Source organism: Allobranchiibius huperziae (assembly GCF_013410455.1).
Lineage (GTDB): Bacteria > Actinomycetota > Actinomycetes > Actinomycetales > Dermatophilaceae > Allobranchiibius > Allobranchiibius huperziae.
Genome location: NZ_JACCFW010000001.1, coordinates 2,396,570 through 2,452,846 on the forward strand (window position 1 = coordinate 2,396,570; position 56,277 = coordinate 2,452,846).

52 protein-coding genes, 6 tRNA genes and 1 pseudogene (2 of these 59 only partly in view) are annotated in these 56,277 nt (G+C 69.2%); 23 read left to right on the forward strand and 36 right to left on the reverse strand.

The window, feature by feature from the left end:
- Positions 1 to 201, forward strand: the 3' portion of a protein-coding gene (locus HNR15_RS11215) for a DUF58 domain-containing protein (protein ID WP_179481795.1). Its footprint begins 1,056 nt before the window's first position; the window shows 201 of its 1,257 coding nt (coding positions 1,057–1,257); its start codon lies beyond the left edge, outside the window; its stop codon occupies positions 199 to 201.
- The gene (locus HNR15_RS11220; protein ID WP_179481797.1) at positions 198 to 746 is read left to right on the forward strand and encodes a hypothetical protein; all 549 of its coding nucleotides are present in this window, start codon (positions 198 to 200) and stop codon (positions 744 to 746) included. The genes HNR15_RS11215 and HNR15_RS11220 overlap by 4 nt, the downstream gene beginning before the upstream one ends.
- Before the next feature lie 84 nt (positions 747 to 830).
- Here the strand turns inward: HNR15_RS11220 and clpX are convergent, their stop codons facing one another.
- Positions 831 to 2,117 carry an ATP-dependent Clp protease ATP-binding subunit ClpX gene (clpX, locus tag HNR15_RS11225; protein WP_179481799.1) on the reverse strand — a complete coding sequence of 429 codons (1,287 nt, stop codon included), beginning with the start codon at positions 2,115 to 2,117 and terminating at the stop codon, positions 831 to 833.
- Between the two features lie 229 nt (positions 2,118 to 2,346).
- On the reverse strand, positions 2,347 to 2,559 hold the full coding sequence (locus tag HNR15_RS11230; protein WP_179481801.1) for a hypervirulence associated TUDOR domain-containing protein: 213 nt from the start codon (positions 2,557 to 2,559) through the stop codon (positions 2,347 to 2,349).
- A gap of 75 nt (positions 2,560 to 2,634) precedes the next feature.
- Here HNR15_RS11230 and HNR15_RS11235 point away from each other — a divergent pair, with 75 nt between their 5' ends.
- Entirely contained in the window at positions 2,635 to 3,186 is a 552-nt protein-coding gene (locus tag HNR15_RS11235) for a phosphoribosyltransferase family protein (RefSeq protein ID WP_179483729.1), read from the forward strand.
- A gap of 164 nt (positions 3,187 to 3,350) precedes the next feature.
- Here the strand turns inward: HNR15_RS11235 and HNR15_RS11240 are convergent, their stop codons facing one another.
- From HNR15_RS11240 to HNR15_RS11255, 4 genes are all read right to left on the reverse strand, one after another.
- The gene (locus HNR15_RS11240; protein ID WP_179483730.1) at positions 3,351 to 4,007 is read right to left on the reverse strand and encodes an ATP-dependent Clp protease proteolytic subunit; all 657 of its coding nucleotides are present in this window, start codon (positions 4,005 to 4,007) and stop codon (positions 3,351 to 3,353) included.
- Between the two features lie 29 nt (positions 4,008 to 4,036).
- Complete coding sequence (locus HNR15_RS11245) at positions 4,037 to 4,627, reverse strand: ATP-dependent Clp protease proteolytic subunit (protein WP_179483731.1); 591 nt, start codon at positions 4,625 to 4,627, stop codon at positions 4,037 to 4,039.
- 262 nt (positions 4,628 to 4,889) lie between these two features.
- Positions 4,890 to 6,299 (reverse strand): trigger factor, encoded by a 1,410-nt coding sequence (gene tig / locus HNR15_RS11250; protein WP_179481803.1) that lies wholly within the window; start codon positions 6,297 to 6,299, stop codon positions 4,890 to 4,892.
- Between the two features lie 390 nt (positions 6,300 to 6,689).
- A tRNA-Pro gene (locus HNR15_RS11255) sits at positions 6,690 to 6,763 on the reverse strand.
- 102 nt (positions 6,764 to 6,865) lie between these two features.
- On the opposite strand from HNR15_RS11255, the gene HNR15_RS11260 reads away from it, so the two are divergent.
- Positions 6,866 to 6,936, forward strand: a tRNA-Gly gene (locus tag HNR15_RS11260).
- A 114-nt stretch (positions 6,937 to 7,050) separates the two neighbouring features.
- Here HNR15_RS11260 and HNR15_RS11265 read toward each other — a convergent pair.
- Positions 7,051 to 7,908: a helix-turn-helix transcriptional regulator gene (locus tag HNR15_RS11265; RefSeq protein WP_179481805.1), complete on the reverse strand. Its 858-nt coding sequence runs from the start codon at positions 7,906 to 7,908 to the stop codon at positions 7,051 to 7,053.
- 137 nt (positions 7,909 to 8,045) lie between these two features.
- Between HNR15_RS11265 and HNR15_RS11270 the strand changes: the two genes are divergently transcribed.
- The 4 genes from HNR15_RS11270 (at position 8,046) to HNR15_RS11285 (ending at position 11,689) form a co-directional block, all read left to right on the forward strand.
- The gene (locus HNR15_RS11270) at positions 8,046 to 9,002 is read left to right on the forward strand and encodes an amidohydrolase family protein (RefSeq protein ID WP_179481807.1); all 957 of its coding nucleotides are present in this window, start codon (positions 8,046 to 8,048) and stop codon (positions 9,000 to 9,002) included.
- Entirely contained in the window at positions 8,999 to 10,726 is a 1,728-nt protein-coding gene (locus HNR15_RS11275) for an amidohydrolase family protein (protein ID WP_179481809.1), read from the forward strand. The genes HNR15_RS11270 and HNR15_RS11275 overlap by 4 nt, the downstream gene beginning before the upstream one ends.
- A gap of 95 nt (positions 10,727 to 10,821) precedes the next feature.
- Complete coding sequence (locus tag HNR15_RS11280) at positions 10,822 to 11,313, forward strand: GNAT family N-acetyltransferase (RefSeq protein WP_179481811.1); 492 nt, start codon at positions 10,822 to 10,824, stop codon at positions 11,311 to 11,313.
- A 154-nt stretch (positions 11,314 to 11,467) separates the two neighbouring features.
- The gene (locus tag HNR15_RS11285; protein WP_179481813.1) at positions 11,468 to 11,689 is read left to right on the forward strand and encodes an antitoxin; all 222 of its coding nucleotides are present in this window, start codon (positions 11,468 to 11,470) and stop codon (positions 11,687 to 11,689) included.
- Positions 11,690 to 11,802: 113 nt separating this feature from the next.
- Here the strand turns inward: HNR15_RS11285 and HNR15_RS11290 are convergent, their stop codons facing one another.
- From HNR15_RS11290 to HNR15_RS11300, 3 genes are all read right to left on the reverse strand, one after another.
- Entirely contained in the window at positions 11,803 to 12,750 is a 948-nt protein-coding gene (locus tag HNR15_RS11290) for a PP2C family protein-serine/threonine phosphatase (RefSeq protein WP_179481815.1), read from the reverse strand.
- A 95-nt stretch (positions 12,751 to 12,845) separates the two neighbouring features.
- Positions 12,846 to 13,310, reverse strand: a complete 465-nt coding sequence (locus HNR15_RS11295) for a ribose-5-phosphate isomerase (protein WP_179481817.1) — start codon at positions 13,308 to 13,310, stop codon at positions 12,846 to 12,848.
- Between the two features lie 11 nt (positions 13,311 to 13,321).
- Positions 13,322 to 13,957: a mycothiol-dependent nitroreductase Rv2466c family protein gene (locus HNR15_RS11300; protein WP_179481819.1), complete on the reverse strand. Its 636-nt coding sequence runs from the start codon at positions 13,955 to 13,957 to the stop codon at positions 13,322 to 13,324.
- A 75-nt stretch (positions 13,958 to 14,032) separates the two neighbouring features.
- Between HNR15_RS11300 and pepN the strand changes: the two genes are divergently transcribed.
- On the forward strand, positions 14,033 to 16,576 hold the full coding sequence (gene pepN / locus HNR15_RS11305; RefSeq protein ID WP_179481821.1) for an aminopeptidase N: 2,544 nt from the start codon (positions 14,033 to 14,035) through the stop codon (positions 16,574 to 16,576).
- 152 nt (positions 16,577 to 16,728) lie between these two features.
- On the opposite strand, the gene malQ is transcribed toward pepN, so the two are convergent.
- Entirely contained in the window at positions 16,729 to 18,843 is a 2,115-nt protein-coding gene (malQ, locus tag HNR15_RS11310) for a 4-alpha-glucanotransferase (RefSeq protein ID WP_179481823.1), read from the reverse strand.
- A 76-nt stretch (positions 18,844 to 18,919) separates the two neighbouring features.
- Here malQ and HNR15_RS11315 point away from each other — a divergent pair, with 76 nt between their 5' ends.
- From HNR15_RS11315 to HNR15_RS11325, 3 genes are read left to right on the forward strand one after another with little or no spacing between them, the layout of a single operon-like run.
- Positions 18,920 to 19,834 carry a mechanosensitive ion channel family protein gene (locus HNR15_RS11315; protein ID WP_179481825.1) on the forward strand — a complete coding sequence of 305 codons (915 nt, stop codon included), beginning with the start codon at positions 18,920 to 18,922 and terminating at the stop codon, positions 19,832 to 19,834.
- Between the two features lie 23 nt (positions 19,835 to 19,857).
- The gene (locus tag HNR15_RS11320) at positions 19,858 to 20,253 is read left to right on the forward strand and encodes a globin (protein WP_179481827.1); all 396 of its coding nucleotides are present in this window, start codon (positions 19,858 to 19,860) and stop codon (positions 20,251 to 20,253) included.
- Positions 20,240 to 21,916 carry a glycoside hydrolase family 13 protein gene (locus HNR15_RS11325; protein WP_218883672.1) on the forward strand — a complete coding sequence of 559 codons (1,677 nt, stop codon included), beginning with the start codon at positions 20,240 to 20,242 and terminating at the stop codon, positions 21,914 to 21,916. The genes HNR15_RS11320 and HNR15_RS11325 overlap by 14 nt, the downstream gene beginning before the upstream one ends.
- Here HNR15_RS11325 and HNR15_RS11330 read toward each other — a convergent pair.
- On the reverse strand, positions 21,913 to 22,545 hold the full coding sequence (locus tag HNR15_RS11330; RefSeq protein WP_179481829.1) for a DUF8185 domain-containing protein: 633 nt from the start codon (positions 22,543 to 22,545) through the stop codon (positions 21,913 to 21,915). The genes HNR15_RS11325 and HNR15_RS11330 overlap by 4 nt on opposite strands.
- 11 nt (positions 22,546 to 22,556) lie before the next feature.
- Positions 22,557 to 23,015, reverse strand: coding sequence for an acyl-CoA thioesterase (locus HNR15_RS11335; RefSeq protein ID WP_179481831.1), 459 nt, complete (start codon positions 23,013 to 23,015; stop codon positions 22,557 to 22,559).
- A 54-nt stretch (positions 23,016 to 23,069) separates the two neighbouring features.
- Here HNR15_RS11335 and HNR15_RS11340 point away from each other — a divergent pair, with 54 nt between their 5' ends.
- Entirely contained in the window at positions 23,070 to 24,038 is a 969-nt protein-coding gene (locus HNR15_RS11340) for an acyl-CoA thioesterase (protein WP_343048515.1), read from the forward strand.
- A 55-nt stretch (positions 24,039 to 24,093) separates the two neighbouring features.
- On the forward strand, positions 24,094 to 24,690 hold the full coding sequence (locus tag HNR15_RS11345; RefSeq protein ID WP_179481835.1) for a GNAT family N-acetyltransferase: 597 nt from the start codon (positions 24,094 to 24,096) through the stop codon (positions 24,688 to 24,690).
- 99 nt (positions 24,691 to 24,789) lie between these two features.
- Here the strand turns inward: HNR15_RS11345 and ettA are convergent, their stop codons facing one another.
- The 4 genes from ettA to HNR15_RS11365 form a co-directional block, all read right to left on the reverse strand.
- Positions 24,790 to 26,472 carry an energy-dependent translational throttle protein EttA gene (gene ettA / locus HNR15_RS11350; protein WP_179481837.1) on the reverse strand — a complete coding sequence of 561 codons (1,683 nt, stop codon included), beginning with the start codon at positions 26,470 to 26,472 and terminating at the stop codon, positions 24,790 to 24,792.
- Between the two features lie 48 nt (positions 26,473 to 26,520).
- Positions 26,521 to 26,988, reverse strand: coding sequence for a single-stranded DNA-binding protein (locus tag HNR15_RS11355; RefSeq protein ID WP_179481839.1), 468 nt, complete (start codon positions 26,986 to 26,988; stop codon positions 26,521 to 26,523).
- Positions 26,989 to 27,125: 137 nt separating this feature from the next.
- Entirely contained in the window at positions 27,126 to 28,769 is a 1,644-nt protein-coding gene (locus HNR15_RS11360; RefSeq protein ID WP_343048516.1) for a GTPase, read from the reverse strand.
- Positions 28,766 to 30,478: a dynamin family protein gene (locus HNR15_RS11365; RefSeq protein ID WP_179481841.1), complete on the reverse strand. Its 1,713-nt coding sequence runs from the start codon at positions 30,476 to 30,478 to the stop codon at positions 28,766 to 28,768. Before HNR15_RS11365 ends, HNR15_RS11360 begins: the two co-directional genes overlap by 4 nt.
- 79 nt (positions 30,479 to 30,557) lie before the next feature.
- Here HNR15_RS11365 and HNR15_RS11370 point away from each other — a divergent pair.
- Together HNR15_RS11370 and HNR15_RS11375 are read left to right on the forward strand one after the other, a co-directional pair.
- Positions 30,558 to 30,634: transfer RNA gene (locus HNR15_RS11370), tRNA-Arg, on the forward strand.
- A gap of 34 nt (positions 30,635 to 30,668) precedes the next feature.
- The gene (locus HNR15_RS11375; protein WP_179481843.1) at positions 30,669 to 30,866 is read left to right on the forward strand and encodes a hypothetical protein; all 198 of its coding nucleotides are present in this window, start codon (positions 30,669 to 30,671) and stop codon (positions 30,864 to 30,866) included.
- A gap of 262 nt (positions 30,867 to 31,128) precedes the next feature.
- Here HNR15_RS11375 and HNR15_RS11380 read toward each other — a convergent pair whose 3' ends face one another.
- On the reverse strand, positions 31,129 to 32,307 hold the full coding sequence (locus HNR15_RS11380; protein WP_179481845.1) for a PrsW family glutamic-type intramembrane protease: 1,179 nt from the start codon (positions 32,305 to 32,307) through the stop codon (positions 31,129 to 31,131).
- Positions 32,308 to 32,371: 64 nt separating this feature from the next.
- Between HNR15_RS11380 and orn the strand changes: the two genes are divergently transcribed.
- Together orn and HNR15_RS11390 are read left to right on the forward strand one after the other, a co-directional pair.
- Positions 32,372 to 32,986, forward strand: a complete 615-nt coding sequence (gene orn / locus HNR15_RS11385; RefSeq protein WP_179481847.1) for an oligoribonuclease — start codon at positions 32,372 to 32,374, stop codon at positions 32,984 to 32,986.
- Between the two features lie 97 nt (positions 32,987 to 33,083).
- Positions 33,084 to 33,159, forward strand: a tRNA-His gene (locus tag HNR15_RS11390).
- Positions 33,160 to 33,222: 63 nt separating this feature from the next.
- On the opposite strand, the gene HNR15_RS11395 is transcribed toward HNR15_RS11390, so the two are convergent.
- On the reverse strand, positions 33,223 to 33,378 hold the full coding sequence (locus tag HNR15_RS11395) for a hypothetical protein (RefSeq protein WP_179478014.1): 156 nt from the start codon (positions 33,376 to 33,378) through the stop codon (positions 33,223 to 33,225).
- A 117-nt stretch (positions 33,379 to 33,495) separates the two neighbouring features.
- Positions 33,496 to 35,268 carry a YihY/virulence factor BrkB family protein gene (locus tag HNR15_RS11400; protein ID WP_179481849.1) on the reverse strand — a complete coding sequence of 591 codons (1,773 nt, stop codon included), beginning with the start codon at positions 35,266 to 35,268 and terminating at the stop codon, positions 33,496 to 33,498.
- A gap of 134 nt (positions 35,269 to 35,402) precedes the next feature.
- Here HNR15_RS11400 and HNR15_RS11405 point away from each other — a divergent pair.
- Positions 35,403 to 35,478: transfer RNA gene (locus HNR15_RS11405), tRNA-Lys, on the forward strand.
- A 62-nt stretch (positions 35,479 to 35,540) separates the two neighbouring features.
- On the opposite strand, the gene HNR15_RS11410 is transcribed toward HNR15_RS11405, so the two are convergent.
- The 3 genes from HNR15_RS11410 to HNR15_RS11420 all read right to left on the reverse strand — a co-directional run bounded on the left by HNR15_RS11410 (position 35,541) and on the right by HNR15_RS11420 (position 37,668).
- On the reverse strand, positions 35,541 to 36,914 hold the full coding sequence (locus HNR15_RS11410; protein ID WP_218883673.1) for an esterase-like activity of phytase family protein: 1,374 nt from the start codon (positions 36,912 to 36,914) through the stop codon (positions 35,541 to 35,543).
- A gap of 125 nt (positions 36,915 to 37,039) precedes the next feature.
- The gene (locus tag HNR15_RS11415; protein WP_179483734.1) at positions 37,040 to 37,336 is read right to left on the reverse strand and encodes a GroES family chaperonin; all 297 of its coding nucleotides are present in this window, start codon (positions 37,334 to 37,336) and stop codon (positions 37,040 to 37,042) included.
- Positions 37,337 to 37,389: 53 nt separating this feature from the next.
- Entirely contained in the window at positions 37,390 to 37,668 is a 279-nt protein-coding gene (locus HNR15_RS11420; RefSeq protein WP_179481853.1) for a DUF3618 domain-containing protein, read from the reverse strand.
- Between the two features lie 109 nt (positions 37,669 to 37,777).
- On the opposite strand from HNR15_RS11420, the gene bcp reads away from it, so the two are divergent.
- Positions 37,778 to 38,245, forward strand: coding sequence for a thioredoxin-dependent thiol peroxidase (gene bcp, locus HNR15_RS11425; RefSeq protein ID WP_179481855.1), 468 nt, complete (start codon positions 37,778 to 37,780; stop codon positions 38,243 to 38,245).
- Positions 38,246 to 38,273: 28 nt separating this feature from the next.
- A tRNA-Leu gene (locus HNR15_RS11430) sits at positions 38,274 to 38,355 on the forward strand.
- A 158-nt stretch (positions 38,356 to 38,513) separates the two neighbouring features.
- Here HNR15_RS11430 and HNR15_RS11435 read toward each other — a convergent pair.
- Entirely contained in the window at positions 38,514 to 39,386 is an 873-nt protein-coding gene (locus HNR15_RS11435) for an alpha/beta fold hydrolase (protein ID WP_179481857.1), read from the reverse strand.
- A 4-nt stretch (positions 39,387 to 39,390) separates the two neighbouring features.
- Positions 39,391 to 39,795, reverse strand: a complete 405-nt coding sequence (locus HNR15_RS11440) for a VOC family protein (protein WP_179481859.1) — start codon at positions 39,793 to 39,795, stop codon at positions 39,391 to 39,393.
- Positions 39,796 to 39,872: 77 nt separating this feature from the next.
- On the opposite strand from HNR15_RS11440, the gene HNR15_RS18850 reads away from it, so the two are divergent.
- Complete coding sequence (locus tag HNR15_RS18850; protein WP_179481861.1) at positions 39,873 to 40,751, forward strand: GNAT family N-acetyltransferase; 879 nt, start codon at positions 39,873 to 39,875, stop codon at positions 40,749 to 40,751.
- A gap of 24 nt (positions 40,752 to 40,775) precedes the next feature.
- Here HNR15_RS18850 and HNR15_RS11450 read toward each other — a convergent pair whose 3' ends face one another.
- From HNR15_RS11450 to HNR15_RS11490, 9 genes are all read right to left on the reverse strand, one after another.
- Entirely contained in the window at positions 40,776 to 42,362 is a 1,587-nt protein-coding gene (locus HNR15_RS11450; protein ID WP_343048517.1) for a molybdopterin-dependent oxidoreductase, read from the reverse strand.
- The gene (gene rdgB, locus HNR15_RS11455; protein ID WP_179481863.1) at positions 42,359 to 42,961 is read right to left on the reverse strand and encodes an RdgB/HAM1 family non-canonical purine NTP pyrophosphatase; all 603 of its coding nucleotides are present in this window, start codon (positions 42,959 to 42,961) and stop codon (positions 42,359 to 42,361) included. The genes HNR15_RS11450 and rdgB overlap by 4 nt, the downstream gene beginning before the upstream one ends.
- A complete protein-coding gene (rph, locus tag HNR15_RS11460; protein WP_179481865.1) occupies positions 42,958 to 43,761 on the reverse strand; it encodes a ribonuclease PH in 804 nt (267 codons plus the stop codon). Before rph ends, rdgB begins: the two co-directional genes overlap by 4 nt.
- 51 nt (positions 43,762 to 43,812) lie before the next feature.
- Positions 43,813 to 44,601, reverse strand: coding sequence for an MBL fold metallo-hydrolase (locus HNR15_RS11465; protein ID WP_179481867.1), 789 nt, complete (start codon positions 44,599 to 44,601; stop codon positions 43,813 to 43,815).
- On the reverse strand, positions 44,598 to 45,512 hold the full coding sequence (murI, locus tag HNR15_RS11470) for a glutamate racemase (protein WP_179481869.1): 915 nt from the start codon (positions 45,510 to 45,512) through the stop codon (positions 44,598 to 44,600). The genes HNR15_RS11465 and murI overlap by 4 nt, the downstream gene beginning before the upstream one ends.
- Before the next feature lie 56 nt (positions 45,513 to 45,568).
- Positions 45,569 to 46,351 (reverse strand): fumarylacetoacetate hydrolase family protein, encoded by a 783-nt coding sequence (locus HNR15_RS11475; protein WP_179481871.1) that lies wholly within the window; start codon positions 46,349 to 46,351, stop codon positions 45,569 to 45,571.
- A 75-nt stretch (positions 46,352 to 46,426) separates the two neighbouring features.
- Positions 46,427 to 48,034 carry a citramalate synthase gene (gene cimA, locus HNR15_RS11480; protein WP_179481873.1) on the reverse strand — a complete coding sequence of 536 codons (1,608 nt, stop codon included), beginning with the start codon at positions 48,032 to 48,034 and terminating at the stop codon, positions 46,427 to 46,429.
- Between the two features lie 351 nt (positions 48,035 to 48,385).
- Entirely contained in the window at positions 48,386 to 49,480 is a 1,095-nt protein-coding gene (locus HNR15_RS11485) for a branched-chain amino acid aminotransferase (protein ID WP_179481875.1), read from the reverse strand.
- Between the two features lie 81 nt (positions 49,481 to 49,561).
- Positions 49,562 to 50,626: a 3-isopropylmalate dehydrogenase gene (locus tag HNR15_RS11490; protein ID WP_179481877.1), complete on the reverse strand. Its 1,065-nt coding sequence runs from the start codon at positions 50,624 to 50,626 to the stop codon at positions 49,562 to 49,564.
- Between the two features lie 471 nt (positions 50,627 to 51,097).
- On the opposite strand from HNR15_RS11490, the gene HNR15_RS18325 reads away from it, so the two are divergent.
- On the forward strand, positions 51,098 to 53,110 hold the full coding sequence (locus HNR15_RS18325) for an acyltransferase family protein (protein ID WP_246305921.1): 2,013 nt from the start codon (positions 51,098 to 51,100) through the stop codon (positions 53,108 to 53,110).
- 418 nt (positions 53,111 to 53,528) lie between these two features.
- Here the strand turns inward: HNR15_RS18325 and HNR15_RS18645 are convergent.
- A pseudogene (locus HNR15_RS18645) lies at positions 53,529 to 55,097 on the reverse strand (exonuclease domain-containing protein); the annotation flags it as partial.
- 261 nt (positions 55,098 to 55,358) lie between these two features.
- Positions 55,359 to 56,277, reverse strand: the 3' portion of a protein-coding gene (ilvC, locus tag HNR15_RS11500) for a ketol-acid reductoisomerase (protein WP_179483736.1). 101 nt of this gene lie beyond the right edge of the window; 919 of the gene's 1,020 nt are visible here — the last part of the coding sequence; its start codon lies beyond the right edge, outside the window; the stop codon is at positions 55,359 to 55,361.

The window sequence follows — 56,277 nt, forward strand, 5'->3', positions numbered from 1 at the left end:
CCGACCGTGCTGGTCGACTCGTTGCCGGCGGTCACCGCATCCGGGGACCCCGCGCAGCGGCTGAGCATGCTGCAGCGACAGGTGCGCATCCAACGGCTGCAGGCCCACGGTCTCGCCGTGGTGCCGTGGCGGGGGCCCGGCTCGCTGGATCCGGTGCTGCGCCGGATGGGCGCGGCCGGGGTGGGGGGACGCGTCCGATGACCGTCGCACGACGCGTGGACTCCGCGACCGTCCTCGACCTGCATCCGCATCGGCTGCTGCTGCTGCTCGCGGCGGTGCTGAGCGCGGTCCTGGTGCAGGTGATGATCCCGGTCGCGGCTCACGCCAACGCGTTGGAGATCGTGCTCTTCGCTGTGGCACTCGCCCTCGTCCTGCTCGACTCGACCGGGGTCGGAGCGAACCTGCTGACGGTGGTCACCGCCCTGGGGTGGGTCTGGGCGGGCTCCCGCGGCGTGGACGGCTACACGCTCATCGTCGCGACCGCGTTGCTGGTGAACCACGGCTGTCTGACGCTGGTGGCGCACGGCCATCCGGGATCGCCGGTCGGGCGCGCGGTGACCGCCCTCTGGGGTGCGCGCATCGCCGTCGTCGGCGTCCTGACAGCGCTGACGTGGTGTGCGGCTCTGGCGTGGAGCACCCGACGCCTCCCCGCCACCGGCGTCTTCACCGTGGCTGCGCTGCTGCTGCTCGCCGGTGTGCTCCTGTGGGTGCGACGGGAGCTGACCCGGCCCGACGGCGACGGGTGAGCCGGCCGCCGCACCGCTCCTGCGGGTACGACGAAGGCCCCGCGCACCGTCGGTGCTGCGGGACCTTCGCGAAAGTGGATCGGGTCAGGCGGATTCCTTGCGCGGCGCGCGCTTGCGGGCCGGCGGGGTGGCCTCGCGGCGCACGATCGTCGGGTTGACGTTGTCGAGCACGACCTCGCGGGTGATCACGACGCGCGCGATGTCGTCGTCGCTCGGCACATCGAACATCACCGGCAGCAGCACCTCTTCGAGGATCGCGCGCAGTCCGCGGGCACCGGTGCCGCGCAGCATCGCCTGCTCGGCGACGGCCTCGATGGCGTCCTCGCTGAATTCCAGCTCCACGCCGTCGATCTCGAACATCTTCTCGTACTGACGCACGAGCGCGTTGCGCGGCTCGGTGAGGATCGAGACCAGGCCCGCACGATCGAGCGGCTCGACCGTGGTGATGACCGGGAGGCGGCCGATGAACTCCGGGATCAGCCCGAACTTCATCAGGTCCTCCGGCAGCACGTCGGAGAAGCTCTCCAACGCGCCGGTGTTCAGTTTCAGCTCGGAGCCGAAGCCCAGGCCCTGCTTGCCCGCACGGGACTCGATGATCTTCTCCAGCCCGGCGAACGCTCCGCCGACGATGAAGAGCACGTTGGTGGTGTCAATCTGGATGAACTCCTGGTGCGGGTGCTTGCGGCCGCCCTGCGGCGGCACGCTGGCCGTCGTACCTTCCAGGATCTTCAGCAGCGCCTGCTGCACACCCTCGCCGGAGACGTCACGGGTGATCGAGGGGTTCTCGCTCTTGCGGGCGACCTTGTCGATCTCGTCGATGTAGATGATGCCGGTCTCGGCCTTCTTCACGTCGAAGTCGGCGGCCTGGATCAGCTTCAGCAGGATGTTCTCGACGTCCTCGCCGACGTAGCCCGCCTCGGTGAGCGCGGTCGCGTCGGCGATCGCGAAGGGCACGTTGAGCATCCGCGCGAGCGTCTGCGCCAGATAGGTCTTGCCGCAGCCGGTCGGGCCGATCAGCAGGATGTTGGACTTGGCGATCTCGACGGCCGTGGCGTCCTTCTTGGTGATCTGCTCAGCGGCCTGGATGCGCTTGTAGTGGTTGTAGACAGCGACGGCGAGCGCGCGCTTGGCAGCGTCCTGACCGACGACGTACTGCTGCAGGAACTCGAAGATCTCACGCGGTTTGGGCAGTTTGTCCAGCCCGACCTCGGAGGTCTCGGCGAGCTCCTCCTCGATGATCTCGTTGCACAGATCGATGCACTCGTCGCAGATGTAGACCCCGGGCCCGGCGATCAGCTTCTTGACCTGCTTCTGGCTCTTCCCGCAGAAGGAGCACTTGAGCAGGTCACCGCCCTCTCCGATGCGTGCCACGTGGCGATCCTTTCCGGCGGTCCTACGAGAACTTCGTGCGACGGGTGTCGAGGTCCCGACGCTACCCGTCGGCGACTTGCGCCCACGTCATTGAAACCCGGTGTCGCGGCACAAGTCACGCCTGTCCGCTGTCGGCGCAACGCCCCGCGTAGGCCGGTTGACGGCCTCGCCGCGCGCGTGGAGCCACGGCGCGCCGTACAGGGCGCGCGGCGACCCTGCGCGGTGGCCGTCAGGCCTGTTCGACCTCGCTGCGGAGCTTCAGCACTGTGGTGCCGTCGTCCTGCTCGATCTCGTACGCCGGGTCGTCGTCACTGCCGTTGCGGGTGATCTCGCTCCCCTTGATGGTGCGGGTCACCGTGTCGTGGTGAACGGCGGTGACGGTGCCGTCGGCGGTCCCTTGGCCCCACTTCCACGTGACCGTGCTGCCCTTGCGGATGCTCATCGCCCCACCGTACGCGCTGCGAAATCCGTTGGCATTCAAACCTGGTCACCCGCCACACTCACAGCCGTGAACCACATGCAGACCACGTTGCGCCACCACTTCCGGTGGCACTCCGACCCACCGCGGTGGCCCGCGCACCGCGTGAGCTACGCCGATGTGAGCGGGTGGTGGCGCAATCCCGATCTGCTCGCGCAGCTCGGTCCGATGCTGGGTGGCCTGTTCCCGAAGGGCGACCCGACGGTGGTCATGGGCGTCCAGTCCCGCGGCCTGCTGCTTGGTCCTCTGGTCGCCATCCATCTCGGCGTGGGCTTCGTCGAGGTACGCAAGGGGGCAGAACGGGCCGCGCACACCGACCAGTGGTTCGTGCGCACCACGGCGCCGGACTACTGCGATGAACAACAGGAGCTCGCGGTGCGGCGTGCAGTACTCCGCGGCACCGATCGCGTGCTCTTCGTGGATGAGTGGATCGCCACCGGCGCCCAGGCGACCGCCTGCCGGCAACTGGTCGCGGACGCCGGAGCGGACTGGATCGGCGCCGCGGTCATCGTGGACGGCCTTGATGACGCCGAACCACGTCGCCGGTTGCCCGTACGGTCACTGCTGCGGCTGCGCGACCTGGAGGACTGACCGCTGCTTCGGGGCGACCGCGGTGAGATCCCGATTTCGCACGGTATGGCGAGGTAAACACCATCCCGAAGCCGGATCTCAGCGTGTGCGACCGGACCCGGAACGCACGAACGCCGCCCACCCGCGGAGGGTGAGCGGCGTACGGGGTGCTGTGATCGGGCCTCTCAGACCTGACCGGAGGCCTTACGGCTGGTCAGCACCTGGTCGATCAGGCCGTACTCCTTGGCCTGGGCCGACGTCAGGATCTTGTCGCGCTCGATGTCCTTGCGGATCTGCTCGGCGGTCGCACCGGTGTGGAACGCCAGCGTCTCCTCGAGCCACTCGCGCATCCGGAAGATCTCGTTGGCCGTGACCTCCAGGTCGGAGGCCGTACCGCCGGTGCCCTCCATGGCGGGCTGGTGGATCAGGATCCGCGCGTTCGGCAGGGCGTAGCGCTTGCCGGCCGCGCCCGCGCCGAGCAGAACGGCAGCGGCCGAGGCGGCCTGACCGACCACGAACGTCTGCACGTCGGGGCGGATGTACTGCATCGTGTCGTAGATCGCGGTCAGCGCGGTGAAGGAGCCACCGGGAGAGTTGATGTACATCAGGATGTCCCGGTCGGGGTCCTGGCTCTCCAGCACGATCAGCTGGGCGATGATGTCGTCCGCCGACGCGTCGTCGACCTGCACGCCGAGGAAGATGATGCGGTCCTCGAAGAGCTTGTTGTAGGGGTCCGAGCGCTTCATCCCGTAGGAGGTGCGCTCCTCGAACTGCGGCAGGATGTAGCGGCTCGACGGCGCTGGTACGGAGAGGCCAGCGTGACCGACGTACGGCGAATTCATCTGTGCTCCACTCGAATCGGTCCAGTTGCTCATGCCTTCACCTGCCCGGGGGCATCCTCGGCACGCTCGAAGACGTGGTCGACGAAGCCGTACTCCTTGGCCTCCTGCGCGGAGAACCAGCGGTCCCGGTCGGAGTCGGCGGTGATCTGCTCGACCGTCTGCCCGGTGTGCTGGGCGATCAGCTCGGCCATCTTGTTCTTGATGAAGATCATCTGCTCGGCCTGGATCTTGATGTCGGAGGCCGTGCCGCCGAGACCACCGGACGGCTGGTGCATCATCACGCGTGCGTTCGGGGTCGCATAACGCTTGCCCGGGGTGCCGGCCGAGAGCAGGAACTGCCCCATGCTGGCCGCCATTCCCATCGCGACCGTGGCCACGTCGTTGGGAATCCAGTTCATTGTGTCGAAGATGGCCATGCCCGCGGAGATCGAACCGCCGGGGCTGTTGATGTAGAGCCAGATGTCGGCGTTCGGGTCCTCGGCCGTCAGCAGCAGCAGCTGCGCGGCGATCACGTTGGCGTTGTCGTCACGGACGTCGGAGCCGAGGAAGATGATGCGTTCCTTCAGCAGCCGGTTGTAGATCTGGTCGTCGAGTCCCCCGGTCGGTGCCTGGGTCGCCATCGAGACCTTCTGGATGTCACTCAAGGTCTTCTCTTCTCTCATCGCGTCGGACTGCTCCGGTCGACCCCGCATGCGCGCGGTCACGAAGCGGTCGAATCAGCTTCTACTGGACCCTAACGCCCGGCTCGCGCCGTTCCGTCCCCGATCTTCGCCGTGTTCGCCGTGAGCGCAAGGCCGCGACGTGCGCGCGGCCTGCACCGGACACGATGACGGGGCCCGCACATCGAGTCGATGTGCGAGCCCCGTTGTCAGAGCGAGCGATTCAGGCCTTGGGAGCCTCGGCCGAGGAGTCCTGGGAATCCTCGGAGTCGGCGGGCGTGCTGTCGGTGTCGCCCGCGACCTCGATGACGTCGGCGTCGTCGGTGGCCTCGGCGGTCTCCGTGTCGGTCGCGTCCTCGTCCTGCTCGGCGTCGTTGAGCGCGTTCAGGTCGACGGTCTCACCGTTGGTGTCGATCACCGTGACCCGCTCCAGCACCGTGCTGAGCGCCTTGCGACGGGCGACCTCACCCATCACCGCGGGCACCTGGCCCTGCTGGTCCAGCGCCTGCGCGAACTGGTTGGGGTCCATGCCGTACTGCTGCGCGGACATGATCAGGTACTCGATCAGCTCCTCCTGGGAGACCTGCACCTCGTTCTCCTCGACGATCTTGTCGAGCAGGAACTGGCTCTGCAGTGCCTTCGTCGTGCTCTCGGTGACCTCGGCGCGGTGCTCGTCGTCGTCGACGCGGTCCTCACCCTCGAGGTGCTGCTGCACCTCGGCCTCCACGATGCTCTGCGGCACCGCGAGGTCCAGGTCCTCCAGCAGCTGGTCCAGGACCTTGTCGCGCGCCTGGATGCCCTGCTGGAAACGCTTGCCGCGCTCGGCCTGCGCGGTCATGTCGATGCGCAGGTCGGCGACCGTGTCGTGCTCGGAAGCCAACTGGGCGAAGTCGTCGTCGACGTCGGGCAGCTGACGCTCCTTGACCGACTGGACGGTGACGGAGCACTGGGCGGCCTGGCCCTCATGCTCGCCGCCGGCCAGGGCGGCCTCGAAGGTGGCGGTGTCGCCGGCGGACAGACCGGTGACCGCGTCGTCCAGACCCTCGAGCATGTTGCCGCTGCCGACGACGTACGAGACGCCGGAGACGTCGTCGATCTTCTCGTCGCCGATCGTGGCGGACAGGTCGATGGTGAGCGAGTCACCCTCGGCGGCGGGGCGCTCAACCGGGGCCAGCGTGCCGAACCGCTCGCGGAGCGTCTCGATCTCGGCGTCGACGTCCTCGTCGGTGACCTCGACCGGGTCGACGGTCACGCTGATCGCGGAGAAGTCGGGCAGGTCGAACTGCGGACGCACGTCGACCTCGACGGTGAACTTCAGGTCCTCACCCTCGGTCGCCGGCACGTCCGTGACCTCGACCTCGGGCTGGCCGAGCGGCTGCACGTCGTTGCTCTCCAGCGCCTGGCCGTAGAACTCCGGCAGGGCCTCGTTGACGGCTTCCTGCAGCACCGCGCCACGGCCGACCCGCTGGTCGATGATCCGTGCCGGCACCTTGCCCTGGCGGAAGCCCGGCACCTGGATCTGGTTGCCGATGGTCTTGTAGGCCGCGCTGACGCTCGGCTCCAGCTCGGCGTAGGGGACCTCGATGGTCATCTTGACCCGCGTCGGGCTCAGGGTGTCGACGGCGCTCTTCACTGCACAGACTCCATAGATCGAAAGGGGCTCTCTGCCGGCGTACGTCGCAAGGCGGGCGTCGGCGACCCGGACGACCGGGCGGCGAAAGCGGGAACCGTCTGCCATGTTCCCTGACGAAGCGGGGCGCGAGCAAACCGGTGGGGTACGAGGTGCCCCGGCCGGGCGTCTCCAGATGTCGGTTCAGGAGGGTTCTCACACCCCGCGACCGTCCCGAATCGACATCTCGAGCACAAATCCTGTTGCCCCCTCCTTCGTCGGGGTAACAGGAACCACGGGCTCACTTCGTTCCGCCCGCTCCCAGCATCCTGTTGCCCCTTCTTCGTCGGGGTAACAGGAACCACGGGCTCACTTCGTTCCGCCCGCTCCCAGCATCCTGTTGCCCCTTCTTCGTCGGGGTAACAGGATTTGAACCTGCGGCCTTCCGCTCCCAAAGCGGACGCGCTACCAAGCTGCGCCATACCCCGTGCTGCGCGGCTGGTGCGAACCACACCACGCGAGCCAGTACGCTATCGCCTCGGCGCAGCACACCGGACCACACACCATCGGGTGGGACGAGGTTGCGCCACGCGGGTGTAGCTCAATGGTAGAGCCCCAGTCTTCCAAACTGGCTACGCGAGTTCGATTCTCGTCACCCGCTCACAGTGCCGCACCGCAGGCTCCGACAGCGTTGGCCCGCAACGGTTCCCGTCGTTGCCACGCAGTCGTCGCACAGGGCGGCCCCGCGCCGGTCACGACGGGACCACGATCGCCGTCAGGAGTGCGTCGCGGCGGGGTCCCGCACCCGATGAGTCGTCTCTTGGTCACCCCGCCCGGTCAGCCGGCGCAAACCCTCGGCACCGGCGCTGTGCGGCTCGGGCACGTAGAGGAACAGATGCTGTCCAGGACTTCCCGAGACCGAGAATGCACGGAAGTTCACGGTGATGTCGCCGATGTCGGGATGGTGGAACGTCTTGACCTCCCGCACCCGAGCCTTGACGTCATGCCGCGCCCACAGGGTGGTGAATGCCGGACTGCGCAAGGTCAGCGCCCCCAGGACGCGAGTGACACGGGGGTCATCCGTGAACGACGCGGTCATCGCGCGCAGATTGGCCACGACGTCGGCGGCGGCCACCTCCCACTCGGCGTAGAAGCGCACCGCGAACGGGTCGAGAAACAGGTTGTGCGCCAGATTGTCGAGGCGGTCGAACCCGCGGTAGAGGGCATGCGCCTGCGAGTTGGCGGCGAGCACATCCATCGCGGGCCCGACGATCAGACCGGGAGCCGCGACGGTCCCTTCCAGCATGGCCATGAGGTCGGCATCGACCTCGAACGGGGATGCCCCCTTCACGCCCGCGGAACCCTGGGCCAGTGCGGACAGGTGGGCTTCGGCGTCGGGTCCGAGCTGAAGCACTCGTGCCAGGGCCCCGACGACCTGGTCGGACGGGTGCCGTTCTCGACCCTGCTCGAGGCGGCTGTAGTAGTCGGTGCTGACACTCGCGAGCAGGGCCACCTCCTCACGTCGCAGCCCGGTCACCCGCCGTTGCGGATCGGCGGGCAGGTCGACCGATTCAGGTGCGACCAGCGCGCGCCGGGCCCGTAGGAAATCGCCGAGCTCATTGCCCTCGCCCATGGACAGCAACAGTAGAGCCGAGCTGACCGGGCCGGCCGGCACACGACCGGAGTGGGTGTGACGCACCCTCCCACCCCATGTCGGACCCGACCTACTTTTGAGGCCAGATCTGCGGCACGAGATGCGGGGAGACGAGAATGGGCGCTGAGCCGTTGATCGACGTGCACAGTCACTTCCTCACCGACGACTACATCTCGGCGGCGCGCCGCGCCGGAATTGCCCAACCGGACGGCACCCCACAATGGCCGACCTGGTCCGAAGCGGCGCACCTCGCGATGATGGACGAGCACTCCATCGCCCGGTCGCATCTCTCGATATCGACACCGGGGGTGAGCTTCCTGTCGGGTGAGGCGTCACGTGCGATGAGTCGACATCTCAACGAGTTCGCGGGCGCGCTGTGCGAGAAGCGTCCCGACCGGTTCGCCTTCTTCGCCACTCTGCCCCTCGATGCGGTGGGCGAGGCGTGCGCGGAAGCCGTGCGCGCGTTGGACGAGCTGGGCGCCTCCGGGGTCGCGGTCGAGACCAACCGGAACGGCGTCTACCTCGCTGACCCCTCCCTGGCGCCGCTGTGGCAGTTGCTGCACGATCGCTCTGCCGTCGTGTTCGTGCACCCCACCTCACCGACGAACTGGCCGCAGACGGCGATCGGCCTGCCGCGTCCGATGTTGGAGTTCCTCTTCGATTCCGCCCGCGCCGCGGTCGACCTCGTCCTCGAGGGCGTCCTCGACCGCTTCGGTGACATCGACTGGATCTTCACGCACTCGGCGGGTGTGCTTCCGCTGGTCGTCGACCGGGTCCAGTTCCTGCGTCGCGCGTTCTTCCCCGATGCGCCGGAGATCGATGTGGTCGCCGCCGTGTCCCGCCTGTGGTTCGAACTGGCCGGCACGCCCTTCCCGCGCAGCGCGCCCATCGCGGCTGACGCGTTCGGCTCCGACCGGCTGCTCTTCGGCAGTGACTTCTGCTTCACCCCGACGGCCGGTGTCGCCGCGCAGATCGCGTCGCTCGACGCCGCCCGCCCGGTGGCCGGGCGCAGTTGGCGCGGGCTCACCACGGTCAATGCCACCTCTCTCTTCCCCGCGAAGGAGGCGCAGTGACGAACCCGTCCAGCGATGACCTGCCGCCCGATCTGGTCGTGTTCGGCGCACGGATCACCACCAACTCGCCGGAGCAGGACACCGCGAGCGCGCTGGCCGTGGTGGGTCAACGCATCGTCGCTGTCGGCGACGACGAGGGGATCAGGCGCCTCGCCGGACCGGCCACCATGACGATCGACGCCGGTGGGCGCCGGGTCGTCCCCGGACTGAACGACTCGCACATGCACACCGTGCGTGGCGGTCTGATGTACAACCTGGAACTGCGCTGGGACGGTGTCGGCTCGCTCGAGCGCGGACTGACGATGATCCGGCACCAGGCGACACGCACACCGAGCGGACAGTGGGTGCGCGTCATGGGCGGATGGTCCCCCTGGCAGTTCAGCGAACGTCGGATGCCCACCACCTCCGAGCTGACCGAGGCCGCGCCCACCACCCCCGTCCTCGTTCTCTACGGCTACAGCAAGGTCATCATCAACCGGGCGGGCGTCAAGGCCCTGGGTATCGCGTCCGACTCCGATCTGGCCGATAGCCCGGACTACGCACTGGGCGACGACGGATGCATCGTCACCGGCAACACCGCTGTCTACGCCGTCATCGCCAAGCTGCCGAACCTCGACCGGGACGACGAACGGGAAAGCTCCACCCGCCTGTTCCTGCGCGAGCTCAATCGGTTCGGACTCACCAGCACCGTGGACGCGGGCGAGCGCAACACGTCCTACCCCGACGACTACCGCAGCATGGCGGGGCTGGCCGGCGAGCCGGGTTTCGCCATCCGGCTGTCCAACTTCCTCTTCGCCCAGCGGCCGGGATCAGAGGAGGATTTCTGGGAGCGCACCACGCACGACGAGAAGCCGGATACGGCCGATGCAGCGCTCGACGCCCGCTACCGACTCCGCGGCGCCGGCGAGGTGCTGGCCTGGGCTGCGCACGACTACGAGAACTTCCTGGCCGCGCGTCCAGAGCTGTCGCAGGACGCGCTCGACCACTTCGAGGCCGTCACCCGGATCCTCGCCGAGCACGACTGGCCCATCCGCGTCCACGCGACGTACGACCAGACCATCGGTCACTTCCTCGACGTCTTCGAGCGGGTGTTCCCCGAGGTCGGTTACACGTCGCGCTGGCTGCTCGACCACGCCGAGACGATCGGTCCCCGCAACATCGAACGGCTCAAGGCGCTGGGCGGGGGCATCGCGGTGCAGAACCGGTTGTCCTTCTCCGGGGAGTACTTCCTCGAGCGGTACGGCTCCGAAGCCGCCGCCGCCGTGCAGCCGTTACGCGCGCTGCTCGACGCAGGGATCCCCATGGGGGCCGGCACGGACGCGACGAGGCCGGCCAGTTACAACCCGTGGATCAGCCTGTACTGGATGATCACCGGCCGCACCGTCGGCGGGACGCAGGTCGCCGACCCCTCAAGCCGGCTGACCCGCGAAGAGGCCCTGCACGCCTACACCGTCGGCAGTGCATGGCTGAGTGGCGAGGAGCACCGCAAGGGTCGCATCGCAGCAGGGCAGGACGCGGATTTCGCGATACTCAGCGAGGACTACATGACCGTGCCGACGGAGGCCATCCCCACTATCGAGTCGGTCCTCACCGTGACCGGCGGGGCCGTCGTCTACACCGCCCCGCCGTTCAGTGACTCTCTGCCTGTCCCGCCGATAGCGGTGCTTCCGACCTGGTCGCCTGTCGTCGACGTGGCGGGATTCTCCCGTCGGGCCGACCGATGACGGACGCCGGCCTCGGCGGCGACTGCGTCACGCGTTCGCGCCCGTCCGGAGACGATGGGTGCCCAGACCCCGATTGCTCAGACAGGAGCACCGCGATGGCCCCCACCGAGGTCCGCTTGACGCAGATGACCGACGAGCAGTTCGACGAGTGGCGAAGCGAGCACGAACGTTCCTACGCGGAGACACTGAGCTCGCGGTACGGACTCACGGCGGAGGAAGCACAGCGGCTCGCGCAGAACGAGGTCCGGACGGCCCTCCCCGGCGGACGCGTGACGCCGGGCATGCACGTGCTCAACGTGACCCATGGGGATGATGTCGTCGGCACTCTGTGGTGGGGAGCGCATTCCAGCAGGCCGCGCACCGCCTACGTGTACGACATCGTCATCCGACCGACCCACCGCGGTCGTGGATTCGGCCGGGCCACGATGATCGCGGCCGAGAACGAGGCGCGAACGTCCGGCGCCGACTCACTCGGACTCTCCGTGACGGTGTCGAACGACGCCGCTCGCCGCCTCTACGACTCACTCGGCTTCGTCGCCGCGTCACTGTCCATGACCAAATCGATCGGCCGGCAGCACGGTCGCTGAGCTACGCCGCCTGCTCGTACTGCGGGCTGCGGGCACCCGCCGGTCACCCGCCCGGTCCATGCCACGAATCGCCTCTCGACGGCCGACCCCGACCTGTGCTTACGTGGAATCCATGGCCACGGCATCTGGTCGCGGCTCTCTCGAAGGAGATCTGATGGGACTGTTCGACAGCGCCAAGGACAAGGCGAGCGACTTCGCGAACGACAACCCGGACAAGCTCAAGGAGGGTGTCGAGAAGGGTGGGGACTTCGTCGACGACAAGACCGGCGGCAAATACTCCGACCAGATCGACAAGGGCCAGGACGCTGTCAGTGACCGCCTCGGTGGCGGTCAGGGCGGTGACGACGCCGACGGCGGCGACCAGAACCAGAACTGAGGTCGATCACCGACCAGGCAGGTCACGAGGGTGCCGGGCCCTGACGGGTTCGGCACTCTTCGCATGCATGGAACGCACACATGGAGTGTGCGTGGGCTCGTGCGGGACGACGCTCAGTCGCGGCAGAGCATGACGGCGGTGCGGTCGTCACCCTGACCCGATCGTGCCGCTTCGCACACCCGGCCGGCGGACCCCACGGACGTCGGGAGCGCGCGGATGGTGTCCAGCACCTGGGCGAGCCCTTCGGACAGGTCCAAGTCGCGGGTCTCCACGATCCCGTCGGTGTAGAGCAACAGCGCGTCGCCGTGCTCCAGGACGCCTGCCACACGGGGGTAGTCCCGCGCATTCTGGCCCTCGAGCACTCCGAGGCAGGTGCCGGTGGCCCCTTCGACCGTGGTCCAGATGTTGCTGGCGGCGTGGAACTGCACGGCAGCTGGGTGGCCGGCAGATCCCACCGAGAAGCTGCCGTCGGCCAGATCCACACAGACGTGGATCGCGGTGGCGAAGCCCTCGGACCAGTTCTGGCGCACCAGGTAGTCGTTGGCGGCAGGCAGGAAATCCTGCGGCGCGACGGGGCCGAGCAGTCCGCTCACCGCTCCGCCCATGAGCATCGAACGCGAGCCTGCTTCGTGTCCGCTGCCCGAGACGTCGACCAGAGCGACCTCGAAACGGTGCTCGTCGGTGCGGTTGCCGATCACGAAGTCGCCCGAGAAGCGATCCCCGTCGGCTGCCCGGGTCACCGACTCGACCCGCCACCCGGCGGGGAGTTCGGGCATCCGGCCCTGCACGCGCACGCGTTCGTGCAGTTCGTGCAGCAGGGTCGAGGAGACCGCGTGGGACAGCCACGGGGAATGCCGCACGGACGAGACCCCCAGGCCGAGGGCCCCTCCTCCGGCCGCCAGCACGAGCACCGCGGCGAGCAGACCGTCGAACCTCGCCGACAGCACGGTGAGCACCACGATGATGCACAACGCCGCGATGATCGCGGCCCCCACGGGGGGCCGGCGTACCCCGTCTTCACGCGTCGCATCGCGAGGCGTGAAGTGGACGTGAACAGCCATACGCGAAACGTAACCCGGCCGTCAGCGGAACACAGCACGCCCATACGCAGGCTTTACACAACAATTACGCGGCGCAGACTCACTGCCGCCCCGCGTCATTCCTGCGGTAGCGAGCCGTCCTTCTCGAACCGGGTCAGCATGTCGAGGCGGCGCTGGTGGCGCTCCTCGCCGGAGAACGGCGTCTCGAGGAAGACGGAGACCATCGCCTTGGCCTGTTCGACCGTGTTGAAACGCCCGCCGAGGGAGATCACCTGCGCGTTGTTGTGCTGCCGGGCCAGCTGCGCCAGCTCGGTCGTGTAGCAGAGCGCGGCACGGATGCCCGGCACCTTGTTGGCCGCCATCTGCTCCCCGTTGCCGGAGCCGCCGAGGACGATGCCCAGCGAGCCCTCGTCCTGCGCGACGCCCTCCGCCGCGCGCAGCACGAAGACCGGATAGTCGTCCTGCGCGTCGTACTCCTTCGCGCCGTGGTCGACCACCTCGTGGCCCTGCTCGCCCAGCCAGCGGACCAGTTCGCGGTGCATGTCGTACGCCGCGTGGTCCCCTCCGATATGCACCCGCATCCGCTCGCCTCTCAGCTGAAGTCCGGCGACGCTTCGCGTGACCGCTTGAGTTCGTAGAATCCGGGGGTCGCGGCGACGAGGAGGCAGCCGTCCCAGAGTTTGCCCGCGGCATCGCCCTTGGGCGCAGGAGTGACGACCGGCCCGAAGAACGCGGTGCCCTCGACGCTCACGACCGGGGTGCCGACGTCGTCGCCGACCATGTCGATCGCCCGCTGGTGCGAGGCGCGCAGGTCCTTGTCGATCTCGTCGCCGGGCACGTTCTGCGCCCGCTCGAGCAGGTCCTGCGGCAGACCCACCTCGTCCAGGGCCTCGCTCAGCACCGCGCGCAGGTCGTCCTCGTCCTTGCCGCGGCCGCCCGGGTGCAGACGGGTGCCGATGGCGTCGTACAGCTGCTTGCGGGTCTCGGGCCCGTGCTCGCGCTCCGCGGCGATGACCACCCGCACGGGCAGCCACGCGCGGCCCATCATGGCGCGGTAGTCCTCGGGCAGGTCACGGTCCTCGTTGAGGACCGACAGGCTCATCACGGACCAGGTGATCTCGATGTCGCGGACCTTCTCCACCTCCAGCAACCATCGGGAGGTCATCCATGCCCACGGGCACATCGGATCGAAGAACATTTCGGCTTGGCTGGTGGTCACACTCGTCATCTTGCCACTGCAACCGGATGACAGGATGGCGGAGCCCGGGAGCCGCCCGGGAGACACGACGCAAGGGGACCGAACGTGGCACTGCAGGAGCTCACCCGGGACGAGGCCGGCGCCCGCGCCGAGTTGGTCGAGGTGCAGGCGCACGCCGTCGATCTGGACCTCACGACCGGCCCGCAGACGTTCGGCACGACCTCGCGGATCGAGTTCAGCGCGACCGACGGCGCCAGCACGTTCGTGGACTTCCTGGGCGACTCGGTGCGCGCGATCGAGCTGAACGGCGTCTCCCTGGACCCGGCGACCCACTACGACGGCGCCCGCGTGACGCTGCCGGGCCTGGCGGCCGAGAACGTCGTACGCATCGAGGCCGTCGGCCGCTACATGAACACCGGCGAGGGTGTGCACCGCTTCGTGGACCCGACGGACGGCGAGGTCTACCTCTACACCCAGTTCGAGGTCGCCGACAGCCGACGCGCGTTCCCGGTCTTCGAGCAGCCCGACCTCAAGACCCGCTTCGCCTTCACCATCACCGCCCCGGCGACCTGGCAGGTCCTGTCCAACGAACCCGCCTCCGAACGAACCGACGGCGAGAACGGTTCTGCCACCTGGGTCTTCGCGCCCACTCCCCCGATCAGCTCCTACGTCACCGCGTTCGCGGCCGGCCCGTACGACGTCGTCCGCGACTCGGTCACCACACGCGCCGGCGAGATCCCGCTCGGCGTGCTGTGCCGTCGTTCGCTGCGCGAGCACCTCGACGCCGACAACATCTTCGACCTCACCAAGCGCGGGTTCGCGTTCTTCGAGGAGATGTTCGACCGGGAGTTCCCCTTCACCAAGTACGACCAGCTCTTCGCCCCCGAATACAACATGGGCGCGATGGAGAACGTCGGCCTGGTCACCATCGCGGAGATCTACGTCTTCCGCTCGGCCGTGCCGGAGTCGCTGGTCGAACGCCGCGCGCTCACCGTGCTGCACGAGCTCGCGCACATGTGGTTCGGCGACCTGGTGACGATGCGCTGGTGGGACGACCTGTGGCTGAACGAGTCGTTCGCCGAATGGGCCTCCACCACCGCGCAGGCGGAGGCGACCCGCTGGTCCAGCGCCTGGACCACCTTCAGCCTGGCCGAGAAGTCCTCCGCCTACATCGCCGACCAGCTGAGTTCCACCCACCCGATCGCCGCCGACGCGCGCAACTGGTCGGATGTGGAGAACAACTTCGACAACATCACCTACGCCAAGGGCGCCTCGGTGCTGAAGCAGCTCGTGGCGTACGTCGGGCGCGAGCCGTTCGTGGCGGGCCTGCGTTCCTATTTCCAGAAGTACGCGTGGGGCAACACCGACCTGCGTCACCTGCTCGCCGAGCTGGAGCAGACCTCCGGGCGCGACCTCACCGCGTGGGCTCGGACGTGGCTGCAGACGGCCGGAGTCGCGACGATGCGCCCCGCCATCGAGACCGCCGACGGGCGCCTCGCGTCCGTGACCATCGAGCAGACCGCCCCGGACAGCCACCCCACGCTGCGCCCGCACCGGATGGGTGTCGGCTGCTACGACCTGCGCGACGGGCGGCTGGAGCGCACGTCGTACCTGGAGCTGGACGTCGACGGGCCTCGCACGACGGTGCCCGAGCTGGCCGGCGCGGCGCGCCCGGACCTGTTGCTGCTCAACGATGACGACCTGGCCTACACGAAGATCCGGCTCGACGATGTGTCGCTGGCGACCGCGCTCGCCAACCCCACGGCGCTGCAGGATTCCCTGGCACGCTCACTGGTGACCGCGGCCGTGTGGGACATGACCCGCGAGGCCGAGACGGCGGCGACCGACTTCATCGCGTTCATGCTCGATGTGCTTGCGACGGAGCATGATTCGACGGCCATCAAGGTGGCGCTGGAGCAGATCGCGGTCAGTCGCCGGATGTACGTCGCTCCCGACCACCGTGAGGCGACGCGCCATCAGGTGGCCGACGGTCTCGGGCGTCTCCTGCGGAACGCTGCAGCCGGCGGCGACGCCCAGCTGCAGTTCGCCCGTGCGTTCGCGCAGGTCGCGGTTCGCGACGAGGACATCGCCGTGGTGCGGGGCCTGCTGGACGGCACTGCGCCGCTGGCCGGGCTGGCGATCGACACCGACATGCGGTGGTCGCTGCTCACGTCGCTCGCGGCGTCCGGCGCCATCGGCGACGACGTCATCGAGCAGGAGCTCGCGCGCGACCGCACCTCGACCGGTGCGGAGCGAGCGGCCGGCGCGCGGGCGGCGTACCCGGTGGCCGAGGCGAAGGAGGCCGCCTGGGCGGCTGCCTTCGTGGGATCGGACCTGCCGAACCAGACGCTGGTCGCGGTGGCCGCAGGATTCGCCACGGCGCACGACCCGCAGCTGTTGGAGCCGTACGTCGAGCGCTTCCACGCCGGCATCCGCACCATGTGGGAGGGCCGCACCTTCGCCATCGCCTCCGGTGTGGCGAAGCGGATGTACCCCATGACGCTCGCCGACCAGCGGTTGCTCGACGCCACCGAGGCGTGGCTGCGCGACAACGGTGACGCGCCCGATGCGCTGCGCCGGATCATGAGCGAGCACCGCGACGCGGTCGCCCGGGCCCTGCGGGCGCAGGTCCGCGACGCCCAGCGCTGACCACTGCTCGTTGTGGCCCGCTCGGCCCCGAACAGCGCTTGAAGGGCCGGCCCGCTGCTCGTTGTGGCCCGCTCGGGCCCGAACGACGGTTGAGGGGCCCGCCCGCTGCTCGTTAGGGCCCGCTCGGGCCCGGAACGACGCGGGCGGGCGGGTCAGCGTTCGCGCTGGGTGACGCAGCGGATCAGTCGTTTGGCCCGCCGCGACACCATCAGCTGGTCCAGGCTCACCGCGTTGCCGTTGCCGTCCGCAAGGGGCAGTCGCCAGTTGGGGTACTCGTCGTGGGTGCCCGGCTGATTGATCGTGCGCACGTCGCCGACCAGGTCGTTGACCGAGACGCCGAGCATCTTGCTGGGCGACCAGGTCAGGAAGCGGTGCAGCGCGTCGACCTGGTCCTCGATCGACGCGCGTTCGCCGAGCAGGCCGCGAGTGCGCAGCACCGACAGGACAGCCTCGCGCTGCGCGTCGTCCTGGGCGATCTCCTCCTCCAGCGGCTGGGTCAGCAGGTTGAGGCTGTGCCGGACGCTGATGTGCTCGCCCTGCAGATACCCGGCCGTCGGCGGCAGGTCGTGGGTCGTGACGCTGGCGAGGCAGAGCTGACGGTAGGTCTCCGGCGGCAATGGCGCGCCGTCCTTGTCGCGCTCGAACCACAGGATCGAGGTGCCGAGGATGCCGCGTTCGGCCAGGTAGTCACGCACCCAGCCCTCGACGGTGCCGAGGTCCTCGCCGATCACGACGGCGCCGGCACGGTGCGCCTCCAGCGCCAGGATGCCGACCATCGCCTCGTGGTCGTAGCGCACGTAGGTGCCCTTGGTGGGCGACTCGCCACGGGGCACCCACCAGAGCCGGAAGAGACCGAGGATGTGGTCGACCCGCAGCCCACCGGACATCGACAGGGCCGTGCGGATCATCTCCCGATAGGGCAGGTACGCCTGCTCGGCAAGGCGATTGGGTCGCCACGGCGGCTGGCTCCAGTCCTGCCCGAGCTGGTTGTAGTCGTCCGGGGGCGCGCCGACGCTGATGTCGCGCGCCAGCACATCGCCCAGCGCCCAGGCATCGGCTCCCGACGGGTGGACACCCACCGCGAGATCCGCGACCACGCCGACGCCCATGCCCGCGCTGCGCAGCTCGGCCTGCGCGTCGGCGAGCTGCCGCTGCGCGATCCACTGCAGCCAGCACTGGAACTCCACTTCGGTCGCGAGTCGCTCACGCTCGGCGCGTACGGCATCGGACCGGGGGTCGTGCATTTCCTTCGGCCACTCCTGCCAGGGCAGACCGCGATCGAGCACGAGCGCGCACCAGGTGGCGTAGTCGACCAGTCCGTCGCCCTCGTCGGCGCAGAACTGCTCGAACTCCCGCACCCGGCGGTGGGTGCGCGGCACCCGGAAGAGCATCCGCAGCGCTGCTTCCTTGGCTGTCCAGCACCCGTCGCGGTCCAGCTGCTCCAGATTGTTCAGCCGCCGCGCGTCGTCGCCGTGCCACTCGACCAACTGGTGCTCCGCGGCCGACAGGTAGCCGATCTCGAGGACCTCCTCCACCCGGATGTACATCGGGTTGACGAACCGCCGCGTCGTCGGGAGGTACGGCGACGGCTCCATCGGGGCGATCGGCTCGGCCGCGTGCACCGGGTTGACGAGCACAAAATCGGCGCCGTTGCGAGCGGCCCAGGTGCCGAGCTCGGCCAGGTCGGCAGCGTCTCCGATGCCCCAACTGCGAGCGCTGCGAACGCCGTACAGCTGCGCCTGCAGTCCCCAGGCGCGGTCGGTACGCAGCGCAGCGGGCAGCGCGAGCCGGGCGGGGGTGACGATGACCGTCGTACGGTGCTCGTCCTCGCCTGTGCGCACGACGAGGCGGTGATAGCCGAGGGGCAGCGACGCCGGCATCACCACGGTCGCCTCGCCCGTCAGGACGCCGTCGACCTCACGAGGGTCGACCCAGTGGTCGGCCTGCGCGATGTCCTGCTCGGCGCCGTCTTCCAGTTCGATGCGGGCGGAGAGGCTTTCGCCGTCCGGTAGATGCACCGGCACCCACGACTCGGTGCCCTTGCGCACCATGACGACCGTGGGGAGCACCAAGCGCCAGGTGCCGTCTGCTGCCACCCGCAGCGCCTCGGTGACCGCCGCGTCGTCGGAGACGTCGACGCCGAGCGCCGTCAGCACCGCGGCGATCGTGGAGTCGGAGACGGTGACGTGGTTGTCCTTCCAGTCCCGATACTCGGTGGCAACACCATGCGCGCGGGCGAGTTGCGCCAGCGGAGACCCCTCGGACATGGCGGCAGTCTTGCAGAGCGGCCGCCGGGGTCCGCCGACTTGGGTCGGGCGACCCGTGGCAGTCACACTGACGGCCATGGCATTCGTGCACCTCGTGACCGACGCCGACCACAGCGGCTGGGGCCTGCTGCTCGGCACACCCATCACCATCGCGGGCATCGTCATCGGTGCGATGGTCCTGCGCTGGTTGGTGCACCGGGCGATCCGGCGCGCTGTCGAGGTGATGGAGGCCCGATCTCACGAGCGCACCGTGGCCACCCGCCGGTCCGGCCGGGTCATCCGGCAGGCCGCGGGCCTGGACAGCGAACGCCGTAAGCAGCGAGCGGCGACCACCGGATCGCTGCTGCGGTCGGTGTCCACCCTCGTCATCTACGGCATCGCCGCGATGATGGTGATGGCCGAGCTCGGAGTGCCGCTCGCTCCCCTGCTCGCCTCCGCCGGCGTCGGCGGTGTCGCGCTCGGTTTCGGCGCGCAGAGTCTGGTGCGGGACTTCCTGTCCGGGATCTTCATGATCATGGAGGACCAGTACGGCGTCGGCGACGTCATCGACACCGGTCAGGCCATCGGCACCGTCGAGGAGGTCACGCTGCGCATCACGCGGGTGCGGGACGCCGACGGGGTGGTCTGGTACGTACGCAACGGCGAGATCCTGCGGATCGGCAACAAGTCGCAGGGCTGGGCCACGACCACGGTCGACCTGCCCATCGCTTACGACCAGAGCGTCGAGAAGGCGCTGCGCACCCTGCGGGAGGTGACCGAGCGCATCGACGACGAATCTCCGTGGAAGGAGAAGCTGTTGGAGACGCCGCTGGTGGCCGGGGTGGAGTCGGTGACCGGCGGGAGCGTCACCCTGCGGATCATCGCCAAGTGCGTGCCGGGCGAGCAGTACGCCGTATCGCGTGAGATCCGCGAACGGGCCAAGCTCGGCCTGGACGCCGCGGGCATCGCCGCGCCCCAGCTGCCGCCGTACACCGCCGTCCCGCCGCGCTGATGTCGGCTGACAGACTGAAGGACATGCCCGACCCGGATCCTCAGACCTTCTACGCGCAGGTGGGTGGGCACGAGACCTTCGCCAAACTCGTGCACGAGTTCTATCGCGGTGTCGCCTCGGACCCGCCGCTGCGCGCGCTCTACCCCGAGGAGGATCTGGGGCCCGCGGAGGACCGACTGCGCGGCTTCCTCGAGCAGTACTGGGGCGGACCCACGACCTACAGCGAAGAGCGCGGCCACCCGCGGCTGCGGATGCGGCACATGCCGTTCAGCGTCACTCCGGCGCAGCGCGACCGCTGGATCCTGCACATGATGGCCGCCGTCGACACACTCGACCTGGACCAGACCCACGACCTCCTGCTGCGTGACTACCTCACGCGAGCTGCCTACTCCCTGGTGAATTCCCTTGACGCTGAATAAGACTCAACCCTGGTGGCGGACGGCCGTCATCTACCAGATCTACCCGCGGTCCTGGGCCGACGCGGACGGCAACGGCGTCGGCGACCTGCCCGGCATCGTGCGTCGACTCCCCTACCTGCGCGACCTGGGCGTCGACGCCGTGTGGCTCTCGCCGTTCTACACCTCGCCGCAGGCGGACGCCGGCTACGACGTGGCGGACTACTACGACGTCGACCCGCTCTTCGGTGACCTGTCGGATGCGGACCGGCTCGTCGCCACCGCACACGAGCTGGGCCTGAAACTGGTCGTGGATCTGGTGCCGAACCACACCTCCGACGAACACGCATGGTTCGAGGCCGCATTGGTGGCGGCGCCCGGTTCACCCGAGCGTGCCCGCTACATGTTCCGTGACGGGCGCGGCGCGGACGGCGCGCAGCCGCCGAACAACTGGCAGAGCATGTTCGGGGGTCCGGCGTGGCAGCGCGTCGTCGAGGCCGACGGCTCGCCCGGCCAGTGGTACCTGCACCTCTTCGATCGCAAACAGCCCGATCTGAACTGGGACAACCCGCAAGTGCGCGAGGAGTTCGAGCGCGTCCTGCGTTTCTGGCTCGACCGCGGTGTGGACGGCTTCCGGGTCGACGTCGCGCACGGCCTGGCCAAGGTGGAAGGCCTGCCGGACTGGAGCGGGGCCATGCACATGGCGGACGGCCGTCAGCAGCAGCGTGCCCCGATGTGGGACCAACCCGGCGTGCACGAGATCTACCGCTCGTGGCGCGCCGTCCTGGACACCTACGACGTCGCCGACGCGGCGTCGGCGGCCGACCCGGGCGACGGCCGGATGATGTGCGCGGAGGCGTGGGTCGTGCCGGCGGAGAACCTGGCCAAGTACGTGCGACCTGATGAGTTCCACCAGGCGTTCAACTTCGAGTTCCTCGAAAGCCCCTGGGGCGCGGAGGCGTTGCGGGACGTGATCGACCGTACGTCGGACGCGAACGCAGCGGTCGGCGCACCGACCACCTGGGTGCTGTCCAACCACGACGTGGTCCGTCACGCGACCCGGCTGGGTCTACCCGCGGGCGCGGAGAAGCTCAACGGCATCGGCGCCGACGACCCCCAGCCCGACGCCGAACTCGGCCTGCGCCGTGCGCGGGCGGCCACCGCGCTGATGCTCGCCCTGCCCGGAGGTGCCTATCTCTATCAGGGCGAGGAACTGGGGCTGCCGGACCACACGACGATGCCGGACGAGGCTCGGCAGGACCCGACGTACGCGCGTACCCAGCACAAGGACAAGGGTCGCGACGGGTGCCGGGTGCCGATGCCGTGGGAGAAGGACGCCCCCGCCGACGGCTTCAACGACACCGGCCGGCTGTGGCTGCCGCAGCCTGCGGTGTACGCCGAGCTGGCCGTGGACCAGCAGGTCGGGGTGGTCGGTTCCACACTCGAGCTCTACCGCACCTTGCTGCGGCTGCGTCGCGAACACGACCTGGCCACAGGCGAACTGCACTGGGTGACGGTCGAGCCCGACGTGCTGATCTTCGACAACGGCGCCGTGCGGTCGATCACCAACTTCGGGTCGACGCCGTACCCGGTGCCGACCGGGTGGTCGGTCGCCGTCGCCAGCCGCTCGCTGCAGGACGGCGCGGTGCCGGTGGACACGACCGTCTGGACGACGCGCGACGCCTAGCGGCTGAGCACGTGGCCGGTGGGAGTGGTCACGCGGTGCCAGCGTCCGGCGGTGAAGACCTGCGCACTGTCACCGACCAGGAAGCCCAGCGCGTACGCCGCGAACGCCACCGACCCGGGCAGCGTGTCGGCGCTCTCGCCCGGCAGGGGCCGACCCCAGACACGCCGCCGCAGGTCCTCCACGGCCGCAGCGCCGGACCCGGACGGGACGCCCTGGGCGATCTCCGCGATCCCCTGCTGCGCGATCTCCCTCAGCTCACTGATCGCGATCGAGCCGGCCGGTGACCAGCCCCCTCGCGGAGGACTCACCGACGCCCACGACGCGCGTACCTCCTGGGGAGGGATGTCCAGCCGCATGCCGGCGGATTGCCGCGCCAACCGGTCACCGACCGCGGCGACCGGCACGACGGTGTCGACCTCCGCGGGTTCGGACAGGGCGAGCACGCGCAGCCCGAGCGTGGTGCCCTGGCCGGAGAGCTCGCGGGAGGACTGCACGCCGACCCACACCGCGAGCGACTGCCCGCCGGCCTGCAGGCGCACGGCGCCGTCGGCGTCCAGCGCCTTGGCCCGCGCGCAGTAGGTGGTCAGATCGGAGCGGGTCTGCTCGTCTGCTAACTGCACAACGGGCATGCTGCCCACGCTCAGGTGTGGTCGACGGGACGGCGCTTCAGCGCGACCGGCGGACCGGCGTACTGCTGCAGGATCTTGCGGGCGCTCTCGGTCAGGCGTGTCGGGCGCTGGGTGTCCATGTCGAACGCGACCTGGGTCGTCTCGGCGGACGCGAAAACCTCTGTGCTGTCCGGGGTTTCACGCACCTCGTAGCCCAGATCGAACGACGCGCCCGCGATCCGGGTGACCCACGTCGTGATGCAGATCGGCTCGTGGCGGTAGTGCAGCTGTCGCAGGTAGTCGATCTCGGCGCGCGCGATCAGCAGCCGGGGCCGCTCGTGCGCCTCGTCCGAACCGTCGAACCACTCGTTGAAGGCCAGGATCCGCGCCTCCTCCAGCAGGCGCAGGAACTGCACGTTGTTCACGTGACGCAGGGCGTCCATGTCGGACCAGCGCAGGGGCACGCTGACGTGGAAGAGGGGGTTCGGCATACGTCGATTATCCGTATGCCGGGCGGGTGCGACCCGCTGGGTAGAGTCACCCGGGTGACCGACGCCGACGAGATCAGTGCCATCAGTGCGGAGCAGGCCGAGCAGGACCCCGTCGGGTCGTTGCTCGAAGTGCTCGATCTGAAGCCGGTGGGCACCGCCAGTTTCCGGCCCGAGACGGCGCCCGGCGCGGGAGACGAGGCGGATCTGTCGGAGCGGACCCTGGACGTGTTCGTCGGGCGCAGCCAGGTCACCCCGCACGGCCGCGCGTTCGGCGGTCAGGTGCTCGCGCAGAGCGTCATCGCCGCTGGTCGCAGCACCCCGCAGGACCGCCAGATCCACTCGCTGCACGCGTACTTCGTGCGCCCGGGCGACTCGGCACACCCGATCCGCTTCGCCGTCGAGAACCTGCGCGACGGCAACTCGTTCTCGGTACGCCGGGTGCACGCGATGCAGTACGGCAACACGATCCTGTCGGCCACGCTGTCCTTCCAGCGGCCGGCCGACGGCCTGGATCACCAGGCCGAGATGCCCTCGGCGCCCGACCCCGAGCGGGCCTGGACCACCGAGCAGGAACTGCAGGGCATCGACCACCCGTCGGCACACCACTGGCGCCGGCGGGCGCTGGACGTCCGCAACGTCGAGGGCGCGCTCTATGTGCACCCCAGCAGGCAGCGGTCGGCTCACCAGATGGTGTGGATGAAGTCGCTGCGTGAGCTGCCGGACGACCCACTGCTGCATGCCGCGGTCTTCGCCTACGCCTCGGACTACTCGCTGCTGGAGTCGGTGCTGCGCCGACACGGGCTCGTGTGGTCCTCCCCCGGGTTGCGCCCGGCGTCACTGGACCACGCCATGTGGTTCCACCGCCCCGGCCGCATCGACGACTGGGTGCTCTATCAGCAGGAGTCGCCGTCGGCCTCGGGCGGACGCGGCCTCGGGCTGGGCAAGCTCTTCGGCGTCGACGGCACCCTGATCTGCTCGGTCGCCCAGGAGGGCATGGTCCGGGTCAAACCGCGTCCCGAATAGCACCACGGCGGCCCCTGCGACCGCCTCGAAGCATCGTTCTGCCAGGGTGATCGGCATGGCTGCCGGACGACTGGACCCCATCACGCTGACCGGGCGCCTCGTGCGACTCGAGCCGCTGTCCCCCGACCACCTCGACGGGCTGGTCGAGGCGTCCGAGGACGGGCAGATGTACGACCGCTGGTACACCAGCATCGCGAGTCCGGACGACATGGCCGCCGACGTGCAGCACCGCCTGGACCTGCAGGCGAGCGGTTTCATGTTGCCGTTCACCACCATCCGGCAGTCCGACGGAGCGGTGCTCGGCGGCACGACGTTCTACGACATCCAGCTCGACGTGCCGCGGGTGTCGATCGGCTACACCTGGAACCGCGCGTCCGCGCACGGCACGGGCAGCAACCCCGAGAGCAAGCTGCTGCTGATGACGTACGCGTTCGAGACGCTGGGCGTGGAATGCGTGCGGTACGAGACCAGTTGGATGAACACGCAGTCACAGGCGGCCATCGAGCGCCTCGGTGCGCGGCGGGACGGCGTGCTGCGCGCCGACAAGCGCGAGCGCACCGGCGCCCTGCGCGACACGGTCGTCTACTCGGTCCTCGCGCACGAGTGGCCGTCGGTGAAGAACGGTCTGGAGCACCGCCTCCGCCACCGCTGACCCGTCGGGGGTGCAGACATGGTCGAGGGGTGGGGCTGTAGCCCCACCCCTCGATCATGTCCCCTACCCCTCGATGGGAGGTCTGCGTCCGGTGCCCGCTCAGTCGCGGGTGAGGCGACGGTGGGTGACCCGGTGCGGGCGGGCCGCCTCGACACCGAGCCGCTCGACCTTGTTCTCCTCGTACGCGTCGAAGTTGCCCTCGAACCAGTACCAGTTGGCCGGGTTCTCCTCGGTGCCCTCGTAGGCCAGGATGTGCGTCGCCACCCGGTCCAGGAACCACCGGTCGTGGCTGATGACCACGGCGCAGCCGGGGAATTCCAGCAGCGCGTTCTCCAGCGACCCGAGCGTCTCCACGTCCAGGTCGTTGGTGGGCTCGTCGAGCAGCAGAAGGTTGCCGCCCTCCTTGAGGGTCAGCGCCAGGTTGAGGCGGTTGCGCTCCCCACCGGAGAGGACGCCGGCCTTCTTCTGCTGGTCCGGGCCCTTGAATCCGAACTGCGACACGTAGGCGCGTGAGGGGATCTCGACCTTGCCGACCTTCATGTAGTCCAGTCCGTCGGACACGACCTCCCAGAGGGACTTCTCCGCGTCGAGGCCGCCACGGCTCTGGTCGACGTAGGAGATGTCGACGGTCTCGCCGATCTTCACCGACCCGCTGTCCGGCTCCTCCAGACCGACGATGGTCTTGAAGAGGGTGGTCTTGCCGACGCCGTTCGGGCCGATGACGCCCACGATGCCGTTGCGCGGCAGCGTGAAGGAGAGGCCGTCGATGAGCACCCGCTCGCCGAAGCCCTTCTTCAGGTCCTTGACCTCGATGACCTGAGCACCGAGGCGCGGGCCCGGCGGGATCTGGATCTCCTCGAAGTCCAGCTTGCGGGTGCGGTCGGCCTCGGCGGCCATCTCCTCGTAGCGGGCGAGGCGGGCCTTGTTCTTGACCTGGCGGGCCTTGGCGTTCGAGCGCACCCACTCCAGCTCGGACTTCAGACGACGGGCGAGCTTGGCGTCCTTCTTGCCCTGGACCTGCAGGCGCTCCTGCTTCTTCTCCAGGTACGTCGAGTAGTTGCCCTCGTAGGGGTAGAGCCGGCCGCGGTCGACCTCGGCGATCCACTGGGCCACGTTGTCCAGGAAGTACCGGTCGTGGGTCACGGCCAGGACGGTGCCGGGGTAGGCCGCCAGGTGCTGCTCCAGCCAGTTCACCGACTCGGCGTCGAGGTGGTTGGTGGGCTCGTCGAGCAGCAACAGGTCGGGCTTGCTGAGCAGCAGCTTGCAGAGCGCGACGCGGCGTCGTTCACCACCGGACAGGACGGTGACGTCCGCGTCACCGGGAGGGCACTGCAGCGCGTCCATCGCCTGCTCGAGCTGGGAGTCCAGGTCCCAGGCGTTGGCGGCGTCGATCTTCTCCTGCAGCGTGCCCATCTCGGCCATCAGGGCGTCGAAGTCGGCATCCGGGGCGGACATCAGCTCGGAGATCTCGTTGAAGCGGTCCAGATCGTCCTTGATCTGACCCATGCCCTCCTCGACGTTGCCGCGCACGTCCTTCTCCTCGTTCAACGGCGGCTCCTGCAGCAGGATGCCGACGCTGAAGCCGGGCGAGAGGCGGGCCTCACCGTTGGAGGGCTGGTCGAGCCCGGCCATGATCTTCAGGATGGTGGACTTGCCGGCGCCGTTGGGGCCGACGACGCCGATCTTGGCGCCGGGGTAGAACGACATCGAGACGTCGTCGAGGATGACCTTGTCGCCGACCGCCTTGCGCGCCTTGGTCATTGTGTAGATGAACTCAGCCATGCCCGGAAGGCTAGTCGCGGCGCGCACTGCGACCGAATCGGCCGGTGCTCAGGCGGCCGACTGCGCACCGTCCGCGTCGGTGCCGTCGGTCCGGGTCACCGGTCCAACCGCCTCCGTGGACTCACCCGGCGTGCCCTGCCCGGGCGGCGCCGAGCGGCTCACCCGCCGGAAGCTGCCCTCGCCGAACGCCAGATCGTGGCCCACGTGGTACGCCGTGACCTCCGGCGTCGAGCGCGCCTGGCCGTTGGTCGCGGTCCACTCGTTGATCCGCAGCACCCCACGCACGATCACCGGGTCGCCCTTGCGCAGGCACCCGTCCAGGTGCCTGGCCAGCTGCTTCCACGCCACGACCCGATAGAAGCTCGCCGCGCCGTCGACGTACCCGCCGGACCCCTGGTCGTAGCGGCGTTCGTTGACCGCCACCCGGAAGGATAGGAAATGTTCGCCGGTCCTCGTCTGGTGACGCTGCGGGTCCAATGAGACGTTCCCGGTCAGCGTGATCTCCACCTCGTTCATGCCCACTCCCCTCGCAGGACACCGGGAGGTGCCCGTTTGCGACGAGAGTGCGCCCACGGAGGGCGAGCGGTGAAGGCGGGCAGACGGGCCGTGTGGACGACGAGACACCACCCGATGGGGATGTGGACGACGCGGGCTCAGCCCGCGGCCGCCTCCAGGTGCACGCGCGTCTGACGGTGATCGTTCAGGACGACCGCGACGGGGTCGGTGATCTGCCGTGCGGCGACGGCACTGATCTCCTGCCGCATCCGCGCTCCGACCACCCTGCTGCGATGGGCCGCACCCCGCCGTGCGATCCATCGGGACAGCGACGCCAGCACCAACCCGGCGAGCAGACCGAGCACGAGCATGAGCAGCGGGATCGGGATGATCCCCACCGTCGGGGGGTCCAGATGGATCTGCCCGAAGGCCAGCACCGGGAGCGACACGAGCCACAACAGCCCGAGCACCGCCACGATCGCGAAGAGCCACTGCAGCACGGCGACGACCGACCACCAGCCCGGATCGCGGCCCCGCAGCGGCACGCCCATCACGGCGCGGTCCAGCTCGTCGTACAGCTTCTCGTCGGGCGCCGCTGCGTCCTGCACGGCGTCCGCCCAGGGTTGCGGCAGTCCCACGGACGCCAGCTGCGCCAACTCGCGACTGGCCACGTCCACCGCCGCCCGCGACGCCGGTGTGGGCGGGGGCAGCGAGGAGCGGCCGAGCACGGTGCTGCTCTCGTGCCGGCTGAGGCCTCCTTTCACGACCTTGTCGAGGCCGAGGCGGGACAACGGGGCGGGGCGCAGCTTGGTGATCCACCGGGTGAACGGCCAGCCGCCGCGCTGGGTGGACCGCATGAAGTAGTCGCGCTCGACGGCATCGAGGACGACGGGTATGCCGGCCGCCTGCGCCAGGGCTCGGTCCAACTCGGGCCCGGCGTCCTGCACCGGCGGCTCGGTGTCGGAGACATGCGGGCGCAGCCCGGTGGCGCGGACCGTGAGGTCTCCGAGGAGCCGCTGCTCGGCGGCGTTGCGCTGCTGCACTACCTGGGCGATCGCGGACACAAGGTCGTCGACGCCGTGGCCGCGCGCGGCGGAGGTGGGGATGATCCGCACGCCCGCCAACCCGTCGGCCACCAGCAGCCGCTTCAGGTCCGCGACGCACTCCCCGACCTCGACGCGCTGCAGCAGGTCGACCTGGTTGAGGACGGCCAGGGTCACCGCGTCGTGCCCGGCGAGCCGGGAGATGTACTCGTCGTGCATGACGGCGTCGGCGTACTTCTGCGGGTCGGTGACCCACACGAAGACGTCGGCCAGCTCCAGCACGCGGTCGGCCTCGGCGCGGTGCTGCGCGACGTTGGAGTCGAAGTCGGGCAGGTCGAGCAGGATCATGCCGTCCAGGTCCGCGGCGCGCGGTGATCCGGCGGCGACCTGGTGCCGGGTCGAGACGCCCAGCCACTGCAGCAGGTCGGAGCTCGGCTCCTCGCCCCAGATGGCCGCAGCGGGTGAGGACGTCGTCGGGCGGCGGGCACCGATCCTCGAGATCGGTTCTCCTATCAGCGCATTGAAGAGCGTCGACTTACCGGAGCCAGTGGCCCCGGCGAGAGCCACGACCGTACGCGAGCCGGTGAGCGCCGTACGCGCCCGCGCCTTCTCCAGCAACGCCCGGGCCTGTGCCACGTCGTGAGCGGGAAGCCGGGAGCCGCCGTGGTCGAGTGCCGCGGCGAGGTCCGCGCTGCACCGGGTGAGCTGCTCAGCGGGCACGGGCGCGGCGGGCTTGTGCCGCCCCAGGATCGGCGTCACCGCCGTGCCGCCTTGAGCTCACCCATCGCCATACGCAGTCCGTCGTCCTGCGGCGCGATGCTCGCCCCGTCCTCCAGCACGCGCAGGTACCTCGCCTTCTCCTGGTCGTAGAGCTCACTGCTCAGGTCCAGCAGCCGCTTGCGGGCCCGAGCCGACAGCGTGCGCACGGCCTGGTCGCCGAAGAGCGCCTCGAGCAGCCGCTGGGCCACGACCGCCGATCCTCCGGCGATCCCCACCTCGGCGCCGCTCAGGCCGTAGGTCGCGGAGAACGCGATCAGCATCAGCATCACGGCCAGGCCGTTGACGCCGAAGGCGAGGAACCGTGCCGTCGTACGCTTGCCCGCGGCCTCGTCGCGCACCATCTGCAGTACCTCGCCCTGCCAGCGCCGCACCAACTCCTCGGCACGCTGGGTGAAATCGGGTGACAGCTGAGCGATCTCGGGGTGCGCTCCGATCAACGGCGCCCCTCCCGGGGTCAGCCGCCAACTGCGGGCGATGCCGTCGACCGCGGTCTGCCCGTGCGAGCGCACCAGAACCACGACCCCGGACTGCAGGGCCTCCCCCAGCTCCTCGGCCGGCTGCGCCTTGCCCCGGCCGCGCAGGTACGCGGTCACCCGGTCCCGTGCGCGCCCGACGTGCTGCTCCAGCTGACGCAGCACCTCACCGGTGCCGACGAACTCGTGCCAGCGGGCCAGCACCTCGCCGCGCAGCAGCGAGCCGTCCTTCATGCCCTCGTCCACCCCGGCGGACGCCGCCGCGAACCCGTCGTCGGCCTCCTTGCGCAGCCGCGCCGCACCCTCGGTCTGCGCGGCGATGCCGTCCTGCAGGGTGCGGACCCGTTGCTGCAGGGAGTCCAGCGCACCGTCGAGGGTGCGGCGGATGACGATGTTGCGGGCCTGTGCGTCGGAGGCCAGGGAGTGCAGCCAGCTGCGCAGCCGGGCGACCTCCTCGTCGGGCAGACGCCCGTCCTCCAGCCCGGTCTCGATGATGGCGAAGACCGGTGACTGTCCGAGACCCTGCTCGGCCAGCATGCCCGCGAAGTGCAAGCGCACGTCCTCCATGGCGTCGGCGGGCACCCGGTTGAGAACGACGGCCACGGACGTCCCGCGCTCGGTGGCCTGGTGCAGCAGCTCCCAGGGGACGGCGTCGGCGTACCGGGCCGCCGTGGTGACGAAGATCCACAGGTCGGCCGCCGACATCAGCTGCCGGGCCAGGTCGCGGTTGGCCGAGACCACCGAGTCGATGTCGGGCGCGTCGAGCAGCGCGACGCCCTGCGGCAGGCCTGCGGACGACACCAGGTGCAACGTGCCCGGGTCGGTGAGCTCGGTGTGCTCGCCGGTCAGACGTGCCAGTCCGGGCAGCACCCGGTCTCCGGCGAACCAGCGTTCGTCGGCCGGGTTGTGCACCAGCGTGGAGGCCAGCGTCGTCGGACGCAGCACGCCGGACTTGGAGACATGTTCTCCGACAATGGAGTTGACGAGTGTCGACTTGCCGGCACCCGTCGAGCCGCCGACGACCGCCAGCAGCGGGGCGTCCAGGGACTTCGCGCGCGGGATCAGGTAGTCGTCCAGCTGTGCGAGCAGCTCCGAGCGGGTACGCCGCGTGGCGGAGACCCCCTCGACGTCCAGGGGCAGCGCCGTGCGCTCCACCTGAGTCCGCAGCGACTGCAGCGCGGGGAGCAGCACTGTCCCCTTGAGCGCTCGTGTCACCGGGCCAGCATCGCCTGTCGGGTCGGCATACTCAACTTGCCGGGCCGCGCCGACGTCCGCCCTACACTTGTCGGCGCTCGCCCCCGTAGCTCAGCTGGATAGAGCAAGGGCCTTCTAATCCCTAGGTCGCAGGTTCGAGTCCTGCCGGGGGCACCAGCTCGTCCACCGCTCGCATCAGAAGGGCAGCGTCGTGAAGCGACAGGCCACCCGCTCCCGATGGTGGCCTGCCACGTTGCGCGCGAGATTCCTCGTGGGGCTCCTCCTGGTCTGTGTGGTGCTGCTCGTTTCCCTCGCCCGAACAGGCGACTGGCTCGCCGTCGTCGGCATCCCCGTCGCGTCGTTCGCCGGAGTCTGGATCGCGAGGCGCAACCGCAGCAAGTACGACTGAACGACGCGACTTCTTCGGCCTGGGCGCGTACATCGGACGTCAGGAAGGGACCGCGCCGCCGACACCCCACCCGGGCCCGTACAGCGGACGCCGGTAAGTGACCGCGGCGCCGACAACCCACCCGCGGCGTGTACGCCGCGCGCAGGAAAATGACCGAAGCGCCGACACTCACTGGGCAGTGCGAGCCGACCGCAGCGCTCCTCGTCCAGGCCGCCTGAGAACCCCGCCCGAGGCACAGACAGCACGGACGCCGACGAACGGTTCACCCGCGCCGGTAGAGCGCCGTGTCGAGGTAGGGCTCGCGGCACCCTGCGATCACGTTCAGCAGGTCGCGCTCATCCGTCCGCAGTCGGGCTCCGCGCTGTCCGTGCGCGATCCGGGCCTGCAGCAGCGCGAGCTCGCTGCCGGCGTCCTGCAACTGGCGCATCTGATGCTCGCCGAGCCGACCGTAGTGCGCGCCCGCCCAGGCCCGGGCGTACCGGCGTTCCGGGATCGAGGCGAGCATCGCCACCTCGGGCAGGGTGAGGTCACCGGTCTCGACATAGTGGCGCAGGTGCCGGTCGATCAGCGCCGCCTCCCGCCGCCGGGCGGTCACCACGATCGCGACGAACGCCGCGAAGAGCGGCAGCTGCAGCAGGAGGTAGGTCCACACCGACCCGTGGATCGCGAGGACGGCGCCGGCGTTCCAGCCCGCGTGCAGCAACACCGCGCAACACCAGCCGATGATCGGCGCCGCGATGCGCACCAGCCATCGGCCCGACGTCGCGGACAGACCGATGCCGATGCCCACACACAGAGAGAAGAGGGGGTGGGCGAACGGGCTCATGACCACGCGCACCAGGAAGGTCGCGAAGAGCCCGTGCCGACCGGCGGTGGAGTAACCCTGGGCCAGGTAGAAGACGTCCTCGACCGCGGCGAAGCCGGCTGCCGTCATCCCGGCATAGACCATCCCGTCGACGACACCGTCGATCTCCCGGCGCCAGAGCAGCAGGATCAGCAGAGGCGCCAGACCCTTCAGACTCTCCTCGACGACCGGCGCGACCGTGACGTCGAGGAGGCTGTCACCGGGCCTGACCCCGACGAGCGTGCCCCCGAACTGATTGAGGGTGAGCGCCCCGAGGGTCGCCACGCAGGCGCCCCAGGCGAAGACCATGACGAGCAGCTGGGGCGGCTCCCGCTCGAACCGGTCCAACCAGAGCAGCACCGGCACGATGATGCCGAGTACGACCAGCGACAGCATGATCCCCAGCACCGTGGCCGTCACGCCGGACTGCGCCCGGACGATCTTCAGGACCGAGTAGCCGCACGCGCCGAAGAACACGGCGAGCAGGGCGACCGCCAGCCAGTGCCGCAGGATCGGCCGGTGCAGCAGCAGGGCAGGTCGGTACGACGGACGCTTCTGACCCGGGACCGGCGCACCCCGGGGCGCCTCGGTGCTCACACCACAAAGATAAGACGAGCACGGCGTGAATCGACTGACGGACCCGGCCCCTAGGGTGGCGGTTGTGAGCGATGACAAAGCACGCACGGATCGCATCGTGTGGATCGACTGCGAGATGACCGGACTGTCCCTGGAGCACGACGCCCTCATCGAGGTCGCCGCCCTGGTCACCGATTTCGATCTCAACCAGCTCGGCGACGGTGTCGACGTCGTCGTCAAGCCGCCGGCGGACGCCCTGGAGCAGATGAACGACTTCGTGCGCGACATGCACACCAGCAGCGGTCTGCTGGAGGAGCTGTCCGGCGGGATGTCCATGCAGGACGCGCAGGAGCAGGTGATGGCCTACATCACCGAACACGCCCCGGAGGAGCGCCGCTGGCCGCTCGGCGGAAACACGGTGAGCACCGACCGGGGGTTCCTGGCCCGCGACATGCCCGCGCTCGAGGCACACCTGCACTACCGGATCATCGACGTGTCCTCGATCAAGGAGCTGTCACGCCGCTGGTTCCCCAAGGCCTACTACGCGGCCCCGGCCAAGCACGGCGGGCACCGTGCGCTGGCCGACATCCGCGAGTCCATCGACGAGCTGCGCTACTGGCGTCAGGCCGTGTTCGTGCCACCACCCGGCCCCGACACCAAGGCCGCTCGCGCTCTCGCGGAGCCGCTGGAAGCTCACTGAGCGCACTGCCGGGGCGGTCGGAAGCACGGTCGTCCGGCAGGTATGATCGTCCGCGCTGCCTTCGCCCGGATCCGTCCAGGCACCCGGCGGCGCCATGGTGGGTGTAGCTCAGCTGGTAGAGCACCGCGTTGTGGTCGCGGTGGTCGCGGGTTCAAGTCCCGTCACTCACCCCACGAAGCGCCCTGGCATCACGATGAGGTGATGCCAGGGCGTCTTTCATGTGCCGACGGCGTGGGTCAGGTCCTGGACTTACCGCGCAACCAGCCCCAGATGCCGGTGGCGACGAAGAGGATCAGGCCGATGAGGGCCAGCCACAGAAGTCCCTTGATCACGAACCCGAGGACCACGAGCACCAGCCAGATCACCAACAGGGCAGCGACGATTCCGATCATGGATCCATCCTGCTCCACGTCCGCGCGAGCCTGAGTGCGACGCGCGTGAGCGCTTCGAATCAGGCAGTCGCGGGTGCGCTGGGCAGCTTCTCGCGCACCCTGCCGTCGCGTACGCCGTCAGCGCTGGTGGGTGGCGTACCACTCCTCGCGCCGGTGGGTGCGTTCGGCGTCGACGATCGCCCGCGACGCGCTCTCGCGCGCGTCGACGTCCTCCGGGCGCTGCGGAAGTTCGTGGTCCTCCGCGACGTGCGAACCGTCGGCCGGCAGCGGGGCGGGCGCCTTCTGAGCGGCAGCAGCCCTGGCGTCGTCGGCGTCCCGGACGCTTGCCTCGAACTCGGCACGTCGGGCGCTGCGCTCGGCCTCGACCTCGTCGCGCGCCCGCGAGCTGCGCGGGGCGAACTGGGCGCGGACCGCCTCGACCGCCTCCCAGCGCTTGCTCCGCGGCAGCGCCTCTTCGGACGCCTTCAGCTGCTCCTGGCGCTTCTTCTCCTGCGCAGCGCGCTTCTTCGCCGCCTTCGCCTCGACGGCCGCGAGCCGGTCGCGTACGACGCGCTCCCGGTGCGCCTTGGCCACGGCTACCGCCGACCGCTCGCTGCGTGCCTTCTCGATCTGCTCGCGCTGCTGCGCGGGGTCACCGAATGTGGGGGTCATCACTGCCTGCTTCCGTGCGCTGGGTGCATTGTCGTCCCGGTCGAGCCGGACGTCGCCGACCTCGTGACGGGTGTCGGTCACACTCTCATCCTTCGTGACCCGCATCGTGCGCACATCGGGCCCGTACGGGTTCTTGCCCTCCCTGGACTCGGCCTGATCCAGCACGAACCGCTCGACGGCCTCGGAGCCGGGGCTCTCGGTCTCGCGCTCGGCCTCCGCACGCAGCCCGTACGCCTGCTCGACCAGGGCGAGCTGCTTGTCGGACTTCTTCTCCAGGCCGCTCTCGTCGCGAGCGGGCAGCAGGATCATCTCCTCGGCCGGCATACCCGACCGCAGCTGACGGGTGCGGATCAGTTCGGCGTCCAGCTCGGCGCCGAAGAGCATCGCCAGGTTGGTGATCCAGAGCCACAGCAGGAACATGATCGCGCCGGCAAAGATGCCGTAGGTCTTGGTGTAGCTGGACCCGTTGGTCAGCGTGAAGTAGGTCAGCAGGACGACCGAGCCGATCACCCAGACCACGAAGGCCACGAGCGCTCCCCAGCTGAGCAGCATTCGCTTGGTCTTGCGCACGTTCGGGGTGGCCCAATAGAGCAGCGAGATCAGGAAGACGACGATGAGGACCACGAACGGCCACTTCGCGATGTCCCAGATCGTGACCGCCTGGCTCGGGATGCCGACCTCGGAGGCGATCGAGGTCGCCACTTTGCCGGTCGTCGTCAGCGCGAACATCAGGATCATGATCAGGACGATGTCGATGACCGTGACCAGCAGCTGCACCGGTCGCAGCCGGATGAACGGGCGACCCTCGCCGATGTCGTAGATCTGGTTGAGCGCGCGACCGAAGGCCCCGACGTATCCCGACGCCGACCAGATGGCGCCGCCGATGCCGACGACCAACGCGATGATGCCGCCGCCGGCGGTGTTGATGTTGTTGATGAAATCGGTGACCGTCTGCAGGTCCTTCGGCTGCTTGCCCGCGATCGACGCCAGGATCTTCACCAGGCTGGTCGTGGTCTTCTTGCCGTTGCCGAAGACGTCGATCAGCGACAGCAGCGCGATCAGGCCGGGGAAGATCGACTGCATGGCGTAGTAGGTCAGCGCCGCTGCCTTGTCCGTGCAATCGTCCTGGGAGAACCGTGCGCGGGCACGCTTGAACGCCACCGACCAGGACGGCTTCTCCGGGGTCAGCGGCACCTCGTACTGAGGTCGTTCGACGGGCAGGTCCGGTATGACAGTCATCGCGTCGGTCCTTCGAGTCGGTGCGTGCAGCGCTGTTGGAAACCTACCCGCCCGGCCGCCGGATGCGTCTCACCCGAATCGATTTCGCGACCGCAGAACGCCCCTGATACAGTCTGCGAGGCCTTGCGGTCCTCGCGCCATTAGCTCAATTGGCAGAGCAGCTGACTCTTAATCAGCGGGTTTGGGGTTCGAGTCCCTGATGGCGCACCACCTTGCAGTACGACTGATGCCCGGCAGCATGTGCTGCCGGGCATCAGTCGTTCCTAGCGGCCTCAGCCGACGTACGCCGCCGGCACCTTGCTCAGGTCGACGCGCAGCAGCTGGCCGGTGTCCTGCGTGCCGTCGGGCAGCAGCTTCGCGTGCAGCTGGAACGGCGGCGTGTCGTTCGACAGTCCGTCGATGCCGAAGTCGCTGTCGTTGGAGATGACCACCTGACGACCGTGGTTCAACACGGCCACGCCCTCGATCTTGTCGTGGCCGAAGAAGCCGCCCTTGGGATCGATCGCCGTCACGAGGCCGGCGACATCGAGGAAGAGGCTCGCGGTGACGGGGCGGATGTGCGCCTCCTCCAGCAGCGACGCGGAATCCGCCGTGTCGGCCTTGCCGACCAGGCCCTCGATGGTCTTGCCGCCGACCAGCAGGCCGCCGGCCGAGTCGTCGTACCGCGCCCCCGGCACCGCGGCGAACTTGCCGACGTCGGTGGCGCCACGCAGGTCGACCTTGTAGAGCTTCTTGTTCGCGCCGGGCTCCATCTTCCCGTCGCGCTCGTCGACCAGGAAGGTGTGGTCGTCGATCGCGCTGATCTCGCTGACGGCAGTGGTCGGCCCTGCCGTGTTATGCAGCAGGTAGAGGTATTCAGCGGTCCGCCGGGTCCGCAGATCGATCGTGACGATGCGCACCGGCGTGACGTTCTTGGACTTGGGACCGTCGGGGGCGTTCAGCCCGGCCTGCATGATCCCCACCAGGGTCCTCCCGTCCGGGGTGACCGTGAGCCCCTCCATCCCCTTGTTGGGCTCACGCTCGCGCAACTCGACCGGCAGGGAGCCGTCGAACGGGCTGAGCCGTTCCAGCTGGCGACCGTCCCGGGAGAAGTGCGTGACGAACGGGCCGTACTCGTCCGAGACCCAGAAGCTGCCGTCTCGCATCGCGACGAGCCCCTCGGGGTCGTAGCCGTAGGGGCTCGGCGCGAGCACCTTGCCGTTCAGGTCGGTGATCGTCTCGCCGGTGCTCCCGGCGAGGCTGACCCGGCCGTTGTACGGCGTGCCGTCCGCGGCCCGCAGCGGAATCGACTGGAGCAGCTTGGCTTTTCCGCCCACCAGACGGAACTTGCCGATGGCCGGGGTGAAGTCCGGCAGCGGCTCCACCTTGGTGCCGTTCGGGCCGTCGGCGTTGGGGCCGCGGTCGGTCAGACCGTAGAAGACGGTGGAGGAGCCGGGCTGCGCGGTGAACGACGACCCGTAACCGGCCCCGTCGATGCGGACACCGCCCACGGTGCCCAGCGACGGGACCTGCTCGGTGAACAGCTGCACCGCCGCGCGCGGATCAGTGGGCTTGTGCGGTGCTGGGTGGGCGAGGGCCGGGGTCGCGGTGACGGCGAGCGCGCCGACCGACACGACGGCCGCGCAGACTGCGGCGGTTCTGCTCATGCGAGGGGTCATCGAGGGTCCTCCTGGGGCGGGCGATCCCGACCGGACGCCGGGGGCTGCACGCACCCCACCCCCCGAAGCTGTCCGGGAGGTGACGAGCGGGAGTGATCCGGATGAACGACGGATCAGAGGTAGAGGCCGGTGCCGCCCTCGTCGGTCTCGTCCTGGGCGATGGCGTGCAGGTCGCGCTCACGCAGCAGGATGTAGTCGCGTCCGGACAGTTCGACCTCAGCGCGCTCCTCGGGGTCGAAGAGCACCCGGTCGCCGACCTGCGCCTGCCGCACGTGCTGGCCCGTGGCCATCACCAGCCCCCACACCAGTCGCCGGCCGACGCTCGCGGTCGCGGGGATGACGATCCCGCCGCCGGAACGTCGTTCTCCCGCCTCCCCCTCGGTGGAGACGAGCAGCCGGTCGTGCAGCATCCGGATCGGCAGGCGACCCGGTTGCGGCGCGGGCTGGCCGCCGTTCGACAACGTCAGGAACGGGCCCGGCGCAGCAGACCGAGCAGGAGAGACACGGCGCCGATGCCACCGACCGCGTACCCGATCTTGTCGGTCTCCAGCTCACCGGTCGGGGTGCGGGTCAGGTCGTTGACCTTCAGCTTCGCGCCCTCGGCACCGCGCCGCGCGATCTCCTTGGGCTGCGCGCGGAAGGCGAGCTCGTCGATGGTGCTGGCCAGACGCTCACGGCTGGCGGCGAGGTCGGCCTCGATGTCCTTGGCGGTCGGCGCTGCGGGCTTGGACTTGTCGGCCATGGAATCTCCTCGAGAGGGGCGGGGTGGGTCGCACTGAGCTGCATCGACCGGCGTTCGGACTCAGCTGAGACGATAACGCACCTGCAACCCGACGATCTGGGAGTACAACGTGACACGACTCGAGACCGGCGACACCGCACCGGCGTTCACCCTCACCTCGCACACCGGGGAGCAGGTCTCCCTCTCCGACTACGCCGGCCGGCACCTGGTGATCTTCTTCTATCCCGCGGCCATGACGCCCGGCTGCACCACCGAGGCCTGCGACTTCCGCGACTCGCTGGAGCCGCTGCGGGCGGCCGGGTACGACGTGCTGGGCATCTCCCCCGACGGCCCGGACAAGCTGGTGAAGTTCGCCGAGAAGGAGTCGCTGACCTACCCGCTGCTCGCCGACCCCGACAAGGGCGTGCTCGAGGCGTACGGCGCGTGGGGTGAGAAGAAGCTCTACGGCAAGACCGTCGTCGGCGTGATCCGCTCGACCTTCGTGGTCGACCCCGACGGCAGGATCGCCCTGGCGAAGTACAACGTGCGGGCCACCGGGCACGTCGCATCGCTGCGGAAGGCACTGCAACTCGCCTGAGCATCGCCGCGCCTTACGATGATCCGGCGCGCGAGTGGCGGAACTGGCAGACGCGCCAGGTTTAGGTCCTGGTGCCTTCGGGTGTGCGGGTTCGAGTCCCGCCTCGCGCACGTCGACCATCGCCCCGGGCGTCGGGTGGGCACGAGTTCGGGGCGGGTCCCACTGCACGCTGACGGTGTTCGCGTTCGTTGACGGTGTTCGAACGCCGTCAATGGTCATGAACGCCGTCAGCGTCACGCTGCGGGTCTCTGCCCGGGCTGGGTGGGCATCAGACCGGCGACGCCACGAGCTCGTGGAGCATCTGCGCGATGCTGCCGATGACCACCGACAGATGGCCCTCGCCGTGCAGCAGGTGCGCGCGGACGCCGGGAAGGTGCCCCGCCAGCCATTCACCGTGCGCGAACGGCACCATCAGGTCCTCGCTGCCCTGCCACAGGGAGGTCGGCACCCGCACCTGCGCGAGGTCGAACCCCCACGGCCGCACTAACGCCAGGTCGTCGTCGAGCCAGCCGTCGCCACTGACCCGCAGACCGTCGCGGAAACCGGCGGCCAGGTCGTCGCCGAACTCCTCGCTCAGCACTGCGCGGTCGACCTGCGGGAGCAGCGAGGACATGCTCTCGATGATGTTCTGCGGGGTCGCGTCCGCCAGCTCACGCACCGACGTCTCCATCACCTCGCGCCATTTGGCCTCGCCGGCCCGCGTTGCGTCGAACTCCTCGACGTTGTCCTCGCCCATCCCGGCCAGGAAGTCCAGACCGGCCGCGTCGTACGGCGCGACACCGGCCATCACGAGCACACCGCCGAACCGCTCCGGCGCGAGCGCCCCGCACGCCAGCGCGTGCGGTCCGCCGCCCGACCACCCGGCGGTGACACACCGCGCCACCCCGAGGTGGTCGAGGATCGCGATCATGTCGGGCACGACCGCGGCCACGTCGCGGCCGGGGTTACGGGTCGAATCGCCATACCCCGCACGGGCGTACGTGACGGTGCGCAGACCCAGATCCGCGGCCGCACGGACCAGGAAGCCGAACGCCGGCACCGAGCCCGGAGTACCGTGATGGAAGAGCAGCACCGGCGCGTCGTCGGGTCCGTCGACGCGTACGTCGAGGCGTCGGCCGTCCGGCAGGTCGATCAGGGTCATCGCGTCACTCTCTCGAGGAGAGCACGCAGAATTCGTTGCCCTCGGGGTCGGCCAGCACGGCCCAGGTGACCTCAGTGTCGTCCTGGCCGACGTCGACCCTGGTGGCGCCCCGATCCAACAGCGCCTGGATCTCGGCGTCCCGGTCCTGGGTGGTGTGCGGCGCGAGGTCGATGTGCAGGCGGTTCTTGACCGTCTTGCGCTCCGGCACCTGCACGAAGACCAGCCCGGGACCCACCTGCAGCCACTCCTGCACGGACGCCGGGGTGGTCGTCATCGCGTGCGGCGGGACGATCACGGCCTCCTCCGGCGACTCGTAGGCCAACTCCCAGTCCAGCGTCTGCGCCCACCATCGGGCCTGGGCCGCCAGGTCGTGACAGTCGACGACCACGGTGCACCAGCGCATCGCCATGGCGGTAAGACTCCCGTCGCGACGGCGCCCGCGCAAGGCCGCGCGCCGTACGCCGGCATCTCGCCTAGTCTCCCCGGATGGCCACGGACACCCCGCTCGCCCGCAAACCCGTCCTCACCAGCGAGCGTGTCGTGCTGCGGCCGTTCCAGGAGCGCGACCTGCCGGTCATGGCGGCGGCGATCGGCGACCCCGACGTACGGCGGTTGACCGGGAGCGTGACCTCCACTGCGGAGGCGGAGGCGGGTCGCACGGAGCCCGATGACGAACTGCGTGCGTGGTACCTGTCGCGGGTCGAGCAACCCGACCGGCTCGACCTCGCGGTCGTCGACGTGGTCACCGACCGATGCGTCGGCGAGGTCGTGCTGAACGAGTGGGACCCGGCGGCGCGCAGCTGCAACTTCCGGATCCTGCTCGCACCGGAGGGACAGGGCCGCGGCCTGGGGACGGACGCGACCGCCCTGATCGTGGAGCACGGGTTCGCGGTCGGACTGGAGCGGATCACCCTGACGGTGTTCACCTTCAACCCCCGGGCCCTGCGCATGTACGAGCGCGTCGGGTTCGCGATCGAGGGCACCCGCCAGCGCGCCCTGGAGTACGACGGCGTCTGGCACGCCGAGCACCTGATGGCGATCCACCCCGATGATCCGCGACCGGCGGCACCCGTGCTGGAGCAGGTGGAGCTGCACGTCAGGGAGGGTCAGGAGGCGGCGTACGAGGCGGCGTTTGCCCAGGCGGCGCCGATCATCCGCCGTCAGACCGGGTGCCGCTCCGTGAGGCTCGTCCGATCGGTCGAACACCCCTCGCACTACGTGCTGTCGGTGGAATGGGCGCGGGTCGCGGATCACACTGTCGGCTTCCGCGAGTCGGCGGATTACGAGCAGTGGCGGACGCTGCTGCATCCGTTCTACGAGCAGGTCCCACCCGTCGACCACTACGTCGACGTGCACCGCGGCTGATCGCCGCGCGCCTTTCCCCGCCCGTCAGCTGACGGTGAAGGTCACCGAGTGCAGACCGGTCGAGCCGTTCGGCGGGGGCGGCGCCTCGGCCGAGATCTGCACCTGCCCCTTCGCGTCGACAGCACGCACCGTGGCGGTGTGCCGACCCTTCGTCGCGGGCCAGTGCAGCACCCACTGCCGCCACGCGTCGACGGTGGCCTGTTCGCCCAGCTTGGCGCTCTGCCACGGACCGTCGTCGATGCGCACCTGCACGCCACTCACCCCGGTGTGCTGGTCCCAGGCGACACCCGCGATGGGCACGGTGCCGTCCGCGCCTGGTGAGACCGACCGCCCGTCGCGCGGCACGTCGATGCGCGAGGAGATCTTCACCGGTCCCATCGCCGACCAGCCGCGCGGAATCCAGTAGCCCTGGTCCTTCGCGTACGTCGTGACCTTCAGCTGGGTGAGCCACTTGGTCGCGCTCACGTAGCCGTAGAGGCCCGGGACGACCAACCGCACGGGATACCCGTGCTCCACCGGCAGCGCCTTGCCGTTCATCGCGACCGCCAGCAGGGCGTTGCGATCATCGGTCAGCGCGCCGATCGGCGTACCGGCGGTGAACCCGTCGACACTGGTGGACAGCACCATGTCGGCACCCGCCTGCGGTCCCGCCAGCTTGAGTAGCTCGCGCACGGGCCACCCGGTCCAGATCGCGTTGCCGTTGAGGCTGCCGCCCACCTCGTTGGACACGCACATCAGGGTGATCATGGCCTGCTGCATCGGCTTGGACAGCAACGTCTTCCAGTCGATCTCGACCTCGTGGTCGACCATCCCGGTGACCTTCAGTCTCCATCCGGATGCTTCGACCTGCGGCACCTGCAGCGCCGTGTCGATGCGGTAGAACTGCCCGTTCGGCACGATGTACGGCGTGATGCCGGGTACGTCGACCGGAGCACCGGCCGGCACCTGCACCGGATGTTGCACCTCCGGGGCCACGAAGGTCGCGCGCGCGGCCTGGATCGCCCGCGCACTGCCGCTCACGGCACGTCCCGCTGCCAGGGCGAGGCCTCCCCCGACGACACTCAGCATCGTCCAGGTGAGCACCTGCCGGCGCTCGGTGGTGATCTCACGCCGGCCGACGCCCACGCTCAGCAGCCCACGCCACCGGTGCAACACCCACAGACCCATCAGTCCGCCGACGACCGTCGGGATCAGATCGGCGGGGCGTGCGCCCGGGCGGGTGAGGACCGCGGCCATGGCGACGGCGATCAGCACGACGAACCCCACGAGCGCGGCCACCGGCAGGCGCCGCAGCAGCAGACCGATCAGGCACGAGAGCAGGAAGAGCACGACGCCGATGCCGGCCAGCAGCACCGCCTTGTCGTTGGTGCCGAAGTTGTTGACCGCGAAGTCCTTCAACCACGGCGGTGTCCGGTCGATGAAGGCCTCTCCCACGGCGATCACCGGGGAAGGGATCCCACCACTCCACCCGAACCGCTCCATGAGACCGGCCAGCAGCTCGGCCACCCCGATGGTGACCGCGCCGGCCGCGACACCTCCCAGCACCGCGACCCACGCGCGGGCCGCGGATGGTTCGTGGGTCGTCTCTTCGGCCTCGCGCACAGTGCTCACGTGAGGGTGTCCCCCAGGTCCTCGCGAATGGCCCGCATCGCGATTGCTCGATGAGAGATCTGATTCTTCTCCTGCGCGGGCAGCTGCGCCAGGGTGCGCCCGTCGGGGAGCTCGAAGATCGGGTCGTAGCCGAACCCATCGGTGCCGCGTTGGTTGCGGGTGATGATGCCGTGCAGCTCGCCGCGGCGGATCCGTTCGGCGCCGCCGGGCAGCGACAGCACCATGCAGCACACGAAGTGGGCGGCCATCGTGGCTGTGACGTCCATCGTCTGGGAGAGCAGAAGGTCGATGTTCGCCTGGTCAGCGCCGTGCGTGCCGGCCCACCGCGCGCTGAAGACGCCGGGGCAACCGCCGAGCACGTCGACCGACAACCCGGAGTCGTCCGCGATGGCAGGAAGCCCGGTCGCCGCGGCGACCGCGCGCGCCTTGAGCGTGGCGTTCTCCTCGAACGTCACTCCCGACTCCACCACATCCTGCACATCAGGAAATTCGGAGACATGGACGATGCGGATGCCCTGCAGCCCCGACCATCCGTCGATCAACGCACGGAATTCGCGCAATTTGCCGACGTTGCGCGTCGCGAGTACGACGGTCGTCATCGGCGGTGCTCACCGAGCGGCACGGCGAGCGCCTCCTGCTGCTTGCGGGTCAGCTCCTCGATGCCGTCGGCCGCCAGTGCCAGCAGGCTGTCCAGCTCGGACCGGTCGAAGGGCGCGCCCTCGGCCGTGCCCTGCACCTCGACGAACCCACCGGCGCCCGTCATCACGACGTTCATGTCGGTCTGCGCGGTCGAGTCCTCCGGGTAGTCCAGGTCGAGCACCGGCTGTCCGTCGACGATGCCGACGCTGATGGCCGCGATCGACCCGGTGAGCGGCTGCGCACCCTTGGCGATCAGCCCCTTGGCGCGGGCGTCCTCGATCGCGTCCGCGAGTGCGACGTACGCGCCCGTGATGGATGCCGTGCGGGTGCCGCCGTCTGCCTGGAGCACGTCGCAGTCGAGCACGATCGTGTTCTCCCCCAGGGCTTTCGTGTCGATGATGGCGCGCAGGCTGCGGCCGATGAGCCGGGAGATCTCGTGGGTGCGGCCGCCCACCTTGCCCTTGCGCGACTCGCGGTCCGAGCGGGTGTTGGTGGCGCGCGGCAGCATCTCGTACTCCGCGGTGATCCACCCCGTGCCGCGACCCTTCATCCAGCGCGGCACCCCCTCGGTGAACGACGCTGCGACCAGCACGCGGGTCTTGCCGAACTCCACCAGCACGCTCCCCTCGGCGTGGTCCAGCCACCCGCGGGTGATGCGCACCTCGCGCAGCTCGTCGGCCGCGCGGCCGTCGTGGCGGCCGGCGCCCCGGGAACTGGCGGAGGTCGCTGCGGTCGGGGTCGAGGTGGTGGTGTCCGTCATGCCTCCACGATAGGAGGCCCCCCTGACCGTTCCCTCCCCGCCGTCCGCCGGTCAGATGTCGTACGCCGCGCCGGGACGGGCCAGCTCGACGTCGCCGGGCCAGATGCCGGCGGCCTCCTTGCGGCAGGTCTCCGGGTCGTTCCACGGCGGGATGTGGGTGAGCATCAGGCGCCCGACGCCGCCGGCGTCGAGCGCCGCCTGCGCCGCCCGCGCACCGGTCAGGTGGATGCCCTCCACGGTGTCGCGGCCCTCGACGAACGCCGAGTCGGTAAGGGCGAGGTGCGCGCCGCCCAGCAGGTCGGTGAGCGCGCCGCACACATCGGTGTCACCGGTATAGGCGAGCGTCCGGCCGTCGGCCTCGATGCGTACGCCGTACGCCTCGACCGGGTGGTTGACCAGACGAGGGGTGAGAGTGAACGGCCCGACCGTGAAACTCCGGCCGGAGGTGAGGGTACGGAAGTCGAACTCGGGGTCAAGGCCGTGCACGTCCTGGGTCTCCTCCAGTGTGACGCCGTTCGCGCGGGAGATGCGTGCCCCGGTGTCCTGCGGACCGTAGACCGGTATCGGCGGGTGCGATCCCGCAGTGACCATGGGGTCGTACTTCTGCACGACGAACAGTCCGCACAGATCGAGACAGTGATCGGGGTGCAGGTGACTAAGAACGATCGCGTCGATCTCGTCCAGACGCACGTGCCGCTGCAGCGGACCGAGCGCGCCGTTGCCGAGGTCGAGCACGACGCTCCACAGACGGCCCTCGTGCTCGGCCTGCACCAGATAGCACGAGGCGGGCGAGTCGGGACCGGGGAACGATCCGGAGCATCCGACGACGGTGAGCTTCATCGGGCCGACCCCGTCATCGCCTCCAACGGGTGCTCGAGAGCACCCGACGAGCCGTGCGTGTCGCCACGGTCCGTCGGGTCTGCCTCAGGCGTCGCAGCATCGTGCTGGGCGAAGTCGTTGACGAAGACGTGATCGAACTCCGGGCCCATCCCGAGGAAACGCTTGGACAGCGCGCGGAACCTGTCGGGGTCACCGGTGGTGGTGAAGGAATGCTCGGGCGCTGCGAGGTGATCCGGTCGCAACTCGTGACGGTCGGCGAGCACCCGGTAGACGTCCTTGGCGGTCTCCTCGGCGGAGGACACCAGCGTGACACCGTCGCCCATCACGTAGGAGATCACCGCCGTCAGCAGCGGGTAGTGCGTGCAGCCGAGCACCAGCGTGTCGATGTCACGCTCGCGCAGCGGCTCCAGATACTCCCGCGCGTACGACAGCATCTCCGGGCCCCCGGTGACGCCGGACTCGACCAGATCCACGAACCGTGGGCACGGCTCGCTCGTCACCTGCAGTTGCGGTGCCGCGGCGAACGCGTCGAGGTAGGCGCCGGACTGATGCGTGCCCTTGGTGGAGATGATCCCGACCCGCCCGTTGCGGGTGGCGCGCACGGCCCGGCGTACGGCCGGGCGGATCACCTCGACGACCGGCACGTCGTAGCGTTCCCGCGCATCGTGCAGGACCGCGGCGCTGGCGGTGTTGCAGGCGATCACCAGCACCTTGACGCCGTGGTTGACCAGCCGGTCCAGGCACTGCAGAGCGAAGGCTCGGGTCTCGGCGATGGGCCGCGGGCCGTACGGCGCGCGCAGCGTGTCGCCCAGGTAGGCGACCGACTCGTGGGGGAGCTGATCCAGGACTGCACGGGCGACGGTGAGCCCGCCGTACCCGCTGTCGAAGATCCCGATCGGCGCATCAGACACGATGGAAGCCTACGGTCGGGTCCGGCCGCCGACCGCCAGGTGGCCGGAGATGTTCGTCACGCGTCGGCGCCGTGCCGGACGAACGGGTTGCGCAGCACGCCGATGTCCTCGATCTCGACCTCGACGCTCTGCCCGGACTCGACGGGCCCGACTCCCTCGGGCGTGCCGGTGAGGATCACATCACCGGGCAGCAGCGTGAACGCCTGCGACGCGTACGAGATCAGCGTGGGAATGTCGTGGATCATGTCGGCGGTCGTGCCGTCCTGCACCACCTCATCGCCCCGGCGGGTGCGCAGCCGCAGGTCGCTGACGTCCAGGTCGGTCTCGATCCAGGGGCCGAGCGGGCAGAACGTATCGAAACCCTTCGCCCGCGACCATTGTCCGTCGCTCTTCTGCAGGTCGCGCGCGGTGACGTCGTTGGCGCAGGTGTAGCCGAAGATCACCGACCGCGCCTCCTCCACCGACACGTCGCGGCACATCCGGCCGATGACGACGGCGAGCTCGCCCTCGTAATCGACGCGCTCGCTCTGCCGCGGCATGACGACCGGGTCGCCGGGGCCGACGACGGCGGTGTTGGGGATGAGGAACATGAGCGGCTCCTTCGGCGCCTCGCCCCCCATCTCGCGGGCGTGCTCGGCGTAGTTCTTGCCGATGCCGATCACCTTCGAGCGCGGGATCACCGGCGCGAGCAGGCGCACCTCGTCGACCGTGGTGGTGACGCCGGTGAGCTCGATCTTGGAGTAGAGGGGGTCGCCGCTGATCTGGGCGATCTTCTCCCCCGCGCCGTCGACCAGCCCGTACGTCGGATCCTCGCCTGTCGTGTACCTCGCAATACGCACGTGTCGACCTTAATCACGCCGGGCGACACCGGCGAACCGAGACCGCCCAGCGCTGCGGGCCGGCGGAGCTCGCGATCAGCGCGCGACCGCCGCGTGAGCGACCGGTTCCGCGCGCGACGGACACCGCAGCATCCCGAAGGTGAAGGAGTCGACCAGCGCGATCCAGCTGGCGTGCACGATGTTCGGGCCCACCCCCACCGTGGTCCAGGTGCGCTCGCCGTCGGTGGTGTCGATGAGCACCCTGGTGGTCGCGTCGGTGCCGTGATCGGCGTCGAGGATCCGGACCCGGAAATCGATGAGCTCCAGCTCGACGAGGCGCGGGTACGCCGGGGTGAGCGCCTGCCGCAGCGCGTGGTCCAGCGCGTTGACCGGACCGTTGCCCTCTCCCACCGCGACCTGCCGGCGTCCCTCGACGCGAAGCTCCAGGGTCGCCTCGGACAGCGCGCTCGCGCTCCCCTCGGCATCGGTGCGCACCCGCCACGACTCCAGCTCGAAGAGGGCGGCGGGCCGCCCCTGCACCTCCTCGTGCAGCAGCAGATCGAACGACGCGTCGGCTGCCTCGAAGGTCCACCCCGCGCCCTCGAGTTCCTTGACCCGGCGCAAGACCCGGGCCAGCAGCTCGGGCCGACCGGCGAGGTCGTAGCCGAGCTCGCGGCCCTTCAGCTCGATGCTCGCCCGGCCGGCCATGTCCGAGACCAGCGTGCGCATCTCGTTGCCCACCAGCGCCGGGTCGATGTGTTGATAGAGGTCGGGGTCGACCCGTAGGGCGCTCGCGTGCAGCCCGGCCTTGTGCGCGAACGCGCTCGCCCCGACGTACGGCGCTCGCTCGAAGGGCGGGAGGTTGGTGATCTCGCTGACGGCGTGACTCACGTGCACGGTAGCCGCGAGCTGCCCGTCACTCACCAGTGGCATGCCGAGCTTGAGCTGCAGGTTCGTGGTCACCGCGATGAGGTCGGCGTTGCCGGTGCGCTCGCCGTACCCGTTGACGGTGCCCTGCACGTGGGTCGCACCGGCTCGCACCGCCGCGATGCTGTTGGCGACGGCGCACCCTGTGTCGTTGTGACAGTGGATACCCAGACGCACTCCGGTGCGCTGGGCAGTCGCGGAGACGACACGCTCGATGTCGTGCGGCAGCATGCCGCCGTTGGTGTCGCAGAGGACGACCGCCTCCGCGCCGGCCTCGGCGGCCACCCGCACCACCTCGACGGCGTACGCCGGATCGGCCTCGTACCCGTCGAAGAAGTGCTCCGCGTCCAGGTAGACGGTGCGGCCGTGCGCGACCAGGTGGGCCACCGTGTCGGCGACCATCGCCAGGTTCTCCGCCGGAGAGGTGCGCAGCGCATCGGTCACGTGGCGCACGTGCGACTTGCCGACGAGCGTCACGACGGGGGTCTGCGCCTCCAGCAGCGCGGCGACCTGCGGGTCGTCGCACGCGCGTACGCCGGCGCGCCGGGTGCTCCCGAACGCCGCGAGCCGGGCGCTGCCCAGGACGAGCTCGGTGCGTGCCCGCCGGAAGAACTCGGTGTCCTTGGGGTTCGCGCCGGGCCAGCCGCCTTCGATGAAGCCGACCCCGAGCTGGTCGAGCAGACGCGCGACCGCCAGCTTGTCGTCGACGCTGAGGTGCAGACCCTCCTGCTGGGCGCCGTCGCGCAGGGTCGTGTCGTAGAGGTCGAAGCCACTCATCGCGGGGCCTTTCGGGTGGGGCGGGGCGGGTCTTGGTGAAAACCCGACCCGGCGCCGTCTCCGGCGCGTGGGTGATGCCCGGGGACGAAAAAACCTCCCGAGGTAACGGGAGGTCGCGCGCCGGGTCGTCCGACGCGCTAGTCGATAATCGTCGCCGCGGAGGTGACCGCGGACCCGAGGGTCATCACGTCGGACATCGTGGCATCGCCCCTCACGTCCCGTCCACCATTCGACACCCCCGTCTCATCAGGTGGTCACACCGCCGAGTGGCATACATATGTTTCGAGTGGCATACCTACAGCCGGTGGACTCGATACATATGTATGCCACTCGGCGGGTTTGTCCGGACCGTCAGGCGAGGCGGGTGAGCCAGCCGCGCGAATCCTCGACCCGGCCGTACTGGATGTCCAGCAGCGACGAGCGGATCTGCAGCGCGACCTTGTCGTCGTGCCCCTCGCGGCGGTGGTCGCACGACCCGCCGTCCCACTTCAGCTCACCGACCGGGGTGACCACGGCGGCGGTCCCGCAGGCGAACACCTCGGCGATCTCCCCGGATGCGGCCCCGTCCTTCCACTCCTGGATCGGGATGCGGCGCTCCTCCGGCTGCAGGCCGAGGTCCTTGGAAAGCTCCAGGATCGAGTCGCGGGTGACGCCCTCCAGGATCGAGCCGGTCAGCTCGGGGGTGACCAGGCGGCCGTCCTTGTAGACGATGAACAGGTTCATCCCGCCGAGCTCTTCGATGTAGGTGTGCGACGAGGAGTCCAGGAAGACGGCCTGGTCGCAGCCGTGCTCGGCGCCCTCGAGCTGTCCGGCCAGGGACGAGGCGTAGTTGCCGCCGCACTTGGCCGCGCCGGTGCCCCCGTCGCCGGCGCGGGCGAAGTCGGTGGAGATCCACAGCGAGACGGGCTTCACTCCCCCGCTGAAGTACGCGCCGGCCGGAGAGGCGATGACGCAGAAGGTGACCTCGTTGGCCGGGCGGACGCCCAGGAACGGCTCGGAGGCGAACATGAACGGCCGCAGGTAGAGCGAGGTCTCGCCGCCGCCCGCAGGCGGCACCCACGCCTCGTCCATGGTGACCAGGGCGCGCAGCGCGTCGATGAAGTCCGCCTCCTGCATCACCGGCAGCGCCATCCGGGTGGCACTGCGGGCGAAGCGGGCGGCGTTCTGCTGGGGACGGAAGGTCCATACCGAGCCGTCGGCGTGGCGATAGGCCTTCATCCCCTCGAAGATCTCCTGCGCATAGTGCAGGACGGCCGCCGACGGGTCGATCGAGATCGGGCCGTACGGCGTGACCTTGGCGTCGTGCCAGCCGTCGCCCTTGGTCCAGGTCACCGTGACCATGTGATCGGTGAAGTGGTTGCCGAAGCCGGGGTCGGCGAGCACCGCCGCACGGTCGGCGTCGCTCACGACGTCCTGGCGTCGGGTCACATCGAAGGTCAGTGCCATGGCGGTCTCCTCGGGGCGTGGGCGCGTCGGAGTGTGACGCGCGCTACAGGTGCGGCGGTGGAGCCAGGTTACGCCCGGGCGTCATACCCGACCCGCGATGGCGTCGCCGATCTGAGTGGTCGACCGGGGAGCGTCGCCACGCGCCGCCAGGTCGGCCGCCACGGCCTCCTGCACCCGCCGCGCCTCGTCGCCGCGTCCCAGGTGCTCCAGCAGCATCGCGACCGACAGGATGGTCGCCGTCGGGTCGGCCTTGGCCTGACCGGCGATGTCCGGGGCCGAGCCGTGCACCGGTTCGAACATCGAGGGCGCCGTGCGCTCGGGGTTGATGTTGCCCGAGGCGGCCAGGCCGATGCCGCCGGTCACCGCGGCCGCCAGGTCGGTGACGATGTCGCCGAAGAGGTTGTCGGTCACGATGACGTCGAAGCGGCCCGGGTCGGTGACCATGTAGATGGTCGCGGCGTCGACGTGCGCGTACGCGGTGCTCACCTCGGGGAACTCCGCGCCGACCTCCTCGACCGTCCGGCGCCACAGGTGCCCGGCGTACGACAGCACGTTGTGCTTGTGGATCAGCGTGAGGTGCTTGCGAGGACGGGCCTGGGCGCGGGCGAAGGCGTCACGCACCGCGCGCTCGGCACCGAACCGGGTGTTGACGCTGACCTCGGTCGCGAGCTCGGCCGGGGTGCCCACCCGCAGTGCGCCGCCGTTGCCGGTGTACGGGCCCTCCGTGCCTTCGCGCACCACCACGAAGTCGATGCCGTCGGGCGCGACGCGCGCGACGTCCAGCGGCGAGCGCACGCCGGTGAAGAGGGTGGCGGGGCGCAGGTTGACGTAGTGGTCGAAGTCGAAGCGCAGCTTCAGCAGCAGCCCACGCTCCAGCACGCCGCTCGGGACGAACGGGTCGCCGATCGCACCGAGCAGTATCGCGTCGTGCCCGCGCAACTCGTCCTCGACCGACTCCGGGAGGATCTCGCCACTCGCGTGCCAGCGCCGGGCGCCCAGGTCGTACTCGGTGCGGGAGACCTTGGCAGCGCTGACGGCCTCGAGCACCTTCAGCCCTTCGGCGACCACCTCCGGTCCGATGCCGTCGCCGCCGATCACGGCCAGGTCGATGAAGTCGGACGCGGTGCCTGTGGGAGTGCTCGTCATACCTCCGCAGGCTAGTCATCTGTCTTGCCATTTGAAACGCAGGTCTCGGATGACGAGACGTGCTGATCAACGCCCCCGGGGACGACGAAGGGCCCCGGCGTGCTGCCGGGGCCCTTCCGTCGAACAGAGTTCGTCGACTCAGTCGCGCAGATCCATCGATTCCTGCAACGCCCGCTGGATCTCGATCTGTTCTTCGGACATGGTCCGTCTCCTGCCGTGCTCGGTGTGGGCCGCCGGACATCGCAGTGGGATCACCACCGATGTCAGTCCGTCTAAGCCATGACCGCCAGGCGCCGGTTGGGCGCCGTTCCGAACACGACGTTAGACCCACTCATCCAAGATTCGATACCGCTATCTCGCCATTCGAGACACGGCGGACGGTCGATCGGGCCCCCTCGATGCACGTCCTCGCACGACCCGGTTCGCCTACACTGACTGCCGAGTAACTTCCCTCACACCCGAAGAGACCCCTTGACGACGCTTGCTGCGAAGGAAGCCGCGCACAAGCGCGCCGCCAACACGCCGAAGAAGAAGCATCGGCCCGCGTTGGACGGCGTGCGCGCTCTCGCCATCGTGCTGGTGATGATCTACCACGCCACCGACAACCTGCCGATGGGCGGTTTCTACTCGGTCGACGTGTTCTTCGTGTTGTCCGGCTACCTCATCGCCGGCCTGCTCATCTCGGAGAACCGCAAGTGGGGCTCGATCAACCTGGTGAGCTTCTACGTGCGCCGCGCCCGGCGGCTCCTGCCGGGACTGGTGCTCGCGGTGGTCGGCATCACGGTGATCTGCCCCTACGTGCTCGACCGGTACGCGCGCGCCACCATGCGCTCGGACGGGATCGCCACCGTCTTCTACTACGCCAACTGGCATTTCATCTCCGAGGGCGAGTCGTACTTCCAGCAGTACGGCGACCCCTCGCCGTACCGGCACATGTGGACCCTCGCCATCGAGGAGCAGTTCTACTTCGTGCTGCCGGCGTTGATGATCGCTCTCATCGCGATGACTCGCGGCAACCGGCGACGCATCACTCAGATCCTGGTGGGGCTGTCGGTCCTGTCCGCCGTGTGGATGGCCTGGCTCTACAAGCCTGGCGCCGACCCCTCCCGCATCTACTACGGCACCGACTGCCGCGCTCAGTCGCTGCTGCTGGGCAGCGCGCTGGCGGTCTATCTCAGCTACGCGCCGCGGCGCCGCCTGACGCGCAACTACCGACGCCTGACCGCGATCGGGGCGACGGGGATGGCCGTGATGGCCGCGTTCTTCCTGTTCGTCAGCTACCAGAACGACTTCACCTGGCGTGGCGGATTCTTCGTCTTCGTGCTCGCCACCCTGGCGGTCATCGCGGTCGTGGAACTGGACCAGGAAGGCCCGATCGCCGCCATCTTCGGCTTCCGCTCGTTCGCCTGGATCGGCAAGATCTCCTACGGGCTCTACCTGTGGCACTGGCCGATCTTCGTGATGCTCACCCCCAAGCGGGTCGGATTCGGCGGTCCGGGCCTGTTCCTCCTGCGTTTCGTGCTCAGCTTCGCCGCCGGTGCCGCGTCGTTCTACCTCGTGGAGAACCCGATCCGCATCAACGGGCTGCGCAAGTGGATCGGCACGCTCGGCGGCACGTTGAGCGGCGTCCTCGTCCTGCCTCTCACCGCGCTCGCGGTCATCCTCACGACCTCCGCCGCCAGCGGAAATCCCCTGGTGGAGGGTCAGACCGGCAAGAGCTACGGCGTCGGCGGGATGGACGTGAACAAGCCGGTCCGGGTGCTCGTGCTGGGTGACTCGGTCGGGATCTCGCTGGAGTTCAGCTTCCCCCAGTCCGCCTTCCCCCAGGTCGGCCTCGACGGCAACGCCGTCTTCGGCTGCGGGCTCATGCCCCAGCAACTCGCGATCTACGGCAAGAAGCAGACCGCGAAAGCCGCCCCGGAATGCTCGAACCTCTACCCAGGCTGGAAGTCGCACCTGCAACGCGACAAGAACCCGGTCGTGGTGCTGAGCGTCGGCGGTTGGGAGGTCTTCGACCATGTCACCCCGACGGGTTCGATCGTGAAGGCGGGGACCCCGGCGTACGCCGCGTACCTGCTCTCCTACCTGAACAAGGCCTTGGCGCAGATCGGCCCGAACTCCAAGGTCGTCATCCCCAACGTGCCCTGTTACGACTGGACCTCCTCGGTGGTCGCCGGTGTCGACATCGCCCCGATCCGCAACGCGGCGTACCGCGGGAAGGCCGTCAACGCCGTCCTCGCGACGTTCGCCCGGCAACATCCCTCGCAGGTGCACATCGCGGACGTGGCGTCGAAGCTGTGCCCAGGCGGCAAACCCCGCGACGTCATCGACGGGGTGAAGGTGCGCCTCGACGGGGTCCACTACACCGTCGCGGGCGGCAAGCTCGTCTGGGGCTGGCTGATGCCGACCATCTACGCGGCCGTCGGCTACAAGCCGACCGCTCCCACCACACCGACGACCCCGACCCCCACCACCTCGCAGTGACCTGAGAAGTCAGTTGCAGAGGGTGCAGCGGGCCGCACATCCTCGGGAACTGACATCTCGAAGGGGCGGCTTTCTTCCCCTTACGGCGCCCGTCAACTTTCGACGTCGACCCCGTACTGGCGCGCGAGATCAGCCAACGTCCGCTCATACCCCTGGCCGATGGACCGAAACCGCCACACGTCGCCGCGCAGGTAGAAGTCGGCCAGAAGCAACGATGTCTCCGACGTTGCCGCATCGATCGTCGTCGAGGCGATGGGTTCTCCGAGGCTCGAACGCAGCGTGAGCTCGAGTGCGCCGATGTCACCGAACGTGCAGTCACCATCGAGCGATGCAGCAATTCGGATGCAGCGAGGTTCGGCGAGCAGGCGGGGTCGACCTCTGCCGTGACCTCGCCGCTGATGTCCAGGCCGAGAGCGATCGCCCCCGACGGATGCGCCGGCTGGTTGTAGAACACGAAGTCCTCGTCGCATCCCACGGCGGCTGTCTGATCGAGGACGAACCCGACGACGTCAACTTCGCCGCGCACCAGATTGGAATCCCACTCGACGGTGAGCGCGAACTGTTTGCCGTCCGGCAGGTCGATCACACCGCCCCGAGGGAGCTGAACGCCGCCGGGCAGCGCCAGAGGCCGATCGTGTGGCGTCCGCTCCTGGGGCGAGAGCTTCCTCGCAGGTTCTTCGACGACGAGACCTTCACCACGGAGCATGCATGGGCCCATCTCGCGCGCGCGAGCCAGCCGTGGATCGTGATCGGCTCTCGCCAGCATCACCACGTGCGTGATAGACGCCGTCAGCCGTACAGCAGGTTGCGCACCAAGCGCCATGACCCGGCGACGCACTCGCAAACACTGCTCGTGCGATCCGCCGAGCACCAAGACTCGGTCGCCCGGGCCGATGGAGTTCTGGGGGCTGACGGCGTCGTTGTCGGCGGGGCGCACCTGTGTGTCGGGAGCGGGGGCAGGGGTGGCCCGTGAACTCTGCTCGGAACGCACCCGGCGCTCCACCTTCGCCTCGAGATCCGTGGCGCCTGTGTCCATGCGCACGAGTTCCTGCATCAACGGCGTCCCCGGCCGGACTGAGCCGAGCATCCGCCGGAAGTCCGGCTCAGTGATCAGGGGGATGCCGAGACGTATTGCCTGAGCGAACTTCCTCGTCTGAGACTGCTCGGAATTGCAGATCACCAGGCTCGTGCGCGAGCTGACCGAATTCATGACGTCCAGGCCGGCGGCCGTGGCGTCGCGCATCAACTCAGAGCGATCGAGCGCGGTCGGGCCCGTGATCACCACCTTCATGCCCTGCACCAACTGCTGACCCACCTGCCACGCACCGGGCCACAGCCAGGGGCATTTCACCGCTCTGGGTGCCGGCGACGGATACATCGAGCCGACGGACGTACGGCTGTCGATCGTCAGGGGAAGGTCGAGTCCCATCTGATAGGCCATGACGAGTTCGAGTCGTAGGACCTCCAGCAACACCCGCACGTCGTCGACAGCGTCGTGAGCGCGGTGTTGTGACAATCCCCAGTAGTTGGCGAGCGTTCCAAGTGTGAGGTTCGGCACGTTGAGATTGAGTCGTCTACTCAAGGCAACCGTGCAGAGTCGGCGTTCGATGGCGAGGTCGTACTGTCCCCTGCGGTACTCGGACTGCAGGAACGACCAGTCGAACTTCGCGTTGTGAGCGACGAGGACGCGACCATAAAGGAGGTCGGCGAGGGGCGCCGCTACATCTCGAAATTTCGGCGCCCCACGCAGATCTGAGGCCGTCAGACCGTGGATATGGGTCGGGCCAGGATCGCGCTCCGGGTCGATCAGGGTCGACCACGACTCACCTATCGCGCCGTCCGAACGCATCTGGGTGACCGCGATCTGCACTACCCGGTCTCGTGACGACACCAGACCAGTGGTCTCCACGTCAACCACCGCATAATCGTGCGGATAGCAGGTCGAGACCTGAGACCCGAGCGGGCCCGTCACTTCGTCCAGAATCATCGAGTCTCCCCCCACCGGCAGCCGTACGTCGTTTCGGCGGCTGCGAACCGCAGCACAACCTAACCCGCCCGATGACGTGCCGCCTCGATTTGTCGAGGTCAGTTGACGGTGTACCCGACCGACCCCCTCGAGATGTCACTTCAGACGGTTGACGGCGCCGGGCACCGTCTGAAATTGACAACTCGAGCGCGGCCCGGTCCCGGATGGAAACGACGAAGGCCGCCACCCTGCGCGGGTGGCGGCCTTCGGTGCCTTGCGGTGTCAGCGCGAGGCGGAACCCTCGACGTAGTCGGAGTCGCTGTCCTTGATCCAGCTCATGAGTCCGCGCAGCTGCTTGCCGGTCGCCTCGATCGGGTGCTCGGCGCCCTGCTTGCGCAGCCGGTTGAACTCCGGTGCGCCGGCATCCTGGTCGTCGATGAAGCGCTGGGCGAACTTGCCGTTCACGATGTCGGCCAGCACCGCCTGCATGTTCTCCTTCACGTGCGGGTCGATCACCCGCGGACCGGAGACGTAGTCCCCGAACTCGGCGGTGTCCGAGATCGACCAGCGCTGCTTGGCGATGCCGCCCTCGATCATCAGGTCGACGATGAGCTTCAGCTCGTGCAGGCACTCGAAGTAGGCGATCTCGGGCTGATAGCCGGCCTCGGTGAGCACCTCGAAGCCGTACATCACCAGCTGGGACGCGCCGCCGCACAGCACGGCCTGCTCGCCGAAGAGGTCGGTTTCGGTCTCCTCGGTGAACGTCGTCCGGATCCCGCCCGCGCGCAGGCCGCCGATGGCCTTGGCGTAGGACTTGGCCAGATCCCAGGCCTTGCCGGAGGCGTCGACCTCGACGGCAACGAGCACGGGGACGCCGCGCCCGTCGGCGTACTCACGGCGCACGAGGTGACCCGGACCCTTGGGCGCGACCATCGCGACGTCGACGCCCTCGGGCGGGACGATGTAGTCGAAGCGGATGTTGAAGCCGTGGCTGAAGAACAGGGCGTTGCCCGGCTTCAGGTGCGGCTGAATCTCCTCGGCGTACAGCCCGCGCTGCACCTGGTCCGGCGCGAGCAGCATGACCACGTCGGAGTGCTGCACGGCCTCCGCGACCGTCATGACCTGCAGGCCCTCGTTCTCGGCCTTCTCCCGCGAGGAGGAGCCCTCCCGCAGACCGACGACGACCTGCACGCCGGAGTCG

Excerpts from the sequence above, each read along its gene's own strand:
- HNR15_RS11395 (WP_179478014.1), bottom strand. The coding sequence starts at position 33,378 with ATGATCGGAATCGTCGCTGCCCTGTTGGTGATCTGGCTGGTGCTCGTG.
- HNR15_RS11490 (WP_179481877.1), bottom strand. The coding sequence starts at position 50,626 with ATGACGAGCACTCCCACAGGCACCGCGTCCGACTTCATCGACCTGGCC.
- HNR15_RS11265 (WP_179481805.1), bottom strand. The coding sequence starts at position 7,908 with ATGGGCGAGGGCAATGAGCTCGGCGATTTCCTACGGGCCCGGCGCGCG.
- HNR15_RS11290 (WP_179481815.1), bottom strand. The coding sequence starts at position 12,750 with ATGGCTGTTCACGTCCACTTCACGCCTCGCGATGCGACGCGTGAAGAC.
- HNR15_RS11435 (WP_179481857.1), bottom strand. The coding sequence starts at position 39,386 with ATGACCCTGATCGACCTGCCGGACGGCCGACGCCTCGACGTACGCGTC.
- HNR15_RS11220 (WP_179481797.1), top strand. The coding sequence starts at position 198 with ATGACCGTCGCACGACGCGTGGACTCCGCGACCGTCCTCGACCTGCAT.
- HNR15_RS11295 (WP_179481817.1), bottom strand. The coding sequence starts at position 13,310 with ATGCGGGTGCATATCGGAGGGGACCACGCGGCGTACGACATGCACCGC.
- HNR15_RS11355 (WP_179481839.1), bottom strand. The coding sequence starts at position 26,988 with ATGAACGAGGTGGAGATCACGCTGACCGGGAACGTCTCATTGGACCCG.
- HNR15_RS11315 (WP_179481825.1), top strand. The coding sequence starts at position 18,920 with ATGGCATTCGTGCACCTCGTGACCGACGCCGACCACAGCGGCTGGGGC.
- HNR15_RS11230 (WP_179481801.1), bottom strand. The coding sequence starts at position 2,559 with ATGAGCATCCGCAAGGGCAGCACGGTCACGTGGAAGTGGGGCCAAGGG.
- HNR15_RS11320 (WP_179481827.1), top strand. The coding sequence starts at position 19,858 with ATGCCCGACCCGGATCCTCAGACCTTCTACGCGCAGGTGGGTGGGCAC.
- rph (WP_179481865.1), bottom strand. The coding sequence starts at position 43,761 with ATGACGGACACCACCACCTCGACCCCGACCGCAGCGACCTCCGCCAGT.
- HNR15_RS11485 (WP_179481875.1), bottom strand. The coding sequence starts at position 49,480 with ATGGCACTGACCTTCGATGTGACCCGACGCCAGGACGTCGTGAGCGAC.
- HNR15_RS11280 (WP_179481811.1), top strand. The coding sequence starts at position 10,822 with ATGGCCCCCACCGAGGTCCGCTTGACGCAGATGACCGACGAGCAGTTC.
- HNR15_RS11335 (WP_179481831.1), bottom strand. The coding sequence starts at position 23,015 with ATGCCGAACCCCCTCTTCCACGTCAGCGTGCCCCTGCGCTGGTCCGAC.
- HNR15_RS11410 (WP_218883673.1), bottom strand. The coding sequence starts at position 36,914 with ATGAGCAGAACCGCCGCAGTCTGCGCGGCCGTCGTGTCGGTCGGCGCG.
- HNR15_RS11415 (WP_179483734.1), bottom strand. The coding sequence starts at position 37,336 with ATGCTGCACGACCGGCTGCTCGTCTCCACCGAGGGGGAGGCGGGAGAA.
- HNR15_RS11240 (WP_179483730.1), bottom strand. The coding sequence starts at position 4,007 with ATGAATTCGCCGTACGTCGGTCACGCTGGCCTCTCCGTACCAGCGCCG.
- HNR15_RS11400 (WP_179481849.1), bottom strand. The coding sequence starts at position 35,268 with ATGACTGTCATACCGGACCTGCCCGTCGAACGACCTCAGTACGAGGTG.
- HNR15_RS11270 (WP_179481807.1), top strand. The coding sequence starts at position 8,046 with ATGGGCGCTGAGCCGTTGATCGACGTGCACAGTCACTTCCTCACCGAC.
- HNR15_RS11345 (WP_179481835.1), top strand. The coding sequence starts at position 24,094 with ATGGCTGCCGGACGACTGGACCCCATCACGCTGACCGGGCGCCTCGTG.
- malQ (WP_179481823.1), bottom strand. The coding sequence starts at position 18,843 with ATGTCCGAGGGGTCTCCGCTGGCGCAACTCGCCCGCGCGCATGGTGTT.
- HNR15_RS11465 (WP_179481867.1), bottom strand. The coding sequence starts at position 44,601 with ATGAAGCTCACCGTCGTCGGATGCTCCGGATCGTTCCCCGGTCCCGAC.
- HNR15_RS11440 (WP_179481859.1), bottom strand. The coding sequence starts at position 39,795 with ATGGCGATGCGCTGGTGCACCGTGGTCGTCGACTGTCACGACCTGGCG.
- HNR15_RS11300 (WP_179481819.1), bottom strand. The coding sequence starts at position 13,957 with ATGACGAGTGTGACCACCAGCCAAGCCGAAATGTTCTTCGATCCGATG.
- cimA (WP_179481873.1), bottom strand. The coding sequence starts at position 48,034 with ATGAGTGGCTTCGACCTCTACGACACGACCCTGCGCGACGGCGCCCAG.
- HNR15_RS18850 (WP_179481861.1), top strand. The coding sequence starts at position 39,873 with ATGGCCACGGACACCCCGCTCGCCCGCAAACCCGTCCTCACCAGCGAG.
- HNR15_RS11285 (WP_179481813.1), top strand. The coding sequence starts at position 11,468 with ATGGGACTGTTCGACAGCGCCAAGGACAAGGCGAGCGACTTCGCGAAC.
- HNR15_RS11235 (WP_179483729.1), top strand. The coding sequence starts at position 2,635 with ATGCAGACCACGTTGCGCCACCACTTCCGGTGGCACTCCGACCCACCG.
- rdgB (WP_179481863.1), bottom strand. The coding sequence starts at position 42,961 with ATGACGACCGTCGTACTCGCGACGCGCAACGTCGGCAAATTGCGCGAA.
- HNR15_RS11420 (WP_179481853.1), bottom strand. The coding sequence starts at position 37,668 with ATGGCCGACAAGTCCAAGCCCGCAGCGCCGACCGCCAAGGACATCGAG.
- HNR15_RS11245 (WP_179483731.1), bottom strand. The coding sequence starts at position 4,627 with ATGGCGACCCAGGCACCGACCGGGGGACTCGACGACCAGATCTACAAC.
- ettA (WP_179481837.1), bottom strand. The coding sequence starts at position 26,472 with ATGGCTGAGTTCATCTACACAATGACCAAGGCGCGCAAGGCGGTCGGC.
- HNR15_RS11330 (WP_179481829.1), bottom strand. The coding sequence starts at position 22,545 with ATGCCCGTTGTGCAGTTAGCAGACGAGCAGACCCGCTCCGATCTGACC.